Consider the following 57,671-nt stretch of genomic DNA (forward strand, 5'->3'; position numbering starts at 1 on the left):
ATACCTTCAATCCCTTCTTCGAACAGCCCCACTTTAAAGCTGTAAACACTTTTTAGACGGTAATACATACCTATATCAAAATGCTTTTGTGGTGTCTGTGGACAATCCGGTAAAAGTTCTTCTTCTTTATCTAAGATTTCGGCAATTGCTTCCATATTCTCGGTTTGTAAATAAATGTCCAAAAGTTCAATTACCAAATGTACTTTATTTTCCTTACCAATTTCCTCTATATAATTTTGAAGCATGGGTACCGCTTTATCATATTCCTTCCTTCTCGCCTTTAGTACTGCACGAGTTATTTTTACGGCTTCTTCAACAAAGTCATACGTAAATAACTCGAAAATTTCTAATGCCTTTTCAGCTTCATCATAGTTACCGGAGAGTAAATATGAGTTAATCATGGCTAAATAGGCTCTTGCCTTTAACTCTGTATCGTTTTGCTCCAAAAGTACTCCAGTTTTACACAGCTGAATACATTCGTCATATTTTTTTGTTGCGAACGCAAGTAGTGTCATTCTTAAATAAAGAGTTATTTGTTCTTCAAGGGATAAGAAATTCAAGTAATGTAATACTTCTTGTCCATCATGAAAAGACTTTTCCAATCGTTTTAAATCGAGTCGTTCAATTAAGTGCTTTTGCAATAATCCCTTAGCAATGTATTTCATTACTCCATGCTCTCTTGAATACTTAACAATGATCTTATAAAGAGCCACCCGCAAAGAAGGATCGCTTAATTTTTCTGTAAATTCATAAAGTCGTTGTAGGGCATCTTCAGTATCTTTGTTGGGAGATTGAAGAATTTTCAGTGCGATTTTGGGGGCTAATGAATGTGATACTTCACACATCAGTATTTCGTTTAATATTTCGAACAAATTTTCCGTCCGGTATTCTTCCTGAAGATAACATTCCATAATTTCTGTATAGTGTCCTGGTAATGCAGCAGCTATCGCCTTTAAGTTTTTTAACTCTAGCCGCTTCGTTTCTCCGCGCTCTATTCGATGTAATACACTTCTGCTTACACCCGTTAGTTCCTCAAATTCTGTGTATGTTAAATTTTTCTCTTTTCTAAACTGGAAGATGATATCTGAGATGGTTTTATGCTGATATTTAATATCCACCATACTACATACCTTCCTTTTTATACTAAAATTTTACATTGGCTAATTATAGCAAAGTCAGTTTCATATGACAATTAACTATTTCTTGACGATAATTCCTAAATTCTTACTTGAGATACAATGATTCGATAAACTTCTACAAAGTAAAAGCGTTTATTTGGTAATCACTGTAACTACTCAGGTGTTTTTCAAGTAATCAACGAAATAAAAATAGATGCCTATTCCTATCCCATATTTTACATAATTATGATATTTTTAGATTGTCCAATTTGATGCGCACAAATTGTTCAACTTCCAAATAAGGAGCGGAAACAATGAAAGTCAAAAAAATCTTGTTAACATCTGTAGCGTCTACTTTACTTATTTTTCCTATGATTGGTAACGCATTTGCTGAGACGCCTCAAGAACCAAACACAATTTCAAAACAAGAAGTGGAAAAAAGGTTCGAGGTTGCAAGAAATGAATTAAACTCTGTAGGAGTAACGGAGGAAACGATTTCCAAACTGGGTGATAAAGTTGATTTTGTTTCAAAGATCGTGAAAATCAACAATTTCAACAAGGAACAAGCAGCCAACTTTATCCAAGGCATTGTTAACCCTAAAATTGACGAGATGATTCCTGGTAAAGCACTTCCCGAAGGTGGATATGAAGTAAATGGACAAAAGGAACCGGGATTTGGGACGGAAAAGAAATTTAAACGGTTGCAACAAAAAAATGATATGACCCCTTCTACATCCTCTAGGTATGGATACGAGATGGACACAGGAGCACATTATATTTATACTTCCACCAAAGGGTACCATAAGGGCTACATGCATGTTCAATTCCCTCAAGTTTATCTGGCAAACACGCTAACTACAAGAGCAATGGAGTTTTTTGGTTTTTACCACGAAACAGGTGGAGGCGGGGATGCCGGTCTATTCACTAGGGATGGACGGTATTGGAAATTGGGAATGAATATTTATCCTGCTCCTCCGGGCACGACTGGTTGGTGGGAAGGGGGTAACATCATCGATAGAAACGAGCACGCCGAAGTTCTTTTAGTATCATGGGAAGAAAACGATACACTCTTTACAAGCGCATTTAATCGGTATACCGGTAGTCCATTGAGTGCTATATCTTTCTACGCACCCGGACACGGTTTTGATAAGTATAATCCTACGACTGCCGTGAATAATGAACACTCTCTAACTTTTTTCGAAGGAGAAGGCGACATAACTGATGGTTCATACAGCCAATATGGTAAGCACTATAATGTCTTGCTTGCGGATTCGAATGGTTATACCGTGAACTGGGACTATTCAAAAACAAGTTCGGAACGTAAATCTGGCACATACGATGAGCAACGAACAATTAAAGGAGTGTATGGCACACCTTTTAGCAACGAGGTCAATATTTATTTCGATTTGCCAAGACGTTAATTTTAATTGATGGAAAGGCCCTAGAAGTATGGGGCCTTTTTAAATTGTCACCGCAACTTTCGTGAAATATATTCGTCAATTGTAAATAGCGAGTTGAGTTTACATTTAAAGGAGGTATTGTTTTATGATTGGACGCAAGTTTTTATTAGCAGGACTATGCATAATGATGTTTTTTTCCGGATACAGCGTACATGCGGAAGAAATTAAATTTCAAGATGTCGGCGAGGATCATTGGGCCAAAGATACTATACAATGGGCCGTTAATGAAAAAATAGTGGATGGATACCCCGATAACACTTTTAAACCGGAACAAGTTGTTGGACAAAAGGAATTTATAGCCCTGCTGGTCAGGACATATAAACCTTCGGATTTTAGTCTAGATGATCCTAATAATACGGGGGAGTGGTCTTACCCATATACGCACTTTGCCTTTAGTTACGGATGGTATGTCATTGTTCCTTTCCATCAGCCTAAGGGTTCTGATATTGGCCTAGCCCGTGGTCAAGCAGCCAAAATTATTGCAGATGCTACAGGCAAAAACTATAACCAACAGGATTCTATTCGTTATCTTCTGGACAACGGCTTTGTAGAAGGGAAAGTTGATAACTCTTTTGAAGGATTCAAGGAAGGTGATCCTCTTACAAGAGCTGAAGCTTTAACCATGATTAAACGTGTACGCTCCAAACTGGACAAATTGCAAAAATCACCAAAGGAAACCGTTAAATACGAGCCAAAATCCGAAAAATAATTCATCCCCCCTCATGGAGTTAAGCCAAGCCACATTGAATTGATTTTGACCTGAATCTGTACAAAGATGTCACAAGAGGTTCAGGTGATTATTCTGGTGGGTGGCAGCGCCTTGCTCCAAAGCGCGCTTGGTGTACAGGGTTGGTAAAGAAGTTAGTTGCCCTAGAGACATCAATGAGACAGGTTACTATTTAGGGAACGTAAAACTCACCGTAAAGGAAATATACGGAATCCCATCAGGGTCGGCATAATCACAAACTTCATAAACTCTTCTCAACAAAAAAGCCGACCTATACTCATATTATCATTGATTTTGAACAAGTATAAAAAAGGTGACCAAAAATTACTTATTTTGGACTGAAAGCGTACAGCCATTAAATTTCAATTTCGAAGCATTTGATCGATTTGTTGTAGGTCAAGGAAAAAAGTCGGAAATTGGTAGGTTTGGCGAAGCATCTGTTCCCTATGGATTCAAAGAGAATTGGGCTATGTTATACCGTGTACATGCTCTTTCTTCAAAGGCATACGCCAGATCAAATCTATAGCTTGTAGAAGAGACTAGCTTTTTCTTAATGACAAGTATGACCAAATAATTTGCGTCCTCATGGAGTAAATCCGTGAGTTTTTTATTGATCCCAAGAAGTGGAACTGCTTTAGCACGACTCCATTTGCTTTATGAAATTAATGTAACTAACAAAACCTCAGAAAAGAGGTGATAAATTTTCTCCGGAAAGGGAAATATACCGGAAAAATCAAAAGGGGCGAGTCCTTTTGAACTTGAATACCCGCTACTGCTATCTCAGTCTTATAGGCATACTTTTAATTAATATCATAACGCCAAGAGTAGCTGCTCATTCAGAAATTAGGGAAAAACAACTTGAGGAAGCTTTGTTACAACAATTGCATTCAGTTATAATTTCTTCACTCAAAGACATTTATAAAACAGAAGATGCTACCTTTCATTGTGAACGAATATCGAATATCAATGAGAGGGTAACAGTAAAAAGAATAGATAAGGGGAGCATTCGTGCAGATGCTTTACATGGCGCAAAGTATTTTGAGATAACCGTTAGTTTATGTAATGTTGGGGTTAAAAAAGATAATGTGGAACTGTATCTGAAGAATGACTCTCCAACGGCTGAATTTTATTTGGTTGGTTATAACATAATACCTAACGATTAAACTAATGGGAGACGATTGCTCAATAAATTCGCTTTTTCCACTTCGATAGACCGTATCCGTGAGCGGGTCTTTTCTTGTCTTGGATTTATGGTATGTTGCTATAGATGACGAGAACTTCTCTGAATGACATGATTTTTATTTTAGGAGGGAGCAGCTTGGAAGTTTTTGCAGAATATTTAGCGCATATTGATAACCCGCAACATCGGGCCCGAACGGAAGAGGTTTTGGCTTGGGTAACTAAGAAATTTCCAAATTTAGTGCCAAAAATTGCGTGGAATCAGCCTATGTTTACCGATCACGGCACATTTATTATCGGCTTTAGCGTAGCCAAACATCATTTGGCCGTTGCTCCTGAAAGTGCAGGGATTAATCATTTTGCTGATGAAATTGTGCAGGCTGGCTATAATCACACCAAGCAGTTGGTACGTATCCAGTGGGATCATTCGGTTGATTTCTCATTACTTGAGAAAATAATCGAGTTTAATATTTTGGATAAGGCAGACTGTTCAACTTTTTGGCGGAAATAAAAAAGAGGCCCTTTAGCCTCTTACTTTATCTATGCTAACAGTATACCGCAATGTATGAAGGCTATACTGCGAATTTCGCTTTGATGAATTTTGCCATGATGGATGATGGTAGTGCATTCGCCTTACTGGGACTCCCAGCTGAGCTAAGGCCCCTCCCCCTGGCGGCATTTTTCTGAAAATAACAAGCCACTACAGCTTATTTGTATCTCCGCCGGCCTGATGCTTGGAGAGCAGCTCGGTTAATTCTTTCATAAACATATCGATGTCCTTAAATTGACGGTACACCGATGCGAACCGGATATAGGCAACCTCGTCTACGGGATACAGCTCGCTCATGACTATTTCTCCGATCTCGCGGCTGTCCACTTCGGCATGGGCCGTCGTGCGGATTTGCTTCTCTACCTCGGAAACGATCATTTCCAGCCGTTCGACGGATACCGGACGTTTCTCACAGGCACGGATCAAGCCCCGCAGCATTTTTTCCCGGTTGAATTCCTCCCGGCTTCCATCCTTCTTAATCACGATGAGCGGGGTCTCCTCGACCATCTCAAAGGTCGTGAACCGCTTCTGGCATTTCTCGCATTCGCGGCGGCGCCGGATCGATTTATTCTCATTGGCGGCACGCGAATCCAATACCTTCGTGCCGGAATAATCGCAATATGGGCATTTCATCGATCGTTTCTTCCTCCCCTATTTCCCAATAGCTCCCTGTCATGAAGTGCGGGCAATCGCACATAATAGGATTACCAACGACAAGGAGGTGAACAGACATGGGTGCAGGTCAATCCCGCAGCAGCAATCAATTGGTAGTGCCTCAAGCGAATGCAGCGTTGGATCAACTGAAATACGAAGTAGCGCAAGAACTGGGCATCGCCATCCCTCAGGACGGTTATTTCGGTCACATGGCTACTCGTGATACTGGTGCGATCGGTGGTCATATCACTCGTCGCCTGGTGCAAATCGCCGAGCAGTCTCTTGCCGGTCAATTCAAATAATAACACGTTTTAAAGAATACGCAAGAAGTATCGGGCTTAAGCTCCCGTTCAAGGCGGCTTGTCCGATACTTCTTTGCCTTGAGAGGTCAAGCGGCTTGCTCTCCCCACTCTTCCCCATACAATTTAACATACTTGTTATAATAATACATTACACGCTGTATGTAATGTCTCGTTTCCCCGTAAGGAATACGGTCCGCATTCTGGAGCGTTCCGTCCCATTCTTTCTCCTGTAGCCAGCGGCTGACTTTGCCATGCCCCGCGTTATAGCCCGCAAGAACCGCAATTTTATTCCCGTTAAATTGCTTAAATAACCAATTAAGATACCAAGAACCCAGCTCGATGCTGACAGCCGGTTCGTTAAGCCTGGTTCTGAATTCTTCACTAAAACGCGCCTTGTCAATAATCCAATTCGCCGTATCCGGCATAAGCTGCATCATTCCGTATGCGCCCTTCTTGGATTCCGTTTCCGCCAGATAGTTGGATTCCACCCGAATGACGGCGGCCACAAGAAAAGGATCGAGATCGTATTTTGCGGCGTTTTGGCGTATTTCCTGCTCGTAACGGATCGGATACAGCATGCGCCCCACATAAGTGCTGCTTAAAAACAAAAATATAACAAACGTCAGCAGCAGCAAGGCGAACACCCGCTTTTTCCGCCAAAAGCTCATGATAGCCCCCTTTCATTCCAGAAAGCTTCAATTTGCTTTTCCGTTTCCTCCAGGGTGCCCGAATTGTCGATCACCCAATCGGCAAGCCCTTTCTTCTCCTCAATCGGCATCTGGGACAGCAGCCGTTTCTCCGCTTGCTCCGCCGTTATGCCGTCCCTTGCGATCAGACGCTGAAGCTGCACTTCGCGCGGCACGTAGACAACCATCACCTGCTCGTACATCGCCTGCTGCCCCGATTCATACAGGAGCGGCACGTCGACGACGACCAGCTTGTCCGGCTGCTCTGCCGCATAGGCCTGCATTCTCTCGCGTATCAATGCGCGAATGGGAGGATGCAGCAAATTTTCCAGATCGCGAAGCGCCTCGCGATTGCCGAAGACGCGCTCGCCCAGTTTTTTGCGGTGAAGAGAGCCGTCCGGCAGCAGCAGATCGTCTCCGAACCGCCGGATCACTTCAGCCAGAACGGGGGTTCCCGGCTCCACGACCTCTCTGGCAATCCGGTCCGCATCGATCAGCAGCGCGCCGCGCCGGACGAGCATCCCGGCCACCGTGCTTTTCCCGCACGCAATTCCCCCGGTTAATCCGATGTTCATGGTCATTCCCCTATTATATCCAAGATGATGTTGTTGTATGGTCAGAACAGTTTCATGATGCCCATCAGGATCAAGACAAATCCGGGCAAAACGGACAGCTTGCGAATCCATTTCAGCTCCGCATAGCGCAATCCGATTTGCAGACCGATTCCCAGAAACGTGCCGCTGGCCAGCGCAATGACCGCCGCCGTCAGCCACGGCGTGAAGCCGAGCAAGGCGGCGCCGATCCCCGCCCCGAAAGCGTCCAGCGAGAGCGCCAGACCCAGCAGCGTCGCTTCGTAAGCCGATATGTTGCCGGAACGGTCCACGTCCGCCATGGACGGCGTGCGCAGAATTTGAATGACCAGACCGAATCGTTTCAGTTCAAGATAAAATACTTCCTTAGCCGTCGCCGGTCCCGGCGCGGGGACTGGCGGCTGCGGCTCGTTCGCCTGCCCCGCTTGCGATTCCTGCCGTCTTTGCTGGACCATCTGAACCAGCGCCCACAAGCCGATCCCCATCAAAATGACGGCGCCGATATCTTTCGCCACGACCGGGTCGACAAACCGGCTCATCCAGACGCCGATCTGCATCGAAGCGAAAATAATAACGCCCGACCAGGCCGCGATGATCGCGATTGAAGGGAGCGGGATCCGGATTTTGCGAAGACCGTACGTGACGCCTACCCCGAAGCCGTCCAAGCTGACGGCAAAGGCAAGCAGTAGCAACGAAGCGACAGACAACATTGCGTTCCCTCCTCACCAGTAACTGCACACCATACTATATGGCTGTTCTGGGCGGAGGGTGCGTATTGCCGTTCCGCAAGGACCCGTTAGCCTTGGAGCGCTTCCCGTTTGCCGCGCTTAGGCTTTAGCGGCTGACAGACAGGACAATAATGGGTGCCGCGCCCGGCTACCACCGTCTTGACTATAGCCGTGCCGCAAGTCAGACAAGCCTCGTCCTTGCGTCCATACATTTTCAGCTGGTGCTGGAACATCCCGATCTCGCCTTGACCGTTGACGTACGATTTGATGGACGACCCGCCTGCCGCCACGGCATCCTTCAACGTCTCCACAATCGCTTCATGAAGCTTGGCCGATTCCGCCGCGCTCAGCGTATGGGCTTCCCGCTCCGGATGGACACCGGCCAGAAATAACGCTTCATCCACATAAATATTTCCGATGCCGACAATGTATTCCTGATTCAGCAGCAGCGGCTTGATCTTCGTCTTGCGCTTTCCGAGCTTTGCGCGGAAAGCTTCCGGCGTAAACGCCGCATCCAGCGGCTCGAGACCGAGCTTCTTGAGCGGCGCCTCCAGCAAATCCCGGTCCTTCGGATAGACGTGCATCGTTCCGAACTGCCGCACGTCCTTGTACCTCAGCTCCGTGCCGTCCGTAAAATGAAACACGACATGGGTATGCTTCTCCATCGGTTCATCCGAGCGGTAGACCCCGTAGCGTCCCTCCATCCGCAGATGCGAGACCAGCGTATAACGGTCGAGCATAAACCGCAAAAACTTCCCCCGCCGCTCGACCGAGCGAATCGTTTCTCCCTCCAGCATAACGGCAAACGCCTGGATGTCGTCCGGATGCTGAATAATGCGGGGCAGCAGCACGGACACGCGCTCGATCTTCTTGCCGATCACAAGCTGATTGAGCGTACGGCGCACCGTTTCGACCTCCGGCAATTCCGGCATGAGCCTTTCCCCTCCTCCATTCCGCCCGGACGCTGTCCAAGCGGATTACTTCGCCTCGTACCAGTTGTCCCCGGCGTCGACGTCGACCTTCAGCGGCACGTCGAGCTTCAGGGCAGACTCCATCACTTCGGCGACCATTTGTTTCATCAAGTCAATCTCGTCTTCCGGCACCTCGAACACCAGTTCGTCGTGCACCTGCAGCAGCATGCGGCTGCGTACGCCCTCTTCCTTCATCCGCTTGTCCAATTGGACCATCGCCAGCTTGATAATATCCGCGGCCGTTCCTTGAATCGGCGTATTCATCGCGGTACGCTCGGCGAACGAACGCAGGTTGAAGTTCGAGGCTTTAATTTCCGGCAGGTAACGGCGGCGCTGCAGCAGCGTCGTGACATAGCCGTCCTGGCGGGCTTTTTTGACGATATCGTCCATATATTGACGAACCCCCTGGAACACGGCGAAATACTGCTCGATAAACTTCGCCGCGTCCTTGCGGGTAATGTTCAAGTTCTGCGACAACCCGTAATCGCTGATACCGTATACGATGCCGAAGTTGACCGCTTTGGCCTGACGACGCATATTCGAATCGACTTCCGCTTCGGATACGCCGAACACGTCCATCGCCGTTTTCGTATGAACGTCCATATTTTCGCGGAACGCTTCGATCAGCTTCTCGTCCTGCGAAATGTGGGCCAGCACGCGCAGCTCGATCTGCGAATAGTCGGCAGTCAAGATTTTCCACCCGGGTTCGGAAGGGAAAAACACCTTGCGGATTTTGCGGCCTTCCTCCAGCCGGATCGGAATGTTCTGCAGGTTCGGGTATTGGCTGCTGAGCCGCCCGGTCGCGGCGATCGTCTGCTTATAATACGTATGCACCTTCCCCGTCGAAGGACGCACTTCCTTGAGCAGGCCTTCCACGTAAGTCGATTGCAGCTTCGCCAGCGTCCGGTAATGGAGAATGTGGCCGACCATCGGATGATACGGCTCCAGCTTCTCCAGCACTTCGGCGTCGGTCGAATACCCGGTTTTCGTTTTCTTGATGACCGGCAGCCCGAGCTTCTCGAACAAAATTTCCCCGAGCTGCTTCGGCGAGTTGATGTTAAACTCGACCCCGGCCGCATCGTAAATCGATTGCATGATGCCCTCAAGCTGGTTGCCAAGCTCCGCGCCGTAGGCTTTGAGCTCCTCCGCGTCCACCTTGATCCCTTTGCGCTCCATCGAAGCCAGCACGAGCGCCAGCGGAAGCTCCAGCTCGTAAAACAGCTCGTGCATTTCGCTCGTTTCGAGCGCTTCCTTCAGCTTCGGCGTCAGCCGATGAACCGCGGCGGCTTTGCGGCACAAAAAGGCAGTCAGCACGTCTTCCTCGGGCACTTTGAATTTCGCGCCTTTGCCGAATATTTCCTCGTCGGCCGGAAGCGGCCGCAGTCCGTAACGGGACGTCAGGCCGTCCAGCGTCAGCGACGACTCCGTCGGATCGAGCAAGTAACCGGCAAGCAGCGCATCGAAGCCGATGCCGCCCAGCTCGATCCCGCGCCAAGACAGCACGATGATGGCGCGGTGCAGATCGTAGATGGAAACCTCCTGCTTGTCTTCCGAAGCAAGCCACTCCCGTACCGCAGAAGCCTCAGCCTGCTCAAGCCGTTCCACAGGCACATAATAGCACACAGGCTCCGCGCCCTCTTCTTCGCTATACAAGGACACGCCGATCACTTCGGCGTTATGCGGGTTGTCGCCGGCCGCCTCCACGTGCAGCGCGCGGACATGAGGCAGCGCGGCGGTCAGCTCAGCCAGCTTGTCGTCCGTGACCAGCACCGCCAGCGGCTCGGGTCCCGCCGCCTCCGCCTCCGCTGCCCCCGGTGCCGCAGCGCCGGAAGCGGGCAGCTGCAGCCGCTCCAATAACGATTTAAACTCCAGCTTGCGGAACATCTCAGCAAGCTCCGAATCCTCATATCCGCGGTAGGCCAGCTCGTCCCACGAAAAATCGACCGGCACCTCCCGGAAAATCGTCGCAAGCTCCTTGCTCATCCGGGCGCTGTCGGCATTCGCCGCGACCTTCTCCCCAAGCTTGCCCTTAATCTGCGAGGCGTTCTCCAGCACGCTCTCGACCGAGCCGTATTCGTGCAGCAGCTTAAGCGCCGTCTTCTCCCCAACTCCCGGGATGCCCGGAATGTTGTCGGACGTATCGCCCATCAGCCCTTTCAGGTCGATGATCTGATGCGGCTTCAGCCCGTACGTTTCTTCGATGTGCGCCGGATCGAACAGCTCGACCTCGCTGATGCCCTTGCGCGTCAGCGCGATGGTCACCTGCCCGCTTGCAAGCTGCAGCATGTCCTTGTCCCCGGTGACAACGACGACCTCGATGCCGCCTTTCTCGTCCGCAATACGCGTCAGCGTGCCGATAATATCGTCGGCCTCGTAGCCGTCCAGCTCGAACTGGCGGATGCCGAACGATCCGAGCAGGTCGCGGAGCAGCGGAAACTGCTCGGACAGCTCCGGCGGCGTTTTCTCGCGCCCGCCTTTGTACTCTGCGTAATCTTTATGTCGAAACGTCGCCTTCCCCGCGTCGAATGCGACCAGAAAGTGCGTCGGCTTCTGTTCCTCCAGCAGCTTGAGCAGCATGGTGGTGAACCCGTAGACCGCGTTCGTGTGCAGCCCCTTGGAATTGCTCAGCAGCGGCAATGCAAAAAAAGCGCGGTAGGCAATGCTGTTCCCGTCGATCAAAATAAGCTTGGACAATGGATTCACCTCATTCGGCAGTCTTCCTACTCTATACATGATAGCATAGGACAGCATAAGAAAAAAACCTTTGGAAAGCTTTCGCGAAAAAGGGGTGTGCGCCGTGTTTGCCGCATAAAATGAACTAACTTTTGATCCTTGACGGCGCCTTTCGAGCGGAAAGGAGATCGGAGGCTGGGTTCATGAAAGATTCGGTTCGTTTGAACGGAAAACGCGCGATTTTTTTCGATGTCAATCAGACGCTGGTGCAGCAAGGACTCAGCTTCGAACAATGCTTCGGAGAGGTGTGGGACGATTATTCGGCCAGATGGGCGGCGGAGGACCGCCCGGAGGCGGATGCGCTCTGGGAGCAGTACATCACCCGTTGGCAGCAGCGCAAAAAAGGCCGGACGACGTTCAAGCAGCTTGACGAGCTCCAGCAGCAATGTCTGCGGGAAGCGTTCGAAGCGCTGAGGATTCCCGTGTCCTCCGGCATGCTGCGAAGCTTCATGCAGAATATCCGCCGCCTGCAGGTATCGGCGAAGACCATGGCGCCGCAGGCTGCAAAAACGTTGGAGTCGCTGTCCCGGTCGTACCGCCTCGCCATCATCAGCAACAGCCCTCGCAGCGAAGTGCTGATGATGCTGCAGCGGTTCGGGCTGGAATCGTATTTTCCCGAAGAACGCGTCTTCACGGCGCAGAAGCCCGCGGACAAGAAGCCCGCGTCCTACCTTTTTAAGACGGCGCTCCAAACGATGCAGCTTGCGCCAAGGCAGGCGCTCATGGTAGGAAACTCGTGGAAGCATGACGTGTGCGGCGCCGTAAAGGCGGGCCTGGATGCCGTATGGCTCCATCCCGGAACGGCCGGTCCGTCCGCCGATTCGGACGACAAAAAAATTTCCCAGCAGCGGCTGGGAAAGCGTAAAGTGTATTTGATCAAGCAGCTGGATCAGCTCCCCCAGCTCCTTGGTTAAATTTCAATCGGCCCGTCGCTCTCCGGAACGCCGACCGCATCGCTGCTGAAGACGCTCCCGCGGTGCGCTTTCGACTGCTTCTTCAGCTTGGCCGCCGTTTCGGAGATTTGCTCCGGCGTCACGGCGGCGGCCGCCTTGCAGATGACAAGCGACAGCGACAGCGTGACGCCGTCGCTATCGATCCGGTTGCCCTGCCGATCCTCGACATACGTCCAATCGTCCTCGTCGTAGAACATTTTGACCCCCGCATCGAACCGCCGCAAAATTTCGCCGCACAGCTTCTCCGGTTCCTCGCTCGCCGTAATCGCAATAAAATCGTCCCCGCCGATATGGCCGACGAAATCGAAAGGCCGCCCCAACACGCCCATCGCCTGCTGAATGCAGTCGGCCGTAAATTGAATGAGCTGATCGCCTTTTTGAAAGCCGTACCGGTCGTTAAACCATTTGAAATAATCGAGATCGGCATAGATGACCGAGAACGGCTTCTTGTCCGTCAGCCGCTTGCTCAGCTCCCGGTAGATTTGCAGATTGCCCGGCAGTCCCGTCAGCGGATTGGCGACCTTGGCGCTTTCCATGCGGGCATTCGTGATGCACTCGAGAATGGATCTTATGGAAGCCATCCCCAGCATCCGTCCCTCGGAGGTGACGATCACAAGATCGTACAAATTTTGAATCTCCCGCGAAGTCGCGAGCTGGGACACCTCCTCGACCGACATGTGCTCGTCCACAATAAGAGGCGCCGGGTCCATCACCTGATCGATCGGGCGGTTCCAGAACAGCGAGTATCCGTACTGCCCCGCAAGCTGTTGGAACAAGCGGTCCCGCATAATCAGTCCGGTCGGCACGCCGCCGGAAACAACCGCCGCGCCGAGCGCATTCGCATTTTTCTTAAAATAACCGGCGACGGCCGAGATGGGCGTCGAATTCTCGAACGACGGATACGGGATCGACAGATCGCCGATGGCCCAGACGCTGCCTGCGGTTTCGACAATTTTGCGGTGCAGCAGAAGTTGATTTTTCAGCTCCGGCCGCAGCGAGGCCTGCTCCTTGCCGGGACGGCCGAGCAAAAAGCCCTGGCCGAAATGCACGCCCATGCGCGTAAGCTTCATCAGCTCCTCGGCCGATTCGATGCCCTCTGCGATCAGGTGGATGCCCAGCTTCTCGGCGAACGACAGCATCGTTTCGAGGATGTACTCCTTCGTTTTGTGGAGGTGAATGTCCTTGATGAGCGAGCGGTCGATTTTGATAAAATCGGGCTGCAGCTCGGCAATGGCTTGCAGCGAGGAATACCCTGCTCCGGCATCGTCGATCGCAATCCGGTACCCCTGCTGGCGGTAATGGTCCAGAATCGTTTTGGCCGCGTCGAAATCTTCGATGGAGCTGCGCTCCGTAATCTCGAACACGACATTCCCCGGCGTCAGCCCCCGCTGCTCCAGCAGCTCCAGCGTCCGGCCCGGCTCGAACTGCGGGTCGTTCAAAATTTCCGCGGACAGATTCAGAAACAGCATCTCCTCCTCCGTCCGGGTTAGCGCGCCCTGAATCGCCTTGGCCCTCGCCAGCCGGTCCAGCGGATACAGCAAGCCCTCGGACTCCGCCGCCGCGAACAGCTTGAGCGGAGAATGGAGCGGGCTGCCCTCCGGGCCCCGGGTTAACGCCTCGTAGCCGAAAACGGTACCGTCCCTCAGCGAAATGATCGGCTGATAAACGGACGTTACGGCTTGTTGATGTAAGATGTTTTCCAGCTCGCTATGAAGCGCCGAACCGTCGGTCGGTTGCTCTGTCATTCGTTCTATCGTCATTGACCATCCCTGACTTTCCGTGTCTTTGGCTCTACTATACCATGGGAATTTTATCCCAGTGTTAACACGGAACGTCCCGGTTTGTTAAACGATTGTAAATATTTGCGGAGAAGCCGTCTGCTTACTTGATGCCGATCGATTGGCGGTATTCGGAAGGAGAACAGCCGACCGCCTTTTTGAACAGGATGGAAAAGTGCGGATAGCTCTGGTATCCGACGGCCAAGGAGACATCGATGACTTTGTAATGGGGAATTTCCAGCAGCCGCTTGGCCATTTCCATCCGTTTGCGGATGCGGTACTGCACGAACGTTTCGTTCGCCGTTTTTTTGAACAGGTGGCTGAAGTAAGTCGGGGCGAGCCCTACCTTCCCGGCGACCTCTTCCAGGCTGATATCCGTCGCAAGATGTTGATCGATATACGCTTTCGCTTCCTCCCAGACGTTCTTCAAGTTGCCGCCGCGGTAGGTTTGCAGCAGCCCGGACAGCTTGAAAATCTCCTCCTCCAGAAAGGCCAGAGCTTCCTGCCGGGCAGGAAAGCTTCGCCGCTCGGGCGGCTCGGGAAAGAGGAAGACGTCTCTGGCGTTCAGACGCTTCACCAGCAAGCGGAGCACGTCGTTGACGGCTGCGCTCAGCCGCTCGGGAGACGCGTGCTCCTCGAAATACCGGTCCTTCCCCTCTGTCCAGCAGGCGGCAGCCGCGTCCGGGTCGGCGCTCCAGACCGCCTCTTCCAACGCATCGAGCCACTGCTCGTATTCCGAAATGGACGGCGCTTCGGCCCGGACCGGCTTCAGAACGCGGTCCAGCACCGAATACAGCTCGCCAGGCGTGACCGGCTTGAGCAGGTATTCCTTGACCCCGTATGTCAGGCATTTTTGCGCGTACGCAAATTCCCCGTAACCGGAGATGACGACGGTCTTGACGGAGGGCCGGGTTTCCGAGATGATTCTGCACAGCTCAAGCCCGTCCATCCGAGGCATCCGGATATCCGTGAGCACCAGATCGGGCGGAGTGTCCCGAACAAAAGCCGCGGCCTCCTCGCCGTTGGCGAAGGCGGTAACGCGAAGCTTTCCCGCCCCGTACCGTTCGACCATCCGGGTAAGCCCAAGCCGGATCATCGGCTCGTCTTCGACGACGACAACATGCATCCTAATCCCCCCTTCGCTCCGCGGCCGCGCAAAACGCAACCATCGGCGATTGTCTTCAGCCTGACGGCCTGCCCGAGGAAGGCATGACCATCGTCACTTTCGTTCCCTCGTCGAGCCGGCTCTCGATGTGCAGGCCATACTGCTCGCCGAATACCATCTGAATGCGCCTGTGCACGTTAACAATGCCAATTCCGCCCTTCTTGCCAGCATCGTCCCCCCCGTCGACAAGACGGTTCGCCTCCAGCTTCTCCCGCAGCTCCGCCAGCCGCTCCTCCGGGATGCCGTTCCCGTTATCCTCGACGCTGACCCAGAACGTGCCGTCTCCTTCGCCCGCATCGATCCGGATGCAGTGATAATCCTCCACGCCGCCTTCGAACGCGTGCTGAAATACGTTTTCGACAAGCGGCTGCAGCGTCAGCCGCACCATCTTGTGAAGCAGCAGCTCCGGCTTCACGGCGACGTCGATCTCAAACTCCCGCCCGGCCCGGTGCTTCAGCACGATCATATAGTTAAGCACGTGCTTCAGCTCGTTGGCCACCGTGATTTCCTCCAGATTCGTCTGCACGGAATAACGCAGCATGTAGGCCAGCGCGCGTACGATTTCCGAAATTTCGTCTGAATCCTCGACGAAGGCATAGCACACAATCGTCTCCAGCGTATTGTATAAAAAGTGCGGATTGATCTGAAGCTGCAGCGATTGGAACTCCGCTTTTTGCCGCTCCATCTGGATTTCGTGGTTTTTCAGCTCGGCCTGATATACCTTGTCCACGAGCTCCGACAACCGGTTGACCATCAGGTTGTAGCGGATCATCAGCTCCATGATTTCGTCCCGCTGCCGCTGCTCGGGAAGCGGGATAGTCGCCCAGTTGCCCTTCTCGGTTTCCCGCATGCCTTCCTTCAGCACCCGGATCGGCCCGGTAATCGACTTCCCGAAGCGGAAGGCCAGCCATAACGCAAAGACGAGCGTAAACAGACCGACAACGATCGATGTGACGCGAATCGTATCGACCGGCTTCCGCAGCTCGGCCATCGGCATGGACACAACGAGATGCCAGCCGGAATAGGCGGACTTTTGGCTCCGGTACAAGCGCCGCTCTCCGCTCTCCTCCGCCACGAAGGACTGCAGGCCCGATTCGACGATGCTGCGTTTCAGCTCCGGCTGTACACTCTTCCCGATCCGCTCTCTTTGAGGGTGATACACGATCCGTCCCCTTTCGTCGACGATGAAGAAGAAGCCGGTGCTGGTGAGCTCGATGCCTTTCCACAGCTCCGAAAGCTCGGCAGAACGAAGCTCGATCGCGAGAATGCCTTGAGGCTCCGATGACGTTAAACCGCGAATTTGGCGTACCAGGGTGATCGTCCGGTTGTTCTGGCTTTCGATAATGCTGCGGTTCAGCACGCTGAGGTTCCCGTAGGCCGACGTATTCGTCTTAAAGAAGGTCAGCTGCTCCTTGATTTGCTCCGGCGTAAACGACGATCCCGTGACTTCGTTATAGTAATACACGGCGTTCTCGTTGAAGCTGATCGAATACACGGCCGTAATCTCAGGATTCCGAATAAAGATCGGGTCGATCACGTATTCCTTGATCTGCTTCTGGATCTCATAGAACTCGTATCCCTCCAGCCCTGCCGGCAGATCAATAAAACGTTTGACCTCCTTGTTGGTGAGCAGCGAAACCATGGATCGCTCATACGATTTCAGATACAGATCCGTATGGTAAGCCGCATTGCCGACCATCTGGGACAGCTGCCGCTCCACCATCCGGTCCAGCTCCTGGGAGGAGGCGTAGTACGTAACGATGCCGACCGTCGTCAGCGAAACGATGATGACGGTCAGGAAATAGAGGAACAGCTTCCGGTACAGGCTCGCCTTTTTCATTTGATCCCCAGCTGGCTGCGGTATTCCGAAGGCGAAATGCCGACAATCTTTTTAAACGTTTTCGTAAAATGCGGATAGTCGTCGTACCCGACCTCCAGCGCCACGTCGACGATGCGAATATGGGACTGAGCCATCAATTGAAGCGCTTTCTCCATCCGGCGCTTGATCCGGTATTGGACGAACGTTTCGGAGGTCATTTTTTTAAACAACGCGCTGAAATAGGTCGGAGTCAGCCCGACAAGCTCGGCCACTTCCTCCAGCGTGACCTCCTCGGACAAGCGCTGATCGATGTAGGCCTTCGCTTCTTCCATCGGGTCCTTGAATTGACCGCGGCGCGCCGAGATCAATTTCCGGTAAATCGCCCGCAGCGTCTGCTCGAAATCGTCCAGCAGCTCGGCCTTCGTATGCCCGGCCATCGTCTCGTTCGTCTCCGGAGATACCGAAAAAGCATTCCGCTCCTGCAGCCGCTGAACGAGCAAGCGGATACAATCGCCGAGCAGCTCCCGGAGCTTCGCGGCCGACAAGCCGGAGTCGAGGCAATACCTCCGCCACTGCTCCAAATACCGGGCCAGCTCGTCCGCTTGATTGGCCCAGATGCACTGCTCCAGCTTGCCTACCCATTCCACGTATTTGGATACCGGGACATAGCCTTTCATTTTTTGTTTGAGCACCGTATCCAGCGCTTCATGCAGCTCGGGCTTCGTCACGGGCTTCAGCAAGTATTGCTTCACGCCGTAAGCCAGGCATTTTTGCGCATACTCGAAATCGTTGAAGCCGGAGATGACGACCGTTTGAATATCGGGGAATTCTTCGTGAATGCTGCGGCACAGCTCCAATCCGTCCATCTTGGGCATCCGGATATCGGTCAGCACGATGTCGGGCTCTTGCGAGCGGATCAGCTCCAGCGCCTTCACTCCGTTCTCCGCGGTGGCAATGCCGGCGAACGCGGGACTGTATTGCTCCGCCATCTTCACCAAGCCTTTGCGGATGACCGGCTCGTCGTCCACGATGAGCAAATGCATGGAATACCCCTCCTGTTAGGTCCGCCTAAGGGAAAAGTATCCGCTCCGGACAGGCCGAAAACGGATACTTTACCGTGATCTGTATGATGATTTTACTACGCTTTCGGGACACAGGGCAATGAGAGAAGTTGGGTTTGACGGACAGCGGCGTGCCGGCCGCCGACCGTTACTTCACATTGTTGCGGACGATGACGCCTTCCTTCTTGTTGTAGCGCTCCGTCGCTTCCTTGATGACTTCGTTGCCGCCTTTGGCTTTATATTCTTCGATAACCTTCGGCCAATCCGAGATCGGCTCTTTGCCGTAGATCATTTTGACCATATGGTCGATGATCAGCTTCGGCGCCGTATCGCTCGTCGGCATAAGATCCGGGTATTTGGCGAACGCATTCAGCGTCGGCGTAAATTCGATCGTGCCGAGTCCCTCTTTGGCCAGCACCGTATCGAACGCTTTGGCCAAGTCCTTGCCGTCCTGGGACAAGGAGGCGCGCAGTTTGTTGATGGTAATGTCATGCGTCCACCACAGATTGCCGCGGAAGCCCTCTTCGTCCACTTCTTCTTTCGTTTGCGGGAATTTGTATTTGATCTGCCCGTTCTCTACGGTGTAATTCTCGCCTTCCACCCCGATGCTGAAAAACTTCTCCGCTTCGTCGGTCAGCATCCAGTCCAAAAATTTGATGATGCCGATCGCCGTTTCCTTCTTTACATTATTGTTGATATACAAAGCGGTGGATAAGGAGCCGTACAAAATATGCCCGCCGTATCCTTCCGGACCTTTCGGCGACGGAATAATGTCGATTTTGGCCTCGGGCACGACCTTCTTCACCTTGGTCCGGTAGTTGGCCATGCCTTCCGCATTGGCGGACCACATGCCGACTTTGCCGGCCTCGATATTTTTGCCGTAGTCGGTCGATGTGACCGTTGCAAAATCTTTGGGAATCAAGCCTTCGTCGAACATCGTTTTGTAGGCTTGAAGCGCTTTCGTCATATTCTCTACGTCAAAAAATTTCGGAACGACCTGTCCGTTCTGCAGCTCGAACTGGGAACCGATCACGTCGTAGGAGCCGAAGATCGTATCGGCATACTTGAATTTTTCCCGGATTTGGTACGGATTCTCGACACCGAGCTTTTTCATCGCGCGCATCACGTTTAGCATGTCCTCGACTGTTTTAGGCGCAGGCAGGCCGGTTTTCTCCAGCAGATCCGTCCGGATGAACAGCGCGCGCCGCGACGGATTGGACAGCCACGCCGGAACGGCATAAATTTTACCCTCGTAGCTGACCTCGTCCCAGGCCTGCTTCGGCACCTGCTTCATCAGATTCGGCGCATACTCTTTGAGCAGATCGTCCAGCGGCATGAACAGCCCGGCCTCCACCGAACCGGACATCGCCTTGCTGTTCACACTGCTGCCTTGAACAACGTCGGGGATGTCGTTGCCTGCGAACATGACGGCCATTTTCTGGTCGAATTCCTTGAGTGGAAGGAAGCGGATATCCATATCGACATTCGCCAGCTTCTCCAGCTTTTTTACCCACTTGTCTTCGTTAATATTCGGCGAGCTTTCCGCATAAGCATTTCCGCTCGTATTCAGCGAAATCGTAAACTTCGTCGGTCCCTGCTTCCCGTCGGCGCCCGGCGCTTCGCCTTCGTTCTTACCGCCGGCGCATCCGGCTGCCGTTACCGCAAGCGAACCAACCAGCACCGTACTGATGAGCTTTTTCAAGTCGAACCCCTTCTTTCGCTTAAAAAGTATGTGTATGTTGCCCAATTCAAATGATAGCGATTTCAAAGCGGATATAGAATTGGCTAACTTATTATGACGATGTGTTTTTTTACGATGGGGGACTGTTCTGCCATCAGATGAACGGTTACGATTTGATCGAGCCGATCAGCATCCCTTTGACAAAATAACGCTGAAGAAACGGATAGACCATCATGATCGGAATCGTCGCCACCGTTATAATCGCCATTTTGATTCCTTCGGGGGACGTATTCGTAAACTGCGACAGCTGATCGGACGAGCCGAAGAAGTCGGTAATGACGATTTCGCGCAAGCGGACCTGCAGCGGATAAAGCGCCCGGTTATTAATATAATACAAGGCATTGGAGTACGTATTCCAGTGCGACACCGCGTAGAACAGTCCCATGGTCGCCATCGCCGGCTTGGACAACGGAAGAACGATGCTCCAGACGATTCGCATTTCGCCGCAGCCGTCCATCCGGGCGCAATCGATCAGCTCGTTCGGCAGATTGACGAAGAAGGAGCGCATGACGAACAGGTTGTACGCACTGATGGCGCTCGGGATAATTAACGCCCACACCGTATCGAGCAGGTGCAAATTTTTGACCAGCAAATAGTTCGGGATGAGCGGAGCCTGGAAAATCAAAGTGACCAGCACCATCAGCAGCACGTACGTGCGGCCTGCATATTCCGGACGCGACAGCGGGTAAGCGAGCGCCGCGGTGGCGATCAGATTGATGATCGTTCCGACGACGGTAATGAACAGGCTGACCGAGAAGGAGCGCCAGACGGAGCCGTCTTTTAAGATCAGCTGGTAATTTTCCAGCGTGAATTGTACCGGCCACAGCGTCACCTGCCCGCTGTTGATCGCCGCGTCGGCGCTGAACGATTGGGCGACCACATGAAGCAGCGGCAGGATCATCGTCGCCGCAAGAATCGTAAGCACTACATAATTCAATACCGAGAATACCCGGCCAGCCGGAGTTATATGATTCATCTGCATTCACCCGCCTAATAGAGTCCTTGTCCTGTAGCTTTGCGGCTCAGCGCGTTGCCGAGCATGATCAGCGCCAGCCCGACGACCGATTTGAACAGCCCGATGGCGGTCGTGAAGCTGTATTGGCGCCCCACCAAGCCGACACGGTAAATGTAAGTATCCATAATATCCCCCGACCCTTCGTTCAGCGAGTTGAGGAACACATAGACCCGCTCGAACCCGAAGTCGAGAAAATTGCCGATATGCAGCAGGAACAAGATGACGATGGTCGGCATAATCGTCGGAATCGTGATCGATATCGTCTGCCGCCAGCGGTTCGCGCCGTCCATAACGGCCGCCTCGTACATTTCCGGATTGACCCCGGCCAGCGCCGCCAAATAGACGATCGTCCCCCAGCCGCTGTCCTTCCACATGCCCGAGCCGACCAGGATGCTGCGGATATAGGAATCTTCGCCCAAAAAATAAATCGGGTCGATTCCGAACAAGCCGAGCACATGATTGACGACTCCCGTCGTCGGAGACAAAATGCCGATCGCAATCCCGCCAACGATGACCCACGACAGGAAGTGCGGCATGTACACCACCGTCTGAATAATCCGCTTATACATGAGCAGCCGCATTTCATTCAGGAGCAGCGCCAGCACGATCGGAAACGGGAAAGCGAAGATCAAATCGTAAAAGCCGATCAAAATCGTGTTTTTTAAAATTCGCAAAAATTCGTCGTAGGCGAACATCCGCTGGAAATTTTCAAGACCAACCCACGGACTCCCCAGTATCCCCTTAAAAATGTTGTAGTTCTGAAACGCCATGACCGAGCCCATTAAGGGAACGTATTTGAATACGACGAAATATAAAATGCTGGGCAGCGAAAGAAAATAAATGGCCTTGTACTTCTTCATCAGCCTCCACGTTTCCCGTGCCTTTGACGGTTTAACCCCGGTGCGAACCGCCCTCTCGAGCTTGGCTTCCATGCTGCATTCCTCCTTTATGGTTCGATCTTACTATGAGGGGCATTCGTTTCAAATGGAGAAAGTTGCACGGAAGCTGTGTTTTTTTACGATGGCCAAAAAGCAAAAAGTCCCGCCCGCGCTTGGTTGGAAGCGCGCGGCGGGACTCCGGCCGGAGCCGTTCGGTATCCGCTATACGTTCAAATCTTTACGTTTGCCTGTGACCATAAAGATCACGCCTTCTCCGATATTCGTCGAATGATCGGCGACGCGTTCGAGGAAATGGGCAGCCAGCATCAGCTGGGACAACTGACGGTTTTTGGCAAAATCGGTGCCCATCAGCATGATGAGGTCGTTCACGATGACGCTGTACAGCTTGTCGACTTCGTCGTCCTTCTCGGCCAGCGCCGCCGCCCGGTGAACGTCGCGTTCGGTATAAGCCAGCAAGCTTTCCTGCAGCATATTCTGGGTCAGCTCCGCCATACGCGGAATGTCTTCGAGCGGCTTCACCAGCTCTTGGCCGTTCAACCGGATGCAAATTTTAGCGATGTCGACGGCATGGTCCGCAATGCGTTCCAGATCGGTGGCAATCTTCAGCGCCATGCTGATAATCCGCAGATCGCTGGCCATCGGCTGCTGCAGCGCGATCAGCCGCAGCGAATCCTCTTCGATTCTGGCCGTCATCTCGTCGATCCGATCGTCCTCTTCGATCGTTTGCCGGGCCAAGCCCTCATCCAGCCGCGCAAGTGCTTCGACGGCTTGACGGATAAGCCTCGCCACGTCGTTGCCCATGTCGAGCAGGTCTTTTTGAAGCAGGTCCAGCGATTGGTGAAAATTGATCCGGTTATCCACGAATTAAGCGCTCCTTTGTCCGAACGGCTGCGGAACTTATCCGAACCGTCCCGTAATATAATCTTCCGTCCGTTGGTCGGAAGGCGTAGTAAAAATTTTGTCCGTTTTGTCCGACTCGACCAGCACGCCGTTCAGGAAGAAAGAAGTATAGTCGGAAATCCGGGCCGCTTGCTGCATGTTATGCGTAACGATGATGATCGTATATTTTTCCTTCAATACTTGCGTCAGCTCTTCGACCTTCAGCGTCGAGATCGGATCGAGCGCGGACGTCGGCTCATCCATCAGCAGCACATCCGGCTCGACCGCAAGCAGACGCGCAATGCACAAGCGCTGCTGCTGACCGCCGGAGAGGCCGAGCGCCGATTTGTTCAAGCGGTCCTTGACCTCGTCCCACAGGGCGGCCTGCACCAGGCTGCGTTCGACGATCTCGTCGAGCACGGCTTTTTTCTTCGTGCCGTGAATCCGCGGGCCGTAAGCGATGTTGTCGTAAATGCTCATCGGAAACGGGTTCGGACGCTGAAACACCATGCCAACCTTCTTGCGCAGGGACACGACGTCCGTCTCCGGGCCGTAAATATTTTGGCCGTCCACATAGATGTCGCCGGTGATGCGCACGTTGTCGATCAGATCGTTCATCCGGTTCAAGGTGCGCAGAAAGGTCGATTTCCCGCAGCCGGAAGGGCCGATCAACGCGACGATGGAATTGCTCTCGATCGTCAGCCCGATGTTATGAAGCGCATGATTTTCGCCGTAATATAAATTTAATTGCTCCACTTTGATTTTATTCGCAACCTTCGGATTCGCGATTGCACTCGCTGTCGCCATAGTCATTTCCCTCCGGACAATTTTTTCTGCAGCATACGGCTTGGAATACCGATTAACAGGTTAAAGATCAACACGACGACCAACAGCAGCGCGGCGGAGCCTTTGGCAATGTCCTGGGCGTCCGGCACGATCGCTTCGGATTGGACATACCACAGATGAACGGACAGCGTCTCGCCCATGCTGAGCGGATTGAAGTCCGGGAAGAAGCGCGATACCGACAGTCCCGCCGTATAGATCAGGATGGCCGATTCCCCGAGGGCGCGGCCTGCGACGAGCGTGATCCCCGTAATTAAGCTAGGCAGCGAAGCCGGGAGCAGCACCTTGCGGATCGCCTGCCAGCGGGTGGAGCCGAGCGCAAGCGACGCTTCCCAGTACGATTCCGGCACGGAGCGGATCGCTTCTTCCGTTACCCGCACAAGAACGGGCAGATTAAGCAGCGACAAGGTGATCGCCCCGCCGATGATGGAAAATTTGAGACCCATCCAGTTGACGAACAACAGGAAGCCGAACAAACCGAAGACGATCGACGGCACGGAAGACAAAGCTTCGACCGAGACGCGAACGATGTCCGTAAACCGGCTCTTCTTCGCATAAATGGCCAGATACACGCCGGCGCCGACACCAATCGGCACCGAGAACAGCAGAGACAAGAACAAAATATAGAAGGAGTTGAACAGCTGCGGTCCTACGCCGCCGCCGGCCATAATCTCCGAAGGCTTGCCGGTAATGAAATTCCAATTCAGCATCGGCAAGCCGTCGCCTAAGATCCGGAATAAAAACCAGGCCAGAATCAGAATAATAACAACACCCGTTGCCCAAAAGTAGAGCGTGGCGATCCGGTCTGTCGTTTTGCTCGTCATTTCACTTCACTCCTCTTTGCGACAATACGAATGATCAGGATCAAGGCCAACGAGACCAGAAGCAGCACAAGAGCCATCAGGAACAAAGCGTTGTTCCACGTGCTGCCGTAATGGGTGTTCCCCATATCCTTGACAATCGCCGTCGTCAGCACCGTTGCGGAGCTGAGCAGCGAATCCGGCATCTGCGGCGAGTTGCCGATGACCATGAACACGGCCATCGTTTCTCCGATGGCCCGTCCCATCCCGAGAATGATTCCGGTCAGAATGCCGGGCCGGGCCGCAGGGATAAGCACGCGCCATATCGTCTGCCAGCGCGTTGCGCCGAGCGCGAGCGAAGCCTCTTCCAACCGGCCGGGCAGCGCGCGGATCGCGTCCTCGGAGATGGACAGTATCGTAGGCAGAATCATGATCGCCAGAATGATAGCCGCCGGCAAAATCCCGTAGCCGAACCCCTCATTGAACTTGCCGAGAAACGGAACAATGACCGTAAGACCGATCAAGCCGTAGACGACCGACGGAATCCCGACGAATAAATCGGTTGCCGGACGAAGAATTTCACGCACCCACTTGGGCGCAATTTTGGCCATAAAGACCGCACCCGACAGCGCGAGAGGGACCGACAGCAGCACCGACAATAAAGTCAGCAGCAGCGTGCTGTACAGAAATGAGAACGCGCCGAATTTATTTTGCGACGGGGTCCACTCCGTCGAGAAAAAGAACTCGACCGGCGTCACTCCCGAAAAGGTCTTGACTCCTTGCCAACCGACGAAGACGATCACGGAAAAGATGATGAACGTCACGAGCGAGGCGCTTCCTATAAATATCCATCGCATCACTTGGTCGTTTCTGTTCTGCCCTCTCGTCCAGCGGTTCATCCGATGCTCCTTCCGCTCTTCGTTCACACTTTCCGTCAGCTGATCGGCAAATGAATTCATCAGCTATTACCCCCTGGTTCGAATAGTTCCTCTCATGTTCCTATGCTCTAGACCATCATAGAGGACGAATGTAATAACAAAACATGAGAATTGTTAAGGTAATGTAAAAATTGCGCCGGTTTCGACAAATCGGCAGCCTTAGACATAAAAAGAGCAGCGACTTATGCCGCTGCTCTCGTGTAGATGACTTCAACCGTTATTTTTTCAACAGGCTGGCCGGAAGGAACTTGAGCTCCTCGACTTTTTTGTCTTGGAATTCCGGGCTCATGATGTAATCGATAAATGCTTTCGTTGCGCCTTTAGCTTCACCTTTGGTGTACATATGCTCAATGCCGTACAGCGGGTATTTGCCTTCTTTGATCGTCTCTTTGCTGAATGCCACGCCTTCGAATTTCAGAGCTTTCAGCTTGTCGCTAACATAAGGCGTATCGACATAACCGATCGCGCCGGTCGTTTGGCTGACGGTCGTCGCCATAGCGCCGCTGGATTCTTGCGTCACGCCGTCTTTCGTGAAGTCCTTGCCGTCCAGAACGATTTTCTTCACGAGCGCACGGGAACCGGAGCTGTCCGGACGGTGAACGATCGTAATTTTTTGATCCTTGCCGCCAACTTCTTTCCAGTTCGTGATTTTACCGGTGAAAATGTCGGCTGCTTGAGCTTTCGTCAAGTTGTCGATCGTTACGTCTTTGTTCACGATGATGGCAAAAGGCGCAATCGCTACAATGTGGTCGACAAGGCCTTTGTCTTTATATTCCGGGCCGGCTTCGATGTCGGAGTTGCCGATATCGGACGTGCCGTCCGCTACGTTTTTAAGACCTGTACCGGAACCGCCGGCGGTCGGGTTGATCGTGACTTTCGGGTTTTTCTTCATGAACTCGTCCGCAGCCGCTTTAACGAGCGGGAGCAGGGCGCTGGAGCCGGAAGCCGTTACCGTGCCGGTGATCTCTTCTGTCTTGGCCGGTTGCTCCGCCGGTTTTTTGTCTCCTGTTGTTGCCGTTTTGTCTCCACCTGCTGCCGAATTATTCGGCGCCGGTTCTGTCTTCGTCCCGCAAGCGGAAAGTACCCCCAACATTAAGATCGAAACCATGGCCAAGCTTAAACCTTTTTTTGACAGCTGCTTCAACATTTCAGCATGTCCTCCCTTTGTTTTTTGTTTACTAGGACATCGTACCAACCAATTGTTAAGTGAAAACCATCGGAACGTAAACGGAATGTAAAAGTTTAAATCTGCTAAAAGTTAACAATCGTTTTACAAACTTCCGTTTTTCTATTAATACTTTAGTCCTACACTGGCATCAGAATCGGGATTAACTAGAAAGAAAGAGTGGAGGGTTTCTATGAAACTAGCAGGCGCGATGACGCTTAGACAGAAGCTGATCGCCGGTTTGTCGGCTATGGTGGTCTTGTTTTTGGGCGTTGCCTTATTTAATGTAAACCAGATGCAGCGGATCAAAAACCAGTTGAGCGTTCAAAACGAGAAGGTGGAGCTCAAGCTGATGGCGCTTGAATTGAAGGAAATGGTTCAGGAGCTGAACATTATCGCCTCCGGCTTGGAAATCTCGAAGAACCCGGACTATATCCCCAAATATAATGAAAAAAGAAAGCTGTACGATCAAATGGTCAAGCGAATCGGCGAAACGGCCGATACGGATGAAAAATCCGTCTGGCGGAGCAAGCTTATTCTGCTTACCGGAGAATATACGAATACGTTCGACGTGGCGGCCAAGGTCGTACAGGACAAAGCCTTGACAAAAACGGACGTCGATAAAAACATGGAATATTTGTATAACGAGTCGCAGCGGATTATGGGCGAAATTTTCACATATGTCGATCAATTCTATGTCTCGTATGCAAAGGATGCCGCCGATGCGGTAAGGGCGACGCAGGACAGCTTGGACAAAACCGTTGCCGTCATGATCGCCGCGTTCGCGTTGGTAGCGGTAGGCGTGACTGCGATCGGCGTTCTTGTGATCCGCTCGTTCACCGGACAGATCCGCCGGCTCCAGCATGCCGTGGGGCGAATCGCGGACGGAGATCTGCGGCACAAAATCGGGAGCCGCTCCCGCGACGAGCTCGGGCTGCTCAGCCAAAGCTTCGATCATATGGTCGATCAAGTGCGGGGCATGCTGCACAGCACGAAGCAGATCGCCGCTTCTTTAGCCGGGCATTCGCTTTCGTTCCGCGAATTCTCGGGGTCGACGGCAGCCGCCAATCAAGATATTCTCCGTTCGATCCAGGACATCTCCGCCGGGGCAGAGCAGCAAGCCCATTACTCCGAGCACAGCGCCTATCTCATCACCGGCTTGGCCGAGGAAATTCGCAAAATCAACGAATATACGGATACGATGCAGCGAAAAAGCCGGGAAGCCGCATTCAATACCCACACCGGCTCCCGGTCGATGGAAGCGCTCAGGCAGTCGGTCGACCGGTCGGGAGACGTTCTCCGGCAGGTAACCGCCGCGATGGAAACCTTGTCGCAAAGCTCGGCGCACATCGGCAAAATTGTCGGCACGATTACGGAAATCGCCACTCAGACCAACGTGCTTGCGCTCAATGCGTCTATCGAAGCGGCGCGGGCCGGGGAACACGGCAAAGGCTTCTCCGTCATCGCGGAGGAGGTCCGCCAGCTCTCTTCGCAAACGGCCGAATCGTCCAAGATGATCGGACTGATCGTCAAGTCGCTGCAGATCCAAATGAGCGAGATGGAAGCCTCGTTCGCGGAGGCCCGCCGCTCGTTTGACGAGCAGAACGGGAAAATGGACGAAAGCATGGAAGCGTTCAGCTCGATTCGTTCCTCGATGGACGAGCTTTCCGGTCACATCGGCCAAATTCACGAGCTGATCACCGCTGCGCAGGAGAAGAACGGCCAGCTCGTCGAAGCTGTGCAGCATGTTGCCGCCATCGCCGAGGAATCCGCGGCAGGCGTGGAAGAGGTCCATTCCTCGTCGCATCAGCAGGATACGGCTATTCGGCACATCGCTTCGCAGGCGGACGACATGCTTTCGTTGTCGCGGCGGTTGTTCGAGGAAATCGACAAGTTCAAGATGGATGACATTGAGGCGGAGGAAGCGGAGATCGCAGTATCGCCAGAGATTGATGAAAACCGGGGGGATCGTGAGGTGAGCCCCGAGGCCAAAGGGACGGTTCAAGCGATTGAGGTCGGGGTTGCACCTTCGGCATCGGCTGATGCCGGGACGCAAGCAGCGCCCCGGGAGCAGGCAGATCGCAAGGATGACGAAGCCGCCCGCCGTACAGAAGAGGATAAGAAGCTGCAGCCGGTTTGATTTCAAGTAATTCGGCTGGCATACAAAAAGCCCCGGTTCCGCATCGAATGCGAAGCCGGGGCCAAATACATTTATTCGAAATAGACGGCTTTGCCGGTACGGGAAGACTCGTAGATCGCTTCGAGAATTTCCGATACGACACAAGCCTGCTCCGGCGTAACGACCGGCTCGAGATCCTTGTCAATCGCTTCCAGCCACAAGCGGGCTTCGAGATCGGCCGGGCTTTCGCCGTTGCCTTCGTAAAAATCGACGCCTTTGGCATCCAGTTGGATTTCGTTCATGAACAGGCGGCTGTGCTTCTCGCCGTTGATGCGCAAGCCGTCCCACATATCGGCGCCGCCCTCGGTGCCGCACAGCGTCGTTTTGGCTTCGCCGGTCTGCAGCATATTGATCGCCCAGCTCGATTCGAGCACGATCGTCGCCCCGTTCTGCATCGTAATCATCCCGAAGGCGGAATCCTCGACCGTGAATTTCTCGGGGTCCCAAGAGCCCCAGGCGTTGGCAGCGTTTGCTTTCTTCGACAGCTTATGAAACGCCGTTCCGAGCACGGCCTTCGGCTTGTAATTGTCCATCATCCACAGCGTCAAGTCGAGCGCGTGCGTCCCGATATCGATCAGCGGGCCTCCGCCTTGCTTCTCTTCATCCAGGAAGACGCCCCAGGTCGGCACTGCACGGCGGCGAATCGCATGCGCTTTAGCGTAATAAATTTCGCCAAGCTCGCCTTCCTCGCAAACCTTCTTCAAATATTGGCTGTCCGCGCGGAAACGGTTTTGATAGCCGATCGTCAGCTTTTTGCCGGTCCGCTTCGCCGCTTCCACCATGCGTCTGGCGTCGGCTGCGGTTTTGGCCATCGGCTTCTCGCACATGACGTGCTTGCCGGATTCCAGGGCGTCGATCGTAATGTCGGCGTGGGAATCGTTCGGCGTACAAATATGGACGATATCGAGCGTCGTATCGGCCAGCAGCTGTTTATAATCCGAGTACACCTTCGCTCCCGGCGCTCCGAACTTGCTTGCGGCCTCGTGCGCCCGCTCTTCGATAATATCGCAAAATGCGACCATTTCCGCGTTAGGTTGATTTTTCAGCGCAGGCATGTGCTTGCCGTTGGCAATACCCCCGCAGCCGATAATTCCGATTCGGTATACTTTGGACATGAAGACGGCGCCTCCTTCGTCAATCGCGGTTTGATTCGTAATCCCAAGCCTTAGTATAGACAAGTTGCGGACAAAAAGATATTTCGGAATTGGCGCTCGTTATATGCGATTGTGTCATCGCTGCGCCCGTTAGATATCCGGCCTTCCCTATAAGGAAGACGTCTATACGCGCACCCTGCGCTCGGTACGGGCCGCTTCGAACAGCGCATCCATGACCCTTGCTTGACGGAGCGCTTCTTCAGCCCCATCGTCGTGCCCGGAACGCCCCTGCTTCCGACGCAGCACCGCATCCGCGAACCGCTCCGCCTGCAGGCGAAACGGCGTGAGCCGGTCAGTAACCCATTCCTTGCACCCGCTGTCGAGCCGGCAGCGAATCCGCAGCTCCTCCGGCGTCACGTCGAGCTCAACCTGCAGCTTCCCCTTCGTGCCCCATAATTCGAAGCCGGCCCCATGAGGCAGATCCAGCGCCGCATCCAGTTGGGCCGTACGTCCCTCGCCAAAATAGAGCGTACCCGCGAACCGCCGGTCCACGCCATGCAGGGGATGCAGGTCCAATGCCGCATCCGCGGCGATCGGCTCCTCCCCAGTGAAGCACCGCGTCCATGCGACGGGATAACAGCCGATGTCGTACAGCGCGCCGCCGCCCCAGTCTTTGCGCCAGCGGCTGCTGGCCGCGTCGGCCACAAACGAAAAGCGCCCGTAAAAGCGGGCCCATTGCCCGATCGCGCCATCTACGATCCAACTGCGCATCTGCTCGAATCCGGGGTAATATTTCCACACAAAAGCTTCCCGGACCAGTACGTTATGCTTTCGGGCGGCATCGGCAATCGCATTAGCCTCGCTCCCGCTTAAAGCAAACGGCTTTTCCAGCAGCACGTGCTTTCCGGCTTCGCACGCTTTCACCGCCCATTCTTTATGCAGATGATTGAGTAACGCGATATATACCGCATCAATCTCGGGATCGCGCAATAAAGCCTCATAGCTCTCATAAGTATGAGGCACACCGAAGCGCTCGGCAGCAGAACAGCCGTTCTCTTTCGTCCTTCCCGCCACCCCGTGCCATATGCCGTTTTCCGCTTCTTTTAACGCTATACCGGCCTTGCCTATAATGCGTCCCGTACCTAAAACTCCCCATTTTATTCGATCTGACATCGATTAACCCCGTCCTTTCGACCTATTTCCCGGGAAATGGATATCGGATCGCCACTATTCGATCCAAGCGACGACTTGATTCCATTTCTCCACATCCCCAGGGCTGATCTTTAGTGTCGAGGTTGGTTCCCCGGCCCCTCCATAGATGTGCGGATAGCGATAAAGTCGCCGGTCCATGATGCAAGGCAGCGAGATTCCGACTAAAGGAACAGCTCCCACCGCAAACCCTGTAATCCTTTCCACTTCTTGGGGGTTCGCCATTTTCAGACTCGGACGGCCAAGCCGCTTCGATAGGTCTTCCAAGTCCACCCGCCCCCGATCCCCGGAAACAATCATCAACCAATATTGCTCGCCAGACCGAAGGACTAATGCGGGCGCGGTTTGCCCGGGCTCGATGCCGAAATATTCAGCACCTTCCTTGGCCGAGCGAATGGGCCGTTCGTGAGTCAAGAGCTCGAACGAAGCCTGACGTTCCTCTAAAAATGACGTTATCCGGTTCACGTATGGATTCCCCCTCCACTATCAACGTAACGAAGTCCGCTTATGCCAAAAGAAAAGGAGGCGCACTGTCTGCTGCCTCCTCCCTGCTGCGTATGCTATGCTTTTTTTCCTGCCGAAGTGACCAGTTTGTAGCCCACGCCGCGAATCGATTCGATCTGCACCGACTGCTGGTTCATTTCCAGCTTTTTGCGGAGGGAACTCACGTGCACGTCCACCGTCCGCTGACCGCCGATATAGTCGAAGCCCCAGACGATATTCATCAGATCGTCCCGTGTAACGACGACACCCGGCCGCTGAACAAGATACAACAGCACTTCGAACTCCTTCGGACGAAGCGGAATCGACTCACCGCCGAGCAGCACCTCGTATTTTTCCGGGTAAATATGCAGATCGCCCGCGGTGATGACTTTCTCCCCGCTACCGGGCTTCTCCTGGAAGCCGTCATCGGCCGTCGTCCGCCGCAGCACGGCGGATACCCGGGCCAACAGCTCCGCCACGCCGAACGGCTTCGTAATATAGTCGTCGGCTCCGTATTTGAGTCCCTGCACCACTTCTTCCTCGGCATTGCGGGCGGTCAGAATGATCACCGGCGTTTTGTTTCCTTTTTGCCGGAGCTTGGATAAAATCTCAAAGCCGTTCATCCCGGGAAGCATGATGTCCAGGACGATGAGATCGAACTGATGCTGCAGCGCTGCCTGCAATCCGTCGCTTCCGTGATCGACCACTTTGGTTTCGTAGCCTTCTTGCGTAAGATTATAAGACAACAGCCTCGCCAGCGTAGGCTCGTCCTCAATAACCAAAATTTTTTGCGGCATGTTACTCCCCCGGGCTTTTATTCTATATCTAAAGCTTAACATAGCCTATATTTATTGACAAACGGTAAATGGTTTTTTAGCCCAATCGGCCTTCGTTCAGTGAATCATCGGCATATCGATCTCGAACTTCGTCCCCACGCCGACTTCGCTTTCGACCCGGATCGTGCCCTTGTGCAGCTCCACCAGATGTTTGACGATCGACAGCCCAAGTCCCGTGCCCCCGGAGCTGCGGGAACGCGCCTTGTCCACCCGGTAAAACCGCTCGAAGATGCGAGGCAGGTCCTTCTTCGGAATGCCGATGCCGGTATCGACAATCGTGAACCGGACCTTGTCGTCCGCCGCCTCCGACGTTGCGCCAAGCAGCTGCTCGACCCGCACTTTTACTTTACCGCCCTCCGGAGTATAGTTGATCCCGTTGGACAGCAGGTTGATCAGAATCTGCCGCAGCCGGTCCTCGTCCGCTTCCATATAAATGTCTTCGGGCACCTGCATATCCAGCTCGATCGATTTTTTCGCCGCCTCGGTCCGCATCACATTGACGCAATGACCGACGAACGTTTCCAGATGCACTGGCGAGAACTGCAGCGGAATGCGCTTCGATTCGATTTTGGACAGCTCCAGAATGTCGCCGATCAACCGGTTGAGCCGCTCGCTCTCGTCGAAAATAATCTGGAGAAACGACCGCGCCGTTTCCTTGTCGTTCAGCGCCCCGGCCAGCAGCGTTTCGGCAAAGCCTTTGACCGCGGCGATCGGCGTCTTCAGCTCGTGGGACACGTTGGCGACGAATTCGCTGCGCATCCGCTCCAACCGCCGGACGGCGGTGATATCGTGCAGCACGATGAGCAGCCCCGTCCATTCTTGGCTCGAATCCGATATCGGACTCAGGTTAATTTCCAGAATCCGCTCGCTGGGGTAGTAGAAAATCATTTCGTCCCGGATATGCTCGCGCACGTCGATGCACTCTTGAATCAGCTGGGTAAACTCGAACTGCTGCTTGGCCTGATCGAATTTTTTCCCCAAGAGCTCTTGGGCGGAAAAGCCCAGGATGTCCTCGGCCGAACGGTTCAGCAGCACGATCTTGCCTTCCCGGTCGATCATCATGACCCCGCTGATCATGTTCTCCAGCACGCTCTTGAGCCGGTTTTCATCCTCCAAAATGCGGTTCATCTGCAGCTGCAGACTGTCTGCCATCCGGTTGATGGCATGGCCCAGCTGCCCGATCTCGTCTTTTTTGTTGAGCCGGACGCGGTACTTGTAATTCATATCCGTAATCTGCTGCGCGACGCTCGTAATCAGCTCGATCGGCCGCGTAATGCCGTAGGCGACGCGGTAGCTGATCAGACCGGCCAGCAGGAACACTGCTACCAGCCCGCCAAGCAGAACGTACCATACTTTGCGGATCGACTGCTCGACCTCCGCCAGACTCATCGCAAGCCGCAAATAGCCTTCGGTCCGCTCTCCCAGCTGCACCGGAATCGCGACGTAGAGCATATTTTGACCGATTGTGCTGCTGTAGCGCTTCGCGTAGCCGACCTTCCCCGAGCTTGCCGCAGCTTCGATCTCTTCGCGGTTCAAGTGATTCTCCATCTCCGCCGGATCGTGATCCGAATCCGCCATAACCTTGCCGTCTCCGCGGATATAGGTGACCCGGGCGTCGGCAAACTGCTTCAGCCGGACGGCTCGTTCCGAGAACTCCTTCATCAGCTCCGGCTCCGATCCCCGGTGGCTCCAATCCATGGTCGCGAGGATGATTCGCAGCTCCCGCTCCATATTCGTTTTCAGCGAGTCGATATACGATTGCTGCAGCATTTGGGCCATGAACAAACCGGCCATCAGCACGGAAGCGCCGATCAAAGCGATAAAAATCAAGGTCAATCGGGCGCGGAACATCTTCATAAGGTGCGTTTTCCCTCCAAGCGAGCTGCGCGGGCGCCAAGGTCCCGACAAACATTTTTACTCAATATCGTACTTGTTCGGCCGGCGGAACGCCAGTTAATTTTGTGTAAAGGGACGAGCGCCAATATGTTTTCATCAACCAATGATTGAGCGTAGCCATCGGCTGTTGGATCAAAATCGACAGAACGACGGGCACCGCGGTGAGCGGCTCGAAATAAGCGAGCGCCAGCACCAGCCCGAGCGAAATGTTGCGCATGCCGGACGAATACGTAATGGCAATGACCAGATCGGGCTTGCGCAGCCAAACCGAGCCTGCGAAGCCGATCAGATACGACAAGATCACCAGCAGCACGACCAGCGGAATCACGACGATCATGTCGCTCTTCATCTGCGCCACATACGGCTCGATCGCGGCAGCATTGATCATGACTACGACGGCCAGCGCCAGCTTGGAGGTCGGCCCGCAGACGGGAGCCGACCAGCTCTTGAAGCGCTGCTTGGACAGCTCGTTCACGAGCACGCCGAGAATCGTCGGCACCACGATGATTTTCACCAAATCCAGCATCACCTTCGCGTGGTCGAACGCGATCGCTTCGCCGAAGAGCAGCTCCACCGCGGCGGGAATGACGAACGGGCTGAGGGCCGAATCGATCACGATCATGGCCAGCGCGAGCGGCACATGGCCCTTTGACAGTCCGACCCAGATGACGGACGATACCCCGAGCGGGATGATCGCGAACAGGACGAACCCGACCACATAAGGCGATTCCGCTCCGAAGGCGGTGCGGCCGATCGCATACCCGAGCGCCGGCGCCACGATATGCGACAGCACGAACGTCAGAGCCATCGGCAGCGGCATCCGGAACGCTTCGCGGATTTGGCCGAGGCTGCAGCCGGTCGCCATGACGAAGGTCAAATAAGCGAACAGCAGCGGCACCCCCGCCGTCCAGCTATTCATATAATGAGACAAAAGAAACCCCAGTATCAACGATACCGGGACAATGACGGACAAATATTTTTCTATCCAGGCGTTCAGCCTGATGCCGAATGATCCCATGGCCGGGCTTTATACGAACACCGGCTCTTTGAACTGGGCCAGCTTCTCGCGCGACTCCTGCTCGACGTCGGCATGCAGGCTGTTGCCGTGGGAATCCATCGTGACGATGGCCGCAAAGCCTTCGGTTTGGAGATGCCACATCGCTTCCGGAATGCCGAATTCCATGAAGTCGACGCCTTCCACTTTCTTAAAGCATTCCGCATAGTATTGGGCCGCGCCGCCGATGGCGTTCAAATACACCGCGCCGTGCTCCTGCAGCGCTTTGAGCGTCTTGGCGCCCATGCCGCCTTTGCCGATGACCGCGCGGATGCCGAACTTCTTGATGATGTCGCCTTGGTAAGGCTCCTCGCGGATACTGGTTGTCGGGCCTGCCGCTTTCACGACCCAGTTTCCTTCCGCATCCTTGGCCATAACCGGCCCGCAGTGATAGATGACCGCGCCGTTCAGATCAACCGGAGAATCGTGGTCCATCAAATATTTGTGCAGCGCGTCGCGGCCCGTGTGCATCGGTCCGTTGATGATCACGACGTCGCCGACGCGGAGCTCGCGGATCTGCTCCTCGGAGATCGGCGTCTGCAGCACGAATTCGCGGCGCTCGCCCGACCCGGACGCGGCAGCCGGCTCGTCCTTCTGCATCGGCAGCTCTTCGCCCTTGCGGTAAACCCACTTCGTGATTGCGCCCGTTGCCGGATCGAGCAGTACGCCCTGCCGGCGGAACGCCCAGCAGTTGTACGCGACGGATACGAAAAAGCTGGCCGGCAGCCGGTTCATGACGCCGACCTTGCAGCCCAGCAGCGTCACTTGACCGCCGAAGCCCATCGTCCCGATGCCGAGCTTGTTGGCGTTGTCCATAATGTAGTCTTCCAGCTTGCGGAGCTCATCGTTCGGATTGACGTCGTCCGCGGCCCGGAACAGCTGGTGCTTCGCCAGCTCGTAGCCGGTCGTCCGGTCGCCGCCGATGCCTACGCCGATGAACCCGGCGCTACAGCCTTGGCCTTGCGCTTGATACACCGCGTGCATGATGCATTTGCGGATGCCGTCGAGGTCGCGGCCCGCTTTGCCGAGGCCTTCGAGCTCGGTCGGCAGGCTGTATTGAATGTTTTTATTTTCACAGCCGCCGCCCTTGAGGATCAGCTTCGCTTCGATTTCGTTCCGTTCCCACTGCTCGAAGTGGATGACCGGGGTACCCGGGCCGATGTTGTCCCCGCTGTTCGCGCCGGTCAACGAATCGACGGAGTTCGTCCGCAGCTTGCTGTCCTTCGTCGCTTGAGCCACGGCGGCGATAATCTGCTTCTTCATCTCGATCTGGTTCGCGCCGACCGGACAATGAACGATAAACGTCGGCATTCCCGTATCCTGACAGATCGGCGACACGTTGCACTCCGCCATCCGAATGTTGTCTGCAATCGTGGACAGCGAAAGCGCGGAGCGCGTACCCGCATCCTCCCGGGCACGGGCGGCCTGAATCGCTTCCCGGACGTCGGCCGGAAGGTTCGTGGACGTTTCGACGATCAATTGGTAAATGCTCTCTTGAAAATGCTGCATGATGGCAAAGGACTCCTTTCGTTTTTCGCAAAAACGATACTTGATAACATGGAAACGCATAAATCTATAATAGCATATTCGGACGGGGACCAACACCGCGTTTTTGCGCCATGCCGAAGGGGAGCAAAGCCCGGTTCCCAAGGATCGGCTTTGCAAAACCGCCGACATGGAAAATCAATAAAATCTTCATCACTCTGAAAGATTTAGAACGGGCGGCCGGAGGACAAATCGTGTATAATCCAAATGTACAAAGCATCGCCTTGCGCCAAACGATCGAAACGGAAGCCTTGACCGATGGCACAGGAAGCCGAAGCTGAATTCATAACTTAGGATGATGATGGATGGAAAGTCATTTTTTAGCTTATTTGTACCGGCTGCGGTATATCGAGCGCTGGAGCCTCATGCGGAACGTGCTGAAGGAAAACGTCGCCGAGCACTCTTTTCACGTCTCGATCCTGACTCATGTGCTCTGCACGATTGCCAACGAGGTGTACGGCAAGCAGGTGCCGACGGACCGGGTCGTGAGCATGGCGCTGTTCCACGACGCGACGGAGGTTTTCACGGGAGACATTCCGACGCCGGTGAAGCACCATAATCCGAAAATTCTTTCCAACTTCCGCGAGATTGAGCAGCTTGCCGCCGAGCGTCTGCTGGACATGGTCCCGGAACCGCTGCGCAGCGTGTACGACCCGCTGATCGTTGCGAAGAAGGATGCCGATCCCGAGCTGAAAAAATACGTCAAGGGCGCGGATCTTCTGGACGCCTACCTCAAATGCGTATCCGAGCTGTCCGCCGGCAACCGAGAATTCGCTATGGCGAAGAAGCAAATCGAGCAATCGATTGAAGCGATGAACATGCCCGAGCTGGACTATTTTCTGCAGCACTTGGCCCCGAGCCTGGAGAAGACGCTCGACGAACTATAGCCCTAACGAAAAAGCAGTCCGACGCGTCCCCCGCGCCAGACTGCTTTTCTCCTATCTTTCGTTCCGTTCCTGTCATAACAAGCAGCCGCAGCCCGTAGTATAGTAAAGACAAGTAGCCGGGGGCAGCCCCCTCAGTCGAATAGGGAGTTGCATGCGATCAAAAGCAGGATCACCCCGCTGATCAACGTGCCGAATTGTCCCAAGGTGAAAGACCCGATGCGGATTCCCGCCGCTTTCCGGCCGATCACGACGCCGACCCAGATCGTCATGAAGCTTCCTTGCGCGGCCGTCAGCGAGATGGCGAGCGGCGACAGCCCCATCAACCCTGCGCTCAACCCGTTCGTGACGGCATTCGCCGAAAGCGCGATCCCCAGAACCACGGATTCGCCGATCCCGATGGAGCCGGATCGATCCTTGTCGGCCTTTTCGGGATGCTGCAGGAGGCCCTTTAACGATGCGCTGCCCGACCGGTCTTCTTTTACCTCGGGAGACGCCGAATGCTTTCGCGGCATCGCCAGCAGCACGATGCGCAGCCCGATGACCGTCAAAATGAAGGCACCGGCCACAACCGGAAACATTCCCGGAAGGCTCTTCGAAAGCCACTGTCCGAACAAAATCCCCGTTTCGCTGAACAGAAAACAAATCATGGCGATAACCAGATTCGACAAAACGCCGACGCGGATTCCCCGGATCCCATACGATAGCCCGACACCCAAATTATCCAGACTCGACGAGACGGCAAAGCCTACGATAAGCAGCCATGTCATGCTGTTTCACTCCTTTTCGCTTTATATTGGCATCATATTGAGAATTCGGCAAAAGCGTGCCTATCCGTCTCAACATTGTTGAGAAATTTTCAATATGCTTACTCAACACAAGCCATCAGGAGGAATAACCGATGTCCGATAAGAAAAAAGAACCGGAGCTGGGCGCAACCTTAAAAGCGCTGTTAAAAGGCCGCTCAATATCCATGCGCAAGCTGAGCCTGCTTACCGGAATCGATACGGCGACGATCTCGCGCATCGCCAACGGCAAGCAGCAGGCGAAGCCCGACCACCTGCAGCAGTTCGCCGTCCATCTCGGCGTTCCGACGGAGCAGCTGTTTCAAGCGGCCGGATTCGACGTCGGCTCCCGCCAGGAAGAACACCACTCGGATATTTACGCCTCCGTTGAGAGCATCAAGGATGTCCTTCTCTCGTCCAATCTGTTCGACCGGCAGTTTACCACCGAGCTTGTCGGGAAGGAATTGACTAAATACGAGCAATATGCGATGACCGAAGAAGGGCAGCGGATCATCTTTGACGATTTTCGCACGAAGGTGGAAAGCGTCAACGGCGCCGGGCCTTTTATCGACGAGCTGAGGCAATTGTACGAGCTGTACTGCCGGGACGATACGACGCCGGAGCGGCGCGCGATCGCCGGAAGCGCCCTGCTTTACTTTATTTTATCCGCGGATATTATTCCCGATTACGTCTTTCCCTTGGGGTATCTGGACGATGCCATCGCCGTACAGATTGTAACCGGCCGGCTGTCCCAAACGGCGGATAAACCGGAACCGTAAAGCCTCCATGGCCGCCTCTTCGATTAATTCATCATGCGCGCCAGCAGGGTCACGAACTCGGCCCGCGTCGCCTGGCTTTCCGGACGGAACGTTCCGTCAGGGAAGCCCGTAATCCAGCCTTCCGCTTTCAGCTGCTTCAAAATGCCTACTCCCCAATCCGTTTCCTTCACATCGGTAAAAGGCGACAATCCTCTCTGCTTCCCGCTCATCTTCATGCTTCTCGCCATCATGGCAGCCATTTCCATCCGGGTAAGGTACCGGTCAGGAGCCAACGATCCGTCGGGATAACCGTCGATGATCTCCGCCTGGGCGGCTTTGGCGATGAACGGGTAAGCCCAATGCTCAGGCCCCAGATCCGTGTAGCGGACTTCTCTTTGCTTCGTCAGCTTCAGCCCGCGAACCAGCACGGCCGCAGCCTCCGCCCGTGTGATCGGCCGATCCGGCATGAACCGGTAATGCTCGTACCCGTCGATCATGTTCCGCTCGGACGCCTGCTTGATCACCGCCTCGGCCCAATGCCCTTTGATATCGGTGTACCCGCCCGCCAACGGCTTAACCTCGGCTTTAAGCTCATAGAAACGGTCATCGAATGCCGCATCCGCCGTTAAGCGGATATAATAAACGCCCGGCTGCCAAAGCTGGCTGAACAGCGCCTCCGATGCGCCGTCCGGATTCGTGACGGCGTCGACCGGGTTGAGCTTGCCGTTGTAGGCGGACATCGTCATCCGTATGTTTCGAGGAATCCCGGATAGACGAAGCTCGACCAGGCTTTCCTCCTCGATGTTCAGCGAAAACCAGTTGGCGCCGCCGATTTTGTCCAGCAGCCCTTGATATTTCGCTCCGGACTGCATGACCGTAGCCGAGTACGGCTTATCGTGCGGACCGTTCGGATCGAGCAGCTTGGGCTTGTATTGGATCGCAAGCGTGTATTCGCCCGTAATGGGAGGGACATACCCCTCGGCATTGCTGACGCGAATGTAATAATCGCCCGGGTAGACGTCCGTTTCCGGAAAAGATTCGGGCTCCCCTTCGCCGCCTTCATCGATCGTCGTCCCCTTCTCGCCTCTTTTTTGGACGAACAGCACGGGGTCCATCCGGTTCGTATCGACGGATAAACGGACGCTCAGCTTGCCCGTTTGCGTAACCGGGAGCATGTACCAGTCCTGATCGTTGTTCCGGTGAAACGTCCCTTTCAATGTCTGGCTTTGCGCTGGAAGCACGTAGGCTTTGTACTGCTTGCCGTTATCGGCATAGGCATCCTGATAGATTTCAAAGGAGGTCGTGAGCCTGAATTCCAGCTTGCGCTTGGCGGTGTTTTGAAGCTGCAGCTTCAGGTAGTTTTTTCCTTTCGTCACCGGCATCGTGACCGGACCCGCTGCGCTTAAGGAATAATCTTTAACGGCTCCTCCGGCATCCGTATGCGTAACGGCTACCTCTCCCTTCGGTTCCATCTCCAGCTCCAGCTTGACGCTTCCGTCGTAAGGCGCCTCGAAGGAAAACCAGTTCGGATCGCTCCCGTTCTCAAACGACCCGCTGACCGTTTTGCTTACCGAGATGGGGGTAGCCAGCTCCTTCCGGTCATTCCGCTTGTACATATGCTCCGAATAAGGATCCTTCAGCACGCGGTCGGCGCGCAGCAGGCCGTAGCCGGTCCCGGGACTCCAGCCGGTTCCGCTAAGATCCTCGGCCGTTTGCCGGAGCAAGCTGCGAATCTGATACGGCTTCATCCAAGGATATTTGGCCCAGGCCAGAGCGCAAACGGCCGCCACCTGAGGCGCCGCCATGGAGGTGCCGTCCTTGTGTTCGTATCTCCCGCCGATTCCCGTCGTAAAAACGTCCCACGGCGCCACCAGATCAACCTCGGGGCCCCTGTTGGACTGCTTATGCGCCTTCTTGTCCGCCGTCATTCCGCCGACGGCCAGAACGGTAGGATACGCCGCCGGGTATTTGACGCTGTTCCCTTCGTTGCCGGTGGCGGCGACGAGCAGCACGCCCTTTGCCTCGGCGTAGCGCACGATTTCGCTCATGTAGTCCGAATACTTGTTTAAGCCGAGCGACAGCACGACGATTTTAGCCCCGTGATCGACGGCATAGCGGATGCCCTCGCCTAATTTGGCTTCGCTGCCCGTACCGTCGTTCTCCACCGCCTTCACGGGCATCAGCTTGGCCTTCCACAAAATGCCGGCGATTCCTTTATCGTTATTGGCCGCAGCGCCGATAATGCCGGCGACATTCGTGCCGTGTCCGTTCTCGTCGCGCGGGGGCTGGCCGGGTTCGATCAAGTTGATTCCCTGAACCAAATTCGGCGTCAGATCCGGATGGTTCAAATCGACGCCCGTATCCACGATCGCAATAACGATCGAGTCGTTTCCCGTCGCGACGTCCCAAGCCTCGTTCATATGAATTTGCTGCAAATAGGCCTGCTTCTCCACCAGCGGGTCGGTGGGGTAAGCCGAGATCTGCACATCCCCCGCTTCCTCGGCCGCTATAGCGGAAGAAAATGGAACAAGCGACAATCCTAGAAGCACTAGGCAGAGAATGACGATGATGTTGAATTTTTTATCGGGCATCACTTGTCAAAATAGCCGCTCCAGCTCGTCGATCAAGGAACCGACATAGGCGACCGCGCTGCGAATCGGCTGCGGCTCGGACATATCGACGCCGGCGAGCTTCATCAGCTCGAGCGGCCGCATCGTGCCTCCGGCCTTGAGCACGTCAAGCCAGCGGTCTACGGCCGGCTGCCCTTCCTCGCGGATAAGCCCGGCGACGGCTGTCGAGGCCGTTAAGCCCGCGGCATACGTATAAGGATACAGCCCCATATAATAATGCGGCTGGCGCATCCAGGTCAGCTCCGCTCCCGCGTCGATGTCGACCGCATCTCCCCAGAACTCCGACAGCACATTCCCCTTCAGCTCGCGAAGCGTTTTCGCCGTCAGCGCCTTGCCCGCTTCCGCCGCCTCGTACACCCTGCGCTGCATGTCGCCTTCGAGCAGGTGGGTGACGAAATTGTGGTAGTAGGTATTGAGAAGCTGGAGGATCACCCAACGTTTCAGACGCGGATCGTCGGATTGCTCCATCAGATGCCGGGCAAGAAGCAGCTCGTTCATCGTCGACGGCGCTTCGATAAAATACGTGGACGGCCTGAAGTTCGTATACCTTTGATTGCGCGCAGCCAGCATCAAATGGCCCGCATGCCCCAGCTCGTGCGCCAGCGTAAAGGCGCTGCGCATGTTGCCCGCCCAGGTGATCAGGATATAGGAATGCGTGCTGTACGGACTCGAGCAGAAGGCTCCGGTCGACTTGCCGATATTATCGGCATAGTCGATCCAGCGCCCGGTCAGCGCCTGCTCCATGAGCTCCGTATATTCGGGCCCCAGTACCCGCAGCGCGTCCAAGATCGTCCGTCCCGCCTCTTCGAACGTGACCGTAGGACTGAATTCCGGATCGAGCGGAGCTTTCAAGTCGCAGAACCGGATGCGGTCCAAGCCGAGCACCCGCTGCTTCAGCCGGGCCAACCGCCGCATGTGCGGGGCCAGCTCCGTACGGATAATATCCAGGATGTTATGATACATCGGAAGCGTGACCTGCTGCGGCTGGAGCAGCATATGCGTCACGGTTTCGTAGCCGCGCAGCCGGGAGATGACCGTCTGCTTCTTCACTTCGGCTGCATATGCGGCGGCAAACGTATTCTGGTAAGACTCCAGCGTCCCGGCAAACGATTGGTAAGCGTTCCGGCGCAGCACGGTATCCGGCGACAGTTCATAGTCGGTTTCGTACAGCGCGAACGAAACCGGCCGCGTTACGCCCTCGCCGTCCTCTACGGAAGCGAAGGACATATCCGACAGCTTGCTTCGCTGGTAAATCGTATAAGGGGCTCCCAGCACTTCCCCGAGCGACGCCAGAGCAGCTTCCGTCTCCGCCTGCAGACGATATGGCTTCGTTTCCAGCAGATCCGTCAAGCTTTTGCGATAAGGTTCCAATTTCGGTTCTTCCCCGATGTAACGGCCCAGCCATCCGTCCGGCAGCTCCAGCAGCTCCGAGCGAATGAACGAAAGCGCAGCCCCCGCTTGCGCAGCAACATCTCCGACCCGTGCGGAATTCGCCTGGTACGCCGGATTCGTTCCGTCGCCGGACAGCTGCAAGCGGGCATATGTAGCGGCGCGTAAAAGCCGGATATGCAGCGACTCTTGGGCTTCCAGACATTCGAGGAGCCGGCCGGCCCCTTCGTGCAGCTTCCCTTTAAAACGCTCCATGGACGGAAGCGATTCCGCGATGCCGGCCATTTCGGCTTCCCAAGCTTCGTCTCCTGCATACAAATCGGCCAGATTCCAAGTCGATTGCGGCTCAACCTGATCTCTTCTTTTTCTCTCTTTCATTTCCGCATTCTCCTTTTCATTTGAAGTAGACCGTTCCATCCGTCATAATGAAACTTAATGAAATCATGGATAAGGATGACCGGCTTATGGCATTCGGGATTACAAGAAAAGAGCTCGTTCAGTGGAAAGAGGCGGTCGCTCGCGGGGAGATCGCTTATTTAACCCATTTTTGGTTCGACCCGCGTTTCCCGCAGTTTCATTCGGTCACCAAGGTCGGATGCTCGGATACGAAGCGGCTGGTCGCATGGTGCGAAGCCAACGGACTGAATCCCCGGTATATTCACGACCGCGAGAGCTTCCCGCACTACGACCTAATCGGACCGAAGCAGTTCGAAATTTTGCAGAAGGCAGGGCTTGACGAGCATATCGAGCGGTTCAAGCTGTGCTGATGCCTCCCGCAGCTCCCCACACGGCGCCCGCCAGCAGCTCGTACGAACGAAGACGGCTTTCGTAGTCGGACGCCAGCGTCACGATCATCAATTCGTCGCAGCCGCAATCCCTCTGCAGCTGCTCCAATGCCGCTTTCACTTGTCGCGGAGTTCCGATGAACGGCTTGGGTCGGTCTGCTCCGCTGCCGCCGCCTTCCGGCTGCGGCAGCCGCTTCGATTCGGCCGCGAGCCTCTGCGCTTCTTCTTCCGTATCCGCGCAGAAGACGCTCACGGCCACGATTACACGCGGGACGGCACCCAAGGACGTTGGCCGGAACTCCCGGATATACGCGGAAAGCACCTCCGCTCCGTCACGGTCGCTCATGAAGTGGCCGAACACGTACCCGGTCCCGAACTCCGCGGCATACGAGGCGCTTTTCCGATTCGTCCCAAGCAGCCACACCTCCGGGTCGGCAGGAGGAACGGGCATGGCCCTGACGGGCACATCCTCCACGCGAAATTCGTCGGCAAAGAAGGCGGACAAAGCACGGAGCGATTCGGGCAGCTGCCGAACATTTTCCAGAAAATTTCCACTTAGCGCCATGCTCGTATGCGCCGACCCTCCCGGGGCCCGGCCGATTCCGAGATCGATCCGCCCTGGGTACAAGGCCGCTAGCAGCCGAAACGTCTCGGCCACCTTGATCGGCTTGTAATGCGGCAGCAGCAGCGCTCCCGAGCCGAGCCGTATCCGCTCCGTGTGCGCGCCGATATGCGACAGCAGCACTTCCGGAGCAGGACAAGCCAGCTCCGGCATATCGTGATGCTCCGCGGCCCAATAGCGCGAATAGCCCAGCTTCTCAGCCGTCCGCGCAAGTCTGCGCGCTTGCGCCAAAGCGGCTGCGGCATCCGCCCCTTCGAGCAAAGGAACAAGATCCAGTACGCTTAGCTTCATGTGCGTGATTGCTCCTCTCAGGGCTTGCTTCATTCTTCTAAGTTTATCCAACATCTGCCGCGTCATCAACTTTACCGCGTGACGGGGCGGCTTCTGTGCTGAAATTGGCAACGATAAAGCCTCAGTTCCAAAATCCGCCGTCCGAGTGGATGATTTGTCCCGTCACCCACCCCGCGTCGTCACCGGCCAGGAAACGGATCAACCGTGCGGCATCTTCCGGCTGTCCGATGCGTCCCATCGGAAATTTGGGAAGCAGCGCCCGCTTCAGCGCAGCGTCCATCCATCCCGAATCGGTCGGTCCGGGATCGACCGCATTGACCGTGATCCGGTGAGGGGCCAGTTCCGCCGCGAGCGAGACGGTAAACGCCGAGATGGCCCCTTTGGTCGCGACATACGCCAGATTTCCCGGCATCGGACCTTTGTCTTGTCCCGATACCAGATTGATGATCCGTCCGCCGCTCCCGCCTTTCAACCTGCGGGCAAATTCCACAGACAGCATGCAAGTGCCGCGAACATTGACGGCGTGATGCGCATCGAGAATATCTGCGTTCAGCGCCTCGAAACCGACTTCCTCGCAATGCGTTGCATTATTGATCAATATAAACGGGGTGCCCAGCCGGTGCTGCACTTCATCCAGCAGCCGGATCGCCGAGTCTGTTCCGGCTAAATCGAGTTCCATCGACGCGGTTCTTACGCCGAGCGCGACAAGCTCCTCGGACATCTGCCTCGGCCAGTCCCGGTCGCTTCCGTAAGGCTGAGCTTCGTCGTATTTGCGCCAATGGGTAAAAAACAGATCGGCGCCCTCTTCGGCGAGCGCTCGGGCAATAGCGCTTCCGATGCCGCTTCGGCGGCTCACTCCCGTGACAATGGCAATTTTGCCTTGCAGTCTTTTCTCGTTCATACGATCCCCTCCGTATAGATAGGGACGCGGCGGTGTGAACTGCCGGAGATGCAGCAATTCCCGGTAAATCGAGTAGGAGGAGGCGGCTAGCCTCCGTCCTCTCACACCACCGTACATGCGGGTCCGCATACGGCGGTTCCGAAAGGTTAACAAAGCTCCAAATATCGAGAAAGTAAGCTTTTCAGCCCTTTCGCTTCCCAATAGGAAGTCGGAAGGGCATTGTTTGTGTTACGAGACATTTCCCATGCTCCTCGCCTTGAGTTTGCCATAACAAAGCAAGCCCAGTTCGGCACGCCCAGTGCCCGAAGTTCGCGGATTCGAGTGCGTACCCGTTTCCACTGTTTCCATAGGCACATTCGTAACCTCCGGCGAATCCATTGGTCAAACTTCCCGCAATGGCTTTTAGCTGAGGCTAGTCGGAAATAACCGATCCAACCCATCATGTAGCGATTTAGTTGGATGATGCGGTCTTCCATCGAGATCGGTCGCGTACGGTTCGTCAGTTCGCGGACCTTCTCCTTGAAACGGGAGATCGTCTTCGGCGCTAATCGAATTGTCGCTTTCTTGTCGTTCAGGAAGCTGAAGCCGAGGAACTTGCGGTTCCACGGTCGGTCCACCGCGCTTTTGTCTCGATTCACTTTCAATTTCAGCTTTCCTTCCACGAAGTCTGTCACCGACTTCAAGACGCGTTCACCTGCGCGTTTGCTTGCCACGAAGATGTTGCAGTCATCCGCATAACGGACGAATCGCAAACCTCGCTTGGTCAATTCTTTGTCTAGGTCATCCAGTAGGATGTTGGCCAAGAGCGGACTAAGCGGGCCGCCTTGCGGCGTTCCTTCTTCGGTTCGCTCAAGCGCTCCATCCGCCATAACACCTGCGTTCAGGTAGGCTCGGATCAATTTCAGGATCCGTTTGTCCGTCACTTTTCGGGCTACCCTTGCCATCAGCATGTCATGGTTTACCCGGTCAAAGAATTTCTCCAAATCCATGTCGACGACCCATCGAAGGCCGCTCTGGATGTAGCGCTGCGCTTGTTTCACCGCGTCATGGGCTCGTTTTCCCGGGCGAAAGCCGTAACTGTGCCACGAGAAATGAGCGTCGAAGACCGGGTTCAACACTTGAAGAAGGGCCTGCTGGAGAAAGCGGTCCATGACGGTCGGGATACCAAGCAGCCTCACGCCGCCTCCGGGTTTGGGGATTTCTACCCGTTTGACTGGCGAGGGTCTGTAGCTTCCCGTCAGGAGTGCAGCTTTCACCGCTTCCCAGTGTGTCTTCAGGTAAACTTGTAGATGTGCTACCGTTACGCCGTCCACACCGGGTGCTCCTCCGTTCTGAACCACTCGCTTGTACGCGAGTCGAAGGTTGTCCCCTTCGAGCATTCGCTCCAACAGCTCGTATTGGTCTTCGCGAGTGGAGGGCGCGATTTGTGCCGACGAAGAACTCGGCGCTTCGGCATACCCTGACGGCTTCACCGCTTCTCTTTGCCGCAAGCTCTCTTGCGAGATTTCCTGCTCTCTCTGCTCTTCATGCGAACGCATCGGTTTCCACTCTCCTTTCGGTTCGGTCCTTTCGGTTCCCGGCGTCCCGTACTCCCGTACTATGACCTCTGCTGACTCCTGCGGATTCAGCGCGGCTTCTCAGTCGCGGTTACGAAGTGACTTCGCGTATTCCGCGGGCCTCCCCAGATAAGAACGTCATCTTTCTGCCCGCAACCACTGGAGTTTACAGGGGTAGCCCTTGGCGACTTTGGATTTCGTCATGTAGTGGTGACTCATCCGACTAGCCCCGCCTCAAATCCAGTTCGTGTACCTTGGCTCGTGCATTTGCCTCCAGCTTCCTTCAGATTCCACCTCGCGGTGGACACCCTTGCTCTTGGCTAACGGTAGGCGTTCGCCAGCCCCCGTTCGGGACTTTCACCCTAGAGATGACGCCCATGCTGGGCGTACACTCAAAAAGCGGATACCATAAGGTATCCGCTTGCCGGGTGTCGGGCTCGTTCCCATAGCGTCCCTGTAATGGCGACAGACAGGCACACCTCTCCCGTTAAACCGATCGGGATCGTGCGCTATCCGGTTCGTCAACCATTACAAAGTGCCTGCCATCGGGTAAATTCCCCTTTCCTGCATCTCTGGCCTGATTGTACCAAGAACTGGCGTTATCGGTCAATCCGGTGCATCGCCTCACCTTCCTGTCTTGATTCCTTTGCCCGAATAAGCTATACTACAAAAAATTGAATGACCGACCATTTGCCTGTGAAGAGCATCCAACTCGGAGGCGTTCTCGTTAAAGGGACCGATACCGTCCCTCAAGTGAACCGGGCCCGCCCGTTAACGCGGAACCAAAGCGGATCGGACCGCCATGCGTTCCGGTCAAGTTGGGTGGCACCGCGAGACAAGCGCTCCTCGTCCCAAAAGGATAGAGGGCGCTTTTTGTCATTTTCCGAAAAAAGGAGCGGTACCACATGCTGGACATTCACTGGATTCGCCAAAATCACGAGAGGGTACAAACGGTCGCCGATCAAAAAGGCATCGCCGTATCCGTCGCCGAACTGCTCGCCTGGGACGAGAAGAAGCGAAATCTGCTTCAGGAGACTGAGAAGCTGCGCCACGCCCGAAACAAGCTGTCGGAGGAGATCGGCAGCCTCGTCCGTTCGGGAGGCCATCAAGAAGCCGCACCGTTGAAACGTAACGTGAAAGATCTGGGCGGCCGCTTGGCGGAGACGGAACCGGAGCTGGCCGAGGCGCAGCGGCAGTTCGAACAGCTGATGCTGCGCATCCCGAACATCGTATCTCCCGACACGCCTGTCGGACGTTCGGATGCGGACAATATTGAAATTCGGCGTAACGGGACGCCGCCCGCTTTCGCTTTCGAGCCCAAAGACCACGTAGCTCTCGGCGAGCTTCACCGGATGATCGACATCCCGCGCGGCGTCAAGACGGCGGGAACCCGGAACTATTACCTGCGGGGCCCCGGAGCGCTGCTGCACCGCGCCGTGCAGCAGCTTGCGGTGGATTTGCTGGTAAGCCGGGGCTTTACGCTCATGGAGGTTCCGCTGCTCGTACGCGCGGATGCCCTGACCCATACGGGCTACTTCCCCTTCGGCCAAGACCAGGTGTACCGAATCGCGGACGAGGACAAGTGGCTGGTCGGCACCTCGGAAGTGCCGCTTGTTTCGTATTGCAGCCATGAGGTGGTCGACGTCCGCGAACCGCTCATGCTTGCCGCCGTCTCGTCGTGTTTTCGAAGCGAGGTCGGCTCGGCAGGCAAAGACGTGCACGGCTTATACCGCGTGCATCAATTTTCCAAAGTGGAGCAGGTCATCGTATGCGAAGCCGAGCTTGACCGTTCCGAGCCGCTGCTGGAGGACATCACGAGCAACGCGGAAGAGCTTTTGCAGCTTTTGGAGCTGCCCTACCGGGTCATGGCCGTCTGCACCGGCGATATGTCGCAAAAAACGTATAAGCAGTACGATATCGAAACTTGGATGCCAAGCCGCCAAGCTTACGGCGAAACCCATTCGTCGTCCCACCTGCTCGATTTCCAGGCGCGCCGTTCAAACATACGGTACCGCGATTCGGCCGGCAAGCTGCGCTACTGCCATACGCTCAACAATACGGCCGTCGCTTCGCCGAGAATCCTCATCCCGCTGCTGGAGAATCACCAGGCCGAGGACGGCTCGATCCGGATTCCGCCGGCGCTGCGCCCGTACATGAACGGCATGGAGCGGCTGCTCCCTTCGTCCGGGGAATGAAGGCATAGCGGGCTGGCGTCCCGCCAATACTGCCGCTGCCTGGCATCCCGCTTCTCATGCGCTTCTGCGCGCAACTTCTTCAGCTCGGCGTCCGGCAACGGCTTGGCAGGCGTCTCCGTGCTGATGACGACCAGACGCGCGGAAGGTTCTGAGCTAACCGGGGCGCCTCGCCCTCACGGGTCCGAACGAAAAAGATATGCAAAAAGGCCGGGGTTGCGACCCGGCCTTTTGTACTCTAACCTGAACTAGAATGCGTATGGGAACTTCATCAGTGTAACGACAAGAAAGAAGATGATGCCGTTAATCACGCTAAGCGTTTTGATGGAGCCGATCTGAGCCTTGATGCTGCCGCCGGACGGATCCTGCAGCGCCTTGCGCATTTTGCTGCCGAGAATGCCTGTCAGCGCTCCGATGGCAAGGAACAGAACGACCGCCAGCACCATCCAAAGCACCGAATACTGCGCCTTGCTGACCAGATAACCGCCGGACAAAAATGCGATCACGAGCGCCAGCTGCCCCGCACGGTTGGCGGCAAACAATACATTCAAGAATCCGAACTGCGCCGTTCCCGATTGCAGCGCCTCTACCCGCATCGCCAAAAACGGCAGCATGAGATAAAAGCCCATCAATATGGCGCCGAGCACATGTAAATACAAAAACACTTGCTGCATAATCCCGGGACCCTCCCTATTCAACCTCGTTTTCTCTCTCCCCTAGTATACAAGAATACGAGGTTCCTAAGCAAATTCAGAACGGGCTTACGGATGGACCGCTTTACCTGCTTTCGCCGCGCGTTTGTCGCGCCACTTCTGCAAAATTACGAACAGCGACGGCACGACGATCAGCGTCAGCATGGTCGAATACAGCAGTCCGGAAATAATCGTAATTCCCATCGGGCGCCACAGATTCCCGCCCATAATCGTCATCGGCAGCAAGCCGCCAATCGCCGTAGCCGTCGTCAGCAGAATCGGCCGGAGGCGCGCTTTCCCCGCTTCCGCTACCGCTTCGTACAGAGGCAGCCCGCGTTCGCGCGCCTGCTCGATAAATTCGATCAGAATGATCCCGTTTCGCACCACGATGCCCGCCAAGCTGACGAGCCCCATGAGCGCCATAAAGCCGATCGGCGAACCTGAAAGGAACAAACCGATGATCGCGCCGCCGGCTGCCAAATAGACGGTCGAGAGAATGAGCAGCGGAATTGACAGCGAGTAAAACTGCATGACCATAATGATGTAAATCAGCAAAATAACGATGACCGACAGCTTCCCAATCGAGGCGAACGCTTCGTTACGCTCTTCGTTTTCCCCGCCGAACTGGATCGAGTAGCCGGCAGGAATATCGTAGCTTTTCAGCTTGGCTTGCAGATCCTTCACAATATCGTCCGCCAGCCGGTCCTGCGTATAGCTGCGCACGGTAATCGTCCGGGTCTGGTCGCGGTGATGAATCGACTTGATCATTTGGCTGGTACGGATATCTCCCAGCTCGCGCATCTGAACCGTACCGCCTTTTTGCGTCGACACGTACATTTTTTTCATCGTTTCCACCGGGTCGGCGGAACGCATCTTGGCGTACAAAGTCACGTCGATCAGATCTTCGCCTTTCTGCATCTCCGACACCTCAAGACCTTCGGTTGCAATCCTCAGCGTCGTGGAAAGATCTTTCTCGTTCACGCCGAACAGGCTCAGCTTCGCCTGATCCGGTTCTACCTCGTAGGTGTTCATGGCCTCTCCGACATCGTCGGTTACGCTGATCGCACCCGGGATTTCTTTCAGCATCGCTTGAATGTCCGCCGAAATCTGGCGAAGCTCGGAAAGCTCGCTTCCGCTGATGCGCAAGGCAATCGGCGCGCCGACCGGGGGGCCTTGCTCCAGCTCGCGCGGCGTAATCTCCACATCGGAGGGGAACATCGCCTTGAGCTGCTCACGCCACTGTACGACGGCGGCTTTCGTATTCAGCTGCTTCATATCGACCTTAACGAACAGCTGTCCGATCGAGATGCCCGTCTGATCCGCTTCCGTGTAATAAAAATGCGGAGCCGTCCGTCCGGCATAAGCCGACACAAAGCGCACGCCCGGCTGCTCTTCCATCCATGCCGCCGCTTTGCGGATCGTAAACTCCGTTTCGGCAAACTGACGTCCGGACGGAAGCTTGAAATCGATGAGCATCTCTTCCTTCTCCGCAGGCGGGAAATACTGCACCCCAAGCAGCGGCATCAAGCCGAAGGCGGAGGTGCCCAGCAGCAGCGCAGCGAGCCCGGTCAGCAGCGGACGCCGCAAAAAGCGGTGAATCTGCTTGCCGTAAAAGGCGCTCAGCCTTGCGATCGGCTTGCCGAGCAGACCCGGCGTTTCCGTTCCTTCGTTTCCGGGTACGCCCCCCGCAGCTTTGAGCGGCTTGGCCTTGGAGCCTTTGCGGCGAAGCCGCCGCTCGCCCACCCATTGGCGGAAAATCGGAACAATCGTCAGCGACATCGCCATGGAAGCCGCAAGAGACAACGAAATGACGACCGGAAGTGGTCGAATGAAGCTACCGATGTTGCCCTGCAGGAAAAACAGCGGCAAAAACGCGGCGGCTGTCGCAATCGTCGCCGTCAGGATCGAAATGGCCACATCGCGGCTTCCCTCCAGCGAGGCCGTAGCCGGATCGTCGCCCAGCTGCAGGCGGCGCTGAATGTTGTCGTTCACGACGATGGCGTCGTCGACCAGAATTCCGAGCACGATGACAAGCGCGACGATCGTAATCTGATTCAAATCGATTCCCATCGCTTCAACGGGAATAAAGCCGATCGTAATCGACACCGGAATGGCCAAGGCCACGATCAGCGAGGTGCCGAACGTCAATCCGAGAGAGCAGACGACGATGACCGAAAGAATTCCCATCAGCAGCTCTCTGCCCAGCTCGTTGAACAGATGGTCCAGACTTTCCTTCTGCGTGAACAGCGACTCGATTTTTACATTGGCCGGCAGCTTCGGCTTGAGCTCGGCAACCTTCATGTCGATGCGCTTCTGCAGCGACGGGACATCCGTGCCTTTCTCCGAATTGATGACCAGATCGAGGACGGGCTTTCCTTTATGTAAAATGGACACTTCTTTTTTCTTCGACCGCAGCTTGACGTCGGCGACATCTTTGACCTTCAGCGCGCTGCCGGGAGGCAAGCCCAGAAGCTCCGTATTCGCGATATCCTCGGCGGACTTCCATTCCCCGCCCATATTGACGTAATACTGCTTGGCGCCTTTGTCCACCGTACCGAGCGGCACCCGGTCATGCTTATTTTTCAGCGATTGCGCCACGATGCCCCACGGCAGCCTGAGCGTATCCAGCTTGTCGGTGTCGAGCGTGATCGCCACTTCCTGCTCGGGCAGGCCGACGACCTCGACGTTGCTTACGCCGGGGACGGTTGCAAGCTGCTTCTTCCAGGAGTCCATCGTCGTCCGCAGCGACTCCAGCTCCTCCGGCGTCTCCACGACAAAATGCAAAATTTGCGCCGCAATTTTGCTCAGATCGTCGTTCACTTCCGGTTGGTGCGCGCCCTCCGGCAGGTCGTCTTGCGCGGACTGCACCTTCTGGCGCAGCGAATCCCACGCCCTGCGGATATCCGTGTCCGACTTCAGCTCGACTTGAATGACCGACACGTTGGCGGCCGAAGTGGAGCTGAGAACCTTGATGCCGCTGATTTCCTTAATTTTATCTTCCAGCGGACGGGTGACGAACTGCTCCACCTTTTCCGGCGAGGCCCCCGGATAGACGGTTTTCACCAACGCATACGTGATCTCGACCTCGGGATTCTCCCTCTGCTTCAAGGTAAAAATATTGAACACCCCGAGCACGACCGCCATGACGAAAAACAACAGCGTTACCTTGCGGTATTTCAGCAGCTTCGCGATCATTCTCCGATCACATCCGTTTCCGGCAGGCAGTTGACGTTGATCCCGATAAGTACCTCGGCAAGCAGGTCAAGCTTTTCCAGGCCATATCCTTTTTCGATAAACCACTGGTAAGCGACCATCTCCAGCATTCCGATTTCCGCATATGCGGTCATTTCCAGCTGCTCGTCCGTATATCCGGGATAAACGTTATAATGCTTGAAGATACCTTTGACAACCTCGCAAACATTGCCGTAAAACTGCTTCGCGATGTCCGCTATTTCCGGAGAGGCGGCGCCATGCCGCTTCAAAATGTTCAGTATCGTCCGGTTTTGGTAATAGATGATCAGCGTTTCCCGGATCAAACCATCATGCATTTGACCGTTGCCTACATCCGGATGGTCGTCCGATTCCGGCTTGAGCGCATCAACGATTTCCTTCAAGCACTCCTCCGCCACGCTGCGGAACAAGTCTTCCTTGCTTTTGAAATAAAGATAAAACGTGCCCTGCGCCATGCCGGCATCCTTGACGATGTCCGACACTTTGGTGCTGTGATATCCTTTCTGCTCAAAAAGCTTCAGCGCCGACTCGATAATTTTGTCTCTCTTCTCTACGGCCAACGGTGAATTCTCCTCCCCTGGACTGTCCTCACGGCCGGTCCCGACATTATGACTGATTCGTCAGTCATTTTGCATCATACCATGGATTGCCATGGCTTTCAATCCCCTGATCCGCAGTTTTTCACCGGCTGCAAAAGAAAAGGGACTGCTCCGGCCGGCAGCCCCTCGTTGTCTTATTCAGTGAGATTGCATGCTTCGGTAGCTCGCATTCATCCGGTCGATGACATCGTCCGGATGAACCGCTTCGCCTCCGAGACTTGCCCGGAGCGCTTCGTGCAGCAAAATTCCCCCTTGCTCCTGAAAGGCCGGGAAGGCCCGGTTTCTCGGACGCATATAGCTGAGCTCCAGCGTCCGCATCGTGTCGGCGAAGAACCCGCCGCACTTGCGGTTCACTGCTTCATCGCGCCACGCCGCCGCGTGTCCCGGCTGTCCCCCTTGCTCCGCATATAGCGTCCGCTGCACATCGCCGCTTGTTACAAACATCGCAAACTCCACCGCAAGGGGAATGTGAGCGGACAAAGCCGACACGGCGATCCCAACGCCGCCGAGCAGACTGCCTCGCGGTTCCCCGTCCATGCCCGGGATATCGGTAAAACGGAGTAGCCGGTCCGCGAAGCCTGCCCTGGCATAATTGGAATAGCCGAAAGCTAAAGGCACGTAGACGATATCGTCATGCGACGCCATCCGATCGTACATCTGGATCGGGTTGGACTCCAGCGAAGCTTCGTGCAGCAGCGGCAGCAGCTTGAGCATCTGTCGAATCGCGGCTTCGCCGATCTGCGGAGAAACCCCTCCCGCTTCGTCGAAAAACGATGCGCCGCCGATGCCGGCACACAGCGTCAGAAAGCTGCACATCGCATCCGTCGGACACAGCGGCCATCCGACCTTCCGGCCGGGCGGCAGCGTTTCAGCCAGCTCCGATACCTCCTTCCAGGAACGGGGAACATCCCGTTCGGGAAGCAGGTCTGCCCGGTAGGCCGCCACCTGCGCGGCGGCGTCCGCCGCCAAAGCCCATTGATGGCCGGCCCAATGGTAGCTTCGATGACTGGGACCGACCGTATTCGCTTCCTGCTCCCGCAAATAATCTTCGGGGACGTACCGGTCAAGCGGTACCAAAACATGCTGCTCCGAGCAAATGCCGACATGCGGATGATCGATCATGATGATGTCGTATTCGCGCGCCAATAGATGGACCGGATAATCGCCGAAATCTTTCAGCGATCGGCGGTCCCACCGGATGTCCATTCCGGGATGCCGTTCCCCGAACTTGGCGGCGGCCGCCTCCAGCGGGGCGAAGCCCCTGACATGGTTCCACGTCATGCCTCTTAACGTTGTCATGCTTCTTCCTCCGGTTTTTATATAACGCCGATGCCCTTCATGACCTCGATCTCCGGTCCCGTGTAGCCGAGCTCGCGCAAGATTTCTTCGTTATGCTCGCCGATCATCGGAGGGTGACGGACGATATCTCCGGGCGTCTCGCTGAACTTCACCGGCACGTTCACCGTTCGGACCGTCCCCGCCGTCGGATGCTCATAGGAGGTAAATGCGCCCAAATGCGCCGCTTGCAGATCGTTCTCCGCCTCCAAGTGATTTTTCACTTCCGAGACCCACATGTCCCGCTCAAGCATACGCTCCAGCCAGTAAGCCGTTGTCTGCTTCACCGTGCTCTCTTGAATGCGGAAGAACACCTCGTCCCGTTTGTCGTACAGCGTCTGCGGATCGTCGTATGAATTCAGCCCTTCGTCTCCTAGCACCTCGGCGAGCACCGGAATCGGATTCACCGAAATGCAAATATAACCGTCCGCCGTCTTGTAGATGCCGAACGGAGCGGATTGACCGGGATGCGCGATACCCGATTGGGGGCGCTCGAACAGCTTGCCCGAGTTGAGCGTGACGGCATATTCCTGAAGCTGATGCGTCAGCAGGCACTGCAGCAGGTTGATCTCCAGCTTTTGCCCTTTGCCGGTCTTCTCCCGGTAATAGAGCGACGAGAGCAGGCCGTATACGATGTTATAGGCCCCGAGCTGATCGGCAATGCCCGTCCCAAGCGGTGTCGGCGGCGCATCCTTGGTACCGGTAAGCGTCGTCAGCCCGCTGAGCGATTGAATCATCAGATCCTGCCCCGGACGCTTCGCATACGGTCCATCCTGGCCATAACCCGTACTGGAGCAGTAAATGATCCGGGGATTGATCTTCTTGAAATCCTCGTAGCCGAAGCCAAGCTTCTCCATGACGCCGGGGCGGAAGTTTTCAACGACAATATCGCACGTTTCCGCCAGCCGGTAGATGATCTTCTTCGCCTGGGGCGTCTTCAGATCGAGTGCCAAGGAGCGTTTGTTCCGGTTGAAGGCCAAATAGCAGGGCGACTCCGTCCCACCGATCCAATAGTTCAGAAACGTCCAGGCTCTGTAGCTGTCCCCTGAACCTTTCCGCTCGATTTTGACGACATCGGCTCCAAGGTCGCCAAGCATCTGCGTAGCGAACGGACCTTGCAGCAAATGGGTGAAATCCAATACTTTAATTCCGGCCAGCGCCTTGTCCATCATTTCTTCTCCCCCTGTCGTATTCATTGACCAAGTCTCTCCACATGCCATTGCCATTCGAATCGGACCGCTTGACCGCCTTCCAAGCCTGATAGCCCGGTCCACTCGGCGGGCAGCGGTGAATTGAAGGCATCGGTAATGCTGCTCCACGGCTCCAGCGAAACCGCATGCGCCCATTCCGGCACGAAGACAACCGCGTGAGCCAGGTTTTCACTGAACCCGAACACGATGCGGATGCCCGAACGTCTCCGTGTCAGGCGGCACTCCCGCTTGCCAGGAACCAAACGCAGCAGCACGTGATCCAGCTCCGCCGGAAGCGCGGATACCGTCAGCCCCCCGTCCAATTGCCGGCATAGCACCGTCCGTTCGGGGAGCCGCCCGATGCCGACAAGCTCGCTCGTATCGTATTGGAACTCGGCCGGCACAGCGACCTCGGTTTCCTCAAGCGCATCGCCGGATAGCGTAAAATACGGGTGAATACCGAAGCCGTAAGGCGCTTCGTCCCTTCCTTCGTTAACCGCATCCAGTACAGCCGAGATGCGGCCTTCCTTCAACCGGTAGGTGAGGCGCAGAGCCACCTCATGCGGATAATAAGCATACCAGCCCGGATGATCGGTTGCGCGAAGCGCTGCCGTCATCCAAGCGCCTTCCGTCTCCGAAGCAGACAGCGATACCACCTCCCAAGGCAAATGGCGGATGTCCCCGTGAAGATGATGCCCTCCCTCGTGCTGCGGGAACGTATAGCGCCGGCCTCGAAAGGCAAAGGTCCCCCCGGCAATGCGGCTCGGCGGCCACAAGAGCG

Annotated in this window: 49 protein-coding genes (1 of these 49 running past the window's edge); 11 read left to right on the forward strand and 38 right to left on the reverse strand. The window is 55.0% G+C overall.

Annotation, left to right across the window (positions count from 1 at the left end):
• The coding region (locus PEH01S_RS14155; RefSeq protein WP_164827839.1) for a helix-turn-helix domain-containing protein at positions 1–1,121 on the reverse strand (1,121 nt) is incomplete at its 3' end.
• Between the two features lie 311 nt (positions 1,122–1,432).
• On the opposite strand from PEH01S_RS14155, the gene PEH01S_RS14160 reads away from it, so the two are divergent.
• The 4 genes from PEH01S_RS14160 to PEH01S_RS14175 all read left to right on the forward strand — a co-directional run bounded on the left by PEH01S_RS14160 (position 1,433) and on the right by PEH01S_RS14175 (position 4,995).
• A complete protein-coding gene (locus PEH01S_RS14160; RefSeq protein WP_025852577.1) occupies positions 1,433–2,539 on the forward strand; it encodes a hypothetical protein in 1,107 nt (368 codons plus the stop codon).
• Between the two features lie 124 nt (positions 2,540–2,663).
• Positions 2,664–3,287, forward strand: a complete 624-nt coding sequence (locus PEH01S_RS14165; protein ID WP_127486179.1) for an S-layer homology domain-containing protein — start codon at positions 2,664–2,666, stop codon at positions 3,285–3,287.
• A gap of 770 nt (positions 3,288–4,057) precedes the next feature.
• Positions 4,058–4,468 carry a hypothetical protein gene (locus PEH01S_RS14170; RefSeq protein ID WP_127486181.1) on the forward strand — a complete coding sequence of 137 codons (411 nt, stop codon included), beginning with the start codon at positions 4,058–4,060 and terminating at the stop codon, positions 4,466–4,468.
• A 155-nt stretch (positions 4,469–4,623) separates the two neighbouring features.
• Complete coding sequence (locus PEH01S_RS14175) at positions 4,624–4,995, forward strand: iron chaperone (RefSeq protein WP_127486183.1); 372 nt, start codon at positions 4,624–4,626, stop codon at positions 4,993–4,995.
• Between the two features lie 189 nt (positions 4,996–5,184).
• On the opposite strand, the gene nrdR is transcribed toward PEH01S_RS14175, so the two are convergent.
• Positions 5,185–5,667 (reverse strand): transcriptional regulator NrdR, encoded by a 483-nt coding sequence (gene nrdR, locus PEH01S_RS14180; protein WP_025852583.1) that lies wholly within the window; start codon positions 5,665–5,667, stop codon positions 5,185–5,187.
• Positions 5,668–5,765: 98 nt separating this feature from the next.
• Between nrdR and PEH01S_RS14185 the strand changes: the two genes are divergently transcribed.
• Positions 5,766–5,990, forward strand: coding sequence for an alpha/beta-type small acid-soluble spore protein (locus tag PEH01S_RS14185; protein ID WP_010496076.1), 225 nt, complete (start codon positions 5,766–5,768; stop codon positions 5,988–5,990).
• Between the two features lie 86 nt (positions 5,991–6,076).
• Here the strand turns inward: PEH01S_RS14185 and PEH01S_RS14190 are convergent, their stop codons facing one another.
• The 5 genes from PEH01S_RS14190 to polA all read right to left on the reverse strand — a co-directional run bounded on the left by PEH01S_RS14190 (position 6,077) and on the right by polA (position 11,659).
• Positions 6,077–6,658: a lytic transglycosylase domain-containing protein gene (locus PEH01S_RS14190; protein ID WP_025852584.1), complete on the reverse strand. Its 582-nt coding sequence runs from the start codon at positions 6,656–6,658 to the stop codon at positions 6,077–6,079.
• On the reverse strand, positions 6,655–7,251 hold the full coding sequence (gene coaE, locus PEH01S_RS14195) for a dephospho-CoA kinase (protein WP_025852586.1): 597 nt from the start codon (positions 7,249–7,251) through the stop codon (positions 6,655–6,657). The genes PEH01S_RS14190 and coaE overlap by 4 nt, the downstream gene beginning before the upstream one ends.
• 41 nt (positions 7,252–7,292) lie before the next feature.
• Complete coding sequence (ytaF, locus tag PEH01S_RS14200) at positions 7,293–7,976, reverse strand: sporulation membrane protein YtaF (protein ID WP_127486185.1); 684 nt, start codon at positions 7,974–7,976, stop codon at positions 7,293–7,295.
• Positions 7,977–8,062: 86 nt separating this feature from the next.
• Positions 8,063–8,926, reverse strand: a complete 864-nt coding sequence (gene mutM / locus PEH01S_RS14205; protein ID WP_025852593.1) for a DNA-formamidopyrimidine glycosylase — start codon at positions 8,924–8,926, stop codon at positions 8,063–8,065.
• A 45-nt stretch (positions 8,927–8,971) separates the two neighbouring features.
• Complete coding sequence (polA, locus tag PEH01S_RS14210; protein ID WP_174807136.1) at positions 8,972–11,659, reverse strand: DNA polymerase I; 2,688 nt, start codon at positions 11,657–11,659, stop codon at positions 8,972–8,974.
• Positions 11,660–11,841: 182 nt separating this feature from the next.
• Here polA and PEH01S_RS14215 point away from each other — a divergent pair, with 182 nt between their 5' ends.
• Positions 11,842–12,612 carry an HAD family hydrolase gene (locus PEH01S_RS14215; protein WP_127486187.1) on the forward strand — a complete coding sequence of 257 codons (771 nt, stop codon included), beginning with the start codon at positions 11,842–11,844 and terminating at the stop codon, positions 12,610–12,612.
• On the opposite strand, the gene PEH01S_RS14220 is transcribed toward PEH01S_RS14215, so the two are convergent.
• The 12 genes from PEH01S_RS14220 to PEH01S_RS14275 all read right to left on the reverse strand — a co-directional run bounded on the left by PEH01S_RS14220 (position 12,609) and on the right by PEH01S_RS14275 (position 26,736).
• The gene (locus PEH01S_RS14220) at positions 12,609–14,411 is read right to left on the reverse strand and encodes a GGDEF domain-containing protein (RefSeq protein ID WP_127486190.1); all 1,803 of its coding nucleotides are present in this window, start codon (positions 14,409–14,411) and stop codon (positions 12,609–12,611) included. The two genes, PEH01S_RS14215 and PEH01S_RS14220, sit on opposite strands and share 4 nt — an antisense overlap.
• Positions 14,412–14,532: 121 nt before the next feature.
• The gene (locus tag PEH01S_RS14225) at positions 14,533–15,555 is read right to left on the reverse strand and encodes a response regulator (protein ID WP_127486192.1); all 1,023 of its coding nucleotides are present in this window, start codon (positions 15,553–15,555) and stop codon (positions 14,533–14,535) included.
• Between the two features lie 55 nt (positions 15,556–15,610).
• Positions 15,611–17,434, reverse strand: coding sequence for a sensor histidine kinase (locus PEH01S_RS14230; protein WP_127486194.1), 1,824 nt, complete (start codon positions 17,432–17,434; stop codon positions 15,611–15,613).
• Positions 17,431–18,456 (reverse strand): response regulator transcription factor, encoded by a 1,026-nt coding sequence (locus PEH01S_RS14235; RefSeq protein WP_025852603.1) that lies wholly within the window; start codon positions 18,454–18,456, stop codon positions 17,431–17,433. Before PEH01S_RS14235 ends, PEH01S_RS14230 begins: the two co-directional genes overlap by 4 nt.
• A 166-nt stretch (positions 18,457–18,622) precedes the next feature.
• A complete protein-coding gene (locus PEH01S_RS14240) occupies positions 18,623–20,176 on the reverse strand; it encodes a type 2 periplasmic-binding domain-containing protein (protein ID WP_025852604.1) in 1,554 nt (517 codons plus the stop codon).
• Positions 20,177–20,321: 145 nt separating this feature from the next.
• A complete protein-coding gene (locus tag PEH01S_RS14245; protein WP_025852605.1) occupies positions 20,322–21,191 on the reverse strand; it encodes a carbohydrate ABC transporter permease in 870 nt (289 codons plus the stop codon).
• Positions 21,192–21,205: 14 nt separating this feature from the next.
• Positions 21,206–22,162 carry an ABC transporter permease gene (locus tag PEH01S_RS14250; protein ID WP_025852607.1) on the reverse strand — a complete coding sequence of 319 codons (957 nt, stop codon included), beginning with the start codon at positions 22,160–22,162 and terminating at the stop codon, positions 21,206–21,208.
• Between the two features lie 168 nt (positions 22,163–22,330).
• The gene (gene phoU / locus PEH01S_RS14255) at positions 22,331–22,990 is read right to left on the reverse strand and encodes a phosphate signaling complex protein PhoU (RefSeq protein ID WP_025852609.1); all 660 of its coding nucleotides are present in this window, start codon (positions 22,988–22,990) and stop codon (positions 22,331–22,333) included.
• A 36-nt stretch (positions 22,991–23,026) separates the two neighbouring features.
• A complete protein-coding gene (gene pstB / locus PEH01S_RS14260) occupies positions 23,027–23,815 on the reverse strand; it encodes a phosphate ABC transporter ATP-binding protein PstB (RefSeq protein ID WP_127486196.1) in 789 nt (262 codons plus the stop codon).
• A gap of 2 nt (positions 23,816–23,817) precedes the next feature.
• Entirely contained in the window at positions 23,818–24,675 is an 858-nt protein-coding gene (gene pstA, locus PEH01S_RS14265) for a phosphate ABC transporter permease PstA (RefSeq protein WP_025852614.1), read from the reverse strand.
• Positions 24,672–25,610: a phosphate ABC transporter permease subunit PstC gene (gene pstC / locus PEH01S_RS14270; protein ID WP_127486198.1), complete on the reverse strand. Its 939-nt coding sequence runs from the start codon at positions 25,608–25,610 to the stop codon at positions 24,672–24,674. Before pstC ends, pstA begins: the two co-directional genes overlap by 4 nt.
• A gap of 196 nt (positions 25,611–25,806) precedes the next feature.
• A complete protein-coding gene (locus PEH01S_RS14275) occupies positions 25,807–26,736 on the reverse strand; it encodes a phosphate ABC transporter substrate-binding protein (protein ID WP_025852617.1) in 930 nt (309 codons plus the stop codon).
• A 211-nt stretch (positions 26,737–26,947) separates the two neighbouring features.
• On the opposite strand from PEH01S_RS14275, the gene PEH01S_RS14280 reads away from it, so the two are divergent.
• Positions 26,948–28,894: a methyl-accepting chemotaxis protein gene (locus tag PEH01S_RS14280; protein ID WP_127486200.1), complete on the forward strand. Its 1,947-nt coding sequence runs from the start codon at positions 26,948–26,950 to the stop codon at positions 28,892–28,894.
• A 71-nt stretch (positions 28,895–28,965) separates the two neighbouring features.
• Here the strand turns inward: PEH01S_RS14280 and PEH01S_RS14285 are convergent, their stop codons facing one another.
• The 7 genes from PEH01S_RS14285 to PEH01S_RS14315 all read right to left on the reverse strand — a co-directional run bounded on the left by PEH01S_RS14285 (position 28,966) and on the right by PEH01S_RS14315 (position 37,014).
• Positions 28,966–30,048, reverse strand: a complete 1,083-nt coding sequence (locus tag PEH01S_RS14285; protein ID WP_127486202.1) for a Gfo/Idh/MocA family protein — start codon at positions 30,046–30,048, stop codon at positions 28,966–28,968.
• A gap of 162 nt (positions 30,049–30,210) precedes the next feature.
• The gene (locus PEH01S_RS14290; protein ID WP_127486204.1) at positions 30,211–31,200 is read right to left on the reverse strand and encodes a Gfo/Idh/MocA family protein; all 990 of its coding nucleotides are present in this window, start codon (positions 31,198–31,200) and stop codon (positions 30,211–30,213) included.
• Positions 31,201–31,254: 54 nt separating this feature from the next.
• Positions 31,255–31,701 (reverse strand): aminoacyl-tRNA deacylase, encoded by a 447-nt coding sequence (locus tag PEH01S_RS14295; protein ID WP_127486206.1) that lies wholly within the window; start codon positions 31,699–31,701, stop codon positions 31,255–31,257.
• 95 nt (positions 31,702–31,796) lie between these two features.
• Positions 31,797–32,516 (reverse strand): response regulator transcription factor, encoded by a 720-nt coding sequence (locus PEH01S_RS14300; RefSeq protein WP_127486208.1) that lies wholly within the window; start codon positions 32,514–32,516, stop codon positions 31,797–31,799.
• Positions 32,517–32,612: 96 nt separating this feature from the next.
• Complete coding sequence (gene pnpS, locus PEH01S_RS14305) at positions 32,613–34,412, reverse strand: two-component system histidine kinase PnpS (protein WP_025852630.1); 1,800 nt, start codon at positions 34,410–34,412, stop codon at positions 32,613–32,615.
• A gap of 61 nt (positions 34,413–34,473) precedes the next feature.
• A complete protein-coding gene (locus PEH01S_RS14310) occupies positions 34,474–35,382 on the reverse strand; it encodes a bile acid:sodium symporter family protein (protein ID WP_246062923.1) in 909 nt (302 codons plus the stop codon).
• A gap of 96 nt (positions 35,383–35,478) precedes the next feature.
• On the reverse strand, positions 35,479–37,014 hold the full coding sequence (locus PEH01S_RS14315) for a fumarate hydratase (RefSeq protein WP_025852634.1): 1,536 nt from the start codon (positions 37,012–37,014) through the stop codon (positions 35,479–35,481).
• 341 nt (positions 37,015–37,355) lie between these two features.
• Here PEH01S_RS14315 and yfbR point away from each other — a divergent pair, with 341 nt between their 5' ends.
• Positions 37,356–37,937, forward strand: coding sequence for a 5'-deoxynucleotidase (gene yfbR / locus PEH01S_RS14320; protein ID WP_025852638.1), 582 nt, complete (start codon positions 37,356–37,358; stop codon positions 37,935–37,937).
• 131 nt (positions 37,938–38,068) lie between these two features.
• Here the strand turns inward: yfbR and ytaF (PEH01S_RS14325) are convergent, their stop codons facing one another.
• On the reverse strand, positions 38,069–38,704 hold the full coding sequence (gene ytaF / locus PEH01S_RS14325) for a sporulation membrane protein YtaF (RefSeq protein WP_127486210.1): 636 nt from the start codon (positions 38,702–38,704) through the stop codon (positions 38,069–38,071).
• A 131-nt stretch (positions 38,705–38,835) separates the two neighbouring features.
• Between ytaF (PEH01S_RS14325) and PEH01S_RS14330 the strand changes: the two genes are divergently transcribed.
• A complete protein-coding gene (locus tag PEH01S_RS14330; protein WP_127486212.1) occupies positions 38,836–39,498 on the forward strand; it encodes a DUF1232 domain-containing protein in 663 nt (220 codons plus the stop codon).
• 23 nt (positions 39,499–39,521) lie between these two features.
• On the opposite strand, the gene PEH01S_RS14335 is transcribed toward PEH01S_RS14330, so the two are convergent.
• Positions 39,522–42,068, reverse strand: coding sequence for a S8 family peptidase (locus PEH01S_RS14335; protein WP_246062924.1), 2,547 nt, complete (start codon positions 42,066–42,068; stop codon positions 39,522–39,524).
• Positions 42,069–42,074: 6 nt separating this feature from the next.
• Positions 42,075–43,874, reverse strand: a complete 1,800-nt coding sequence (gene pepF / locus PEH01S_RS14340) for an oligoendopeptidase F (RefSeq protein WP_127486214.1) — start codon at positions 43,872–43,874, stop codon at positions 42,075–42,077.
• A gap of 86 nt (positions 43,875–43,960) precedes the next feature.
• Between pepF and PEH01S_RS14345 the strand changes: the two genes are divergently transcribed.
• Positions 43,961–44,263 carry a hypothetical protein gene (locus PEH01S_RS14345; RefSeq protein ID WP_127486216.1) on the forward strand — a complete coding sequence of 101 codons (303 nt, stop codon included), beginning with the start codon at positions 43,961–43,963 and terminating at the stop codon, positions 44,261–44,263.
• Here the strand turns inward: PEH01S_RS14345 and PEH01S_RS14350 are convergent.
• The 3 genes from PEH01S_RS14350 to ltrA all read right to left on the reverse strand — a co-directional run bounded on the left by PEH01S_RS14350 (position 44,250) and on the right by ltrA (position 47,633).
• Positions 44,250–45,194 (reverse strand): MsnO8 family LLM class oxidoreductase, encoded by a 945-nt coding sequence (locus PEH01S_RS14350; protein ID WP_127486218.1) that lies wholly within the window; start codon positions 45,192–45,194, stop codon positions 44,250–44,252. The two genes, PEH01S_RS14345 and PEH01S_RS14350, sit on opposite strands and share 14 nt — an antisense overlap.
• A gap of 121 nt (positions 45,195–45,315) precedes the next feature.
• Entirely contained in the window at positions 45,316–46,095 is a 780-nt protein-coding gene (locus tag PEH01S_RS14355; protein ID WP_127486220.1) for an SDR family oxidoreductase, read from the reverse strand.
• Positions 46,096–46,241: 146 nt separating this feature from the next.
• Positions 46,242–47,633 carry a group II intron reverse transcriptase/maturase gene (ltrA, locus tag PEH01S_RS14360; RefSeq protein WP_127486222.1) on the reverse strand — a complete coding sequence of 464 codons (1,392 nt, stop codon included), beginning with the start codon at positions 47,631–47,633 and terminating at the stop codon, positions 46,242–46,244.
• Positions 47,634–48,556: 923 nt separating this feature from the next.
• Here ltrA and serS point away from each other — a divergent pair.
• Positions 48,557–49,846 carry a serine--tRNA ligase gene (gene serS, locus PEH01S_RS14365; RefSeq protein WP_025852652.1) on the forward strand — a complete coding sequence of 430 codons (1,290 nt, stop codon included), beginning with the start codon at positions 48,557–48,559 and terminating at the stop codon, positions 49,844–49,846.
• A 245-nt stretch (positions 49,847–50,091) separates the two neighbouring features.
• On the opposite strand, the gene PEH01S_RS14370 is transcribed toward serS, so the two are convergent.
• The 6 genes from PEH01S_RS14370 to PEH01S_RS14395 form a co-directional block, all read right to left on the reverse strand.
• Positions 50,092–50,517, reverse strand: coding sequence for a hypothetical protein (locus PEH01S_RS14370; protein ID WP_025852653.1), 426 nt, complete (start codon positions 50,515–50,517; stop codon positions 50,092–50,094).
• Positions 50,518–50,604: 87 nt separating this feature from the next.
• Positions 50,605–53,730, reverse strand: a complete 3,126-nt coding sequence (locus PEH01S_RS14375) for an efflux RND transporter permease subunit (protein ID WP_127486224.1) — start codon at positions 53,728–53,730, stop codon at positions 50,605–50,607.
• A complete protein-coding gene (locus tag PEH01S_RS14380) occupies positions 53,727–54,326 on the reverse strand; it encodes a TetR/AcrR family transcriptional regulator (protein ID WP_025852658.1) in 600 nt (199 codons plus the stop codon). Before PEH01S_RS14380 ends, PEH01S_RS14375 begins: the two co-directional genes overlap by 4 nt.
• A gap of 177 nt (positions 54,327–54,503) precedes the next feature.
• Positions 54,504–55,664, reverse strand: coding sequence for an extracellular solute-binding protein (locus PEH01S_RS14385; RefSeq protein WP_127486226.1), 1,161 nt, complete (start codon positions 55,662–55,664; stop codon positions 54,504–54,506).
• A 17-nt stretch (positions 55,665–55,681) separates the two neighbouring features.
• Positions 55,682–56,896, reverse strand: a complete 1,215-nt coding sequence (locus tag PEH01S_RS14390) for a CaiB/BaiF CoA transferase family protein (RefSeq protein ID WP_218032701.1) — start codon at positions 56,894–56,896, stop codon at positions 55,682–55,684.
• On the reverse strand, positions 56,893–57,671 hold the 3' portion of the coding sequence (locus PEH01S_RS14395; protein WP_164827841.1) for an aldose 1-epimerase. 277 nt of this gene lie beyond the right edge of the window; 779 of the gene's 1,056 nt are visible here — the last part of the coding sequence; its start codon lies beyond the right edge, outside the window; its stop codon occupies positions 56,893–56,895. Before PEH01S_RS14395 ends, PEH01S_RS14390 begins: the two co-directional genes overlap by 4 nt.

Source organism: Paenibacillus ehimensis NBRC 15659 (assembly GCF_004000785.1).
GTDB classification, from domain to species: domain Bacteria; phylum Bacillota; class Bacilli; order Paenibacillales; family NBRC-103111; genus Paenibacillus_G; species Paenibacillus_G ehimensis.

What these genes read in the sequence shown, in the direction of transcription:
- PEH01S_RS14160 (WP_025852577.1), top strand. Translation starts at nt 1,433, where the DNA reads ATGAAAGTCAAAAAAATCTTGTTAACATCTGTAGCGTCTACTTTACTT.
- PEH01S_RS14165 (WP_127486179.1), top strand. Translation starts at nt 2,664, where the DNA reads ATGATTGGACGCAAGTTTTTATTAGCAGGACTATGCATAATGATGTTT.
- nrdR (WP_025852583.1), bottom strand. Translation starts at nt 5,667, where the DNA reads ATGAAATGCCCATATTGCGATTATTCCGGCACGAAGGTATTGGATTCG.
- PEH01S_RS14185 (WP_010496076.1), top strand. Translation starts at nt 5,766, where the DNA reads ATGGGTGCAGGTCAATCCCGCAGCAGCAATCAATTGGTAGTGCCTCAA.
- PEH01S_RS14190 (WP_025852584.1), bottom strand. Translation starts at nt 6,658, where the DNA reads ATGAGCTTTTGGCGGAAAAAGCGGGTGTTCGCCTTGCTGCTGCTGACG.
- coaE (WP_025852586.1), bottom strand. Translation starts at nt 7,251, where the DNA reads ATGAACATCGGATTAACCGGGGGAATTGCGTGCGGGAAAAGCACGGTG.
- ytaF (WP_127486185.1), bottom strand. Translation starts at nt 7,976, where the DNA reads ATGTTGTCTGTCGCTTCGTTGCTACTGCTTGCCTTTGCCGTCAGCTTG.
- mutM (WP_025852593.1), bottom strand. Translation starts at nt 8,926, where the DNA reads ATGCCGGAATTGCCGGAGGTCGAAACGGTGCGCCGTACGCTCAATCAG.
- PEH01S_RS14215 (WP_127486187.1), top strand. Translation starts at nt 11,842, where the DNA reads ATGAAAGATTCGGTTCGTTTGAACGGAAAACGCGCGATTTTTTTCGAT.
- PEH01S_RS14220 (WP_127486190.1), bottom strand. Translation starts at nt 14,411, where the DNA reads ATGACGATAGAACGAATGACAGAGCAACCGACCGACGGTTCGGCGCTT.
- PEH01S_RS14225 (WP_127486192.1), bottom strand. Translation starts at nt 15,555, where the DNA reads ATGCATGTTGTCGTCGTCGAAGACGAGCCGATGATCCGGCTTGGGCTT.
- PEH01S_RS14230 (WP_127486194.1), bottom strand. Translation starts at nt 17,434, where the DNA reads ATGAAAAAGGCGAGCCTGTACCGGAAGCTGTTCCTCTATTTCCTGACC.
- PEH01S_RS14235 (WP_025852603.1), bottom strand. Translation starts at nt 18,456, where the DNA reads ATGCATTTGCTCATCGTGGACGACGAGCCGGTCATCCGCAAAGGCTTG.
- PEH01S_RS14245 (WP_025852605.1), bottom strand. Translation starts at nt 21,191, where the DNA reads ATGAATCATATAACTCCGGCTGGCCGGGTATTCTCGGTATTGAATTAT.
- PEH01S_RS14250 (WP_025852607.1), bottom strand. Translation starts at nt 22,162, where the DNA reads ATGGAAGCCAAGCTCGAGAGGGCGGTTCGCACCGGGGTTAAACCGTCA.
- pstB (WP_127486196.1), bottom strand. Translation starts at nt 23,815, where the DNA reads ATGGCGACAGCGAGTGCAATCGCGAATCCGAAGGTTGCGAATAAAATC.
- pstA (WP_025852614.1), bottom strand. Translation starts at nt 24,675, where the DNA reads ATGACGAGCAAAACGACAGACCGGATCGCCACGCTCTACTTTTGGGCA.
- pstC (WP_127486198.1), bottom strand. Translation starts at nt 25,610, where the DNA reads ATGAATTCATTTGCCGATCAGCTGACGGAAAGTGTGAACGAAGAGCGG.
- PEH01S_RS14275 (WP_025852617.1), bottom strand. Translation starts at nt 26,736, where the DNA reads ATGTTGAAGCAGCTGTCAAAAAAAGGTTTAAGCTTGGCCATGGTTTCG.
- PEH01S_RS14280 (WP_127486200.1), top strand. Translation starts at nt 26,948, where the DNA reads ATGAAACTAGCAGGCGCGATGACGCTTAGACAGAAGCTGATCGCCGGT.
- PEH01S_RS14285 (WP_127486202.1), bottom strand. Translation starts at nt 30,048, where the DNA reads ATGTCCAAAGTATACCGAATCGGAATTATCGGCTGCGGGGGTATTGCC.
- PEH01S_RS14290 (WP_127486204.1), bottom strand. Translation starts at nt 31,200, where the DNA reads ATGTCAGATCGAATAAAATGGGGAGTTTTAGGTACGGGACGCATTATA.
- PEH01S_RS14300 (WP_127486208.1), bottom strand. Translation starts at nt 32,516, where the DNA reads ATGCCGCAAAAAATTTTGGTTATTGAGGACGAGCCTACGCTGGCGAGG.
- pnpS (WP_025852630.1), bottom strand. Translation starts at nt 34,412, where the DNA reads ATGAAGATGTTCCGCGCCCGATTGACCTTGATTTTTATCGCTTTGATC.
- PEH01S_RS14315 (WP_025852634.1), bottom strand. Translation starts at nt 37,014, where the DNA reads ATGCAGCATTTTCAAGAGAGCATTTACCAATTGATCGTCGAAACGTCC.
- yfbR (WP_025852638.1), top strand. Translation starts at nt 37,356, where the DNA reads ATGGAAAGTCATTTTTTAGCTTATTTGTACCGGCTGCGGTATATCGAG.
- ytaF (WP_127486210.1), bottom strand. Translation starts at nt 38,704, where the DNA reads ATGACATGGCTGCTTATCGTAGGCTTTGCCGTCTCGTCGAGTCTGGAT.
- PEH01S_RS14330 (WP_127486212.1), top strand. Translation starts at nt 38,836, where the DNA reads ATGTCCGATAAGAAAAAAGAACCGGAGCTGGGCGCAACCTTAAAAGCG.
- PEH01S_RS14335 (WP_246062924.1), bottom strand. Translation starts at nt 42,068, where the DNA reads ATGCCCGATAAAAAATTCAACATCATCGTCATTCTCTGCCTAGTGCTT.
- pepF (WP_127486214.1), bottom strand. Translation starts at nt 43,874, where the DNA reads ATGAAAGAGAGAAAAAGAAGAGATCAGGTTGAGCCGCAATCGACTTGG.
- PEH01S_RS14345 (WP_127486216.1), top strand. Translation starts at nt 43,961, where the DNA reads ATGGCATTCGGGATTACAAGAAAAGAGCTCGTTCAGTGGAAAGAGGCG.
- PEH01S_RS14350 (WP_127486218.1), bottom strand. Translation starts at nt 45,194, where the DNA reads ATGAAGCTAAGCGTACTGGATCTTGTTCCTTTGCTCGAAGGGGCGGAT.
- PEH01S_RS14355 (WP_127486220.1), bottom strand. Translation starts at nt 46,095, where the DNA reads ATGAACGAGAAAAGACTGCAAGGCAAAATTGCCATTGTCACGGGAGTG.
- ltrA (WP_127486222.1), bottom strand. Translation starts at nt 47,633, where the DNA reads ATGCGTTCGCATGAAGAGCAGAGAGAGCAGGAAATCTCGCAAGAGAGC.
- serS (WP_025852652.1), top strand. Translation starts at nt 48,557, where the DNA reads ATGCTGGACATTCACTGGATTCGCCAAAATCACGAGAGGGTACAAACG.
- PEH01S_RS14370 (WP_025852653.1), bottom strand. Translation starts at nt 50,517, where the DNA reads ATGCAGCAAGTGTTTTTGTATTTACATGTGCTCGGCGCCATATTGATG.
- PEH01S_RS14375 (WP_127486224.1), bottom strand. Translation starts at nt 53,730, where the DNA reads ATGATCGCGAAGCTGCTGAAATACCGCAAGGTAACGCTGTTGTTTTTC.
- PEH01S_RS14385 (WP_127486226.1), bottom strand. Translation starts at nt 55,664, where the DNA reads ATGACAACGTTAAGAGGCATGACGTGGAACCATGTCAGGGGCTTCGCC.
- PEH01S_RS14390 (WP_218032701.1), bottom strand. Translation starts at nt 56,896, where the DNA reads ATGAATACGACAGGGGGAGAAGAAATGATGGACAAGGCGCTGGCCGGA.